This window comes from Bacillus sp. ChL18, assembly GCF_026241425.1.
Classification (GTDB): domain Bacteria; phylum Bacillota; class Bacilli; order Bacillales; family Bacillaceae; genus Bacillus; species Bacillus velezensis.
Window position 1 is genome coordinate 400214 of the sequence record NZ_JAPHWE010000001.1, and the last position, 57313, is coordinate 457526.

Annotated in this window: 62 protein-coding genes, 3 pseudogenes and 1 other annotated feature (2 of these 66 cut by a window edge); of the genes and pseudogenes, 56 read left to right on the top strand and 9 right to left on the bottom strand. The window is 46.1% G+C overall.

Translation table 11 applies throughout. The features are described from left to right. Nucleotides 1-112, bottom strand: the 5' end (the start) of a protein-coding gene (gene sigK, locus OQ477_RS02170) for an RNA polymerase sporulation sigma factor SigK (RefSeq protein WP_007408248.1). The gene continues 611 nt to the left of window position 1, outside the view; the window shows 112 of its 723 coding nt (coding positions 1-112); its start codon is at nucleotides 110-112; its stop codon lies beyond the left edge, outside the window. A 181-nt stretch (nucleotides 113-293) separates the two neighbouring features. Further along, nucleotides 294-524, top strand: a binding site (T-box leader). Nucleotides 525-570: 46 nt separating this feature from the next. On the opposite strand from sigK, the gene OQ477_RS02175 reads away from it, so the two are divergent. Further along, nucleotides 571-1827 carry an MFS transporter gene (locus OQ477_RS02175; protein WP_265971252.1) on the top strand — a complete coding sequence of 419 codons (1257 nt, stop codon included), beginning with the start codon at nucleotides 571-573 and terminating at the stop codon, nucleotides 1825-1827. After that, complete coding sequence (locus OQ477_RS02180) at nucleotides 1793-2170, top strand: GNAT family N-acetyltransferase (RefSeq protein WP_101669818.1); 378 nt, start codon at nucleotides 1793-1795, stop codon at nucleotides 2168-2170. Before OQ477_RS02175 ends, OQ477_RS02180 begins: the two co-directional genes overlap by 35 nt. A 38-nt stretch (nucleotides 2171-2208) precedes the next feature. On the opposite strand, the gene OQ477_RS02185 is transcribed toward OQ477_RS02180, so the two are convergent. Continuing rightward, entirely contained in the window at nucleotides 2209-2835 is a 627-nt protein-coding gene (locus OQ477_RS02185) for a TVP38/TMEM64 family protein (RefSeq protein ID WP_265971253.1), read from the bottom strand. 234 nt (nucleotides 2836-3069) lie between these two features. On the opposite strand from OQ477_RS02185, the gene OQ477_RS02190 reads away from it, so the two are divergent. The 3 genes from OQ477_RS02190 (at nucleotide 3070) to OQ477_RS02200 (ending at nucleotide 4815) form a co-directional block, all read left to right on the top strand. Further along, complete coding sequence (locus OQ477_RS02190; protein WP_007612700.1) at nucleotides 3070-3804, top strand: polysaccharide deacetylase family protein; 735 nt, start codon at nucleotides 3070-3072, stop codon at nucleotides 3802-3804. Between the two features lie 69 nt (nucleotides 3805-3873). Next, the gene (locus OQ477_RS02195; RefSeq protein WP_265971254.1) at nucleotides 3874-4605 is read left to right on the top strand and encodes an SGNH/GDSL hydrolase family protein; all 732 of its coding nucleotides are present in this window, start codon (nucleotides 3874-3876) and stop codon (nucleotides 4603-4605) included. 75 nt (nucleotides 4606-4680) lie between these two features. Continuing rightward, nucleotides 4681-4815, top strand: a complete 135-nt coding sequence (locus OQ477_RS02200) for a hypothetical protein (protein ID WP_254894354.1) — start codon at nucleotides 4681-4683, stop codon at nucleotides 4813-4815. A 132-nt stretch (nucleotides 4816-4947) separates the two neighbouring features. On the opposite strand, the gene OQ477_RS02205 is transcribed toward OQ477_RS02200, so the two are convergent. Next, nucleotides 4948-5088, bottom strand: coding sequence for a sporulation histidine kinase inhibitor Sda (locus OQ477_RS02205; protein ID WP_003152850.1), 141 nt, complete (start codon nucleotides 5086-5088; stop codon nucleotides 4948-4950). Between the two features lie 357 nt (nucleotides 5089-5445). Between OQ477_RS02205 and OQ477_RS02210 the strand changes: the two genes are divergently transcribed. From OQ477_RS02210 to OQ477_RS02245, 8 genes are read left to right on the top strand one after another with little or no spacing between them, the layout of a single operon-like run. Continuing rightward, the gene (locus OQ477_RS02210; protein WP_007408254.1) at nucleotides 5446-5964 is read left to right on the top strand and encodes a YqeG family HAD IIIA-type phosphatase; all 519 of its coding nucleotides are present in this window, start codon (nucleotides 5446-5448) and stop codon (nucleotides 5962-5964) included. Between the two features lie 2 nt (nucleotides 5965-5966). Next, a complete protein-coding gene (gene yqeH, locus OQ477_RS02215; RefSeq protein ID WP_033574151.1) occupies nucleotides 5967-7067 on the top strand; it encodes a ribosome biogenesis GTPase YqeH in 1101 nt (366 codons plus the stop codon). 19 nt (nucleotides 7068-7086) lie between these two features. Beyond that, nucleotides 7087-7929 (top strand): shikimate dehydrogenase, encoded by an 843-nt coding sequence (gene aroE, locus OQ477_RS02220; RefSeq protein ID WP_003152856.1) that lies wholly within the window; start codon nucleotides 7087-7089, stop codon nucleotides 7927-7929. Further along, complete coding sequence (yhbY, locus tag OQ477_RS02225; protein ID WP_003152858.1) at nucleotides 7923-8213, top strand: ribosome assembly RNA-binding protein YhbY; 291 nt, start codon at nucleotides 7923-7925, stop codon at nucleotides 8211-8213. Before aroE ends, yhbY begins: the two co-directional genes overlap by 7 nt. A 10-nt stretch (nucleotides 8214-8223) precedes the next feature. After that, entirely contained in the window at nucleotides 8224-8793 is a 570-nt protein-coding gene (locus OQ477_RS02230) for a nicotinate-nucleotide adenylyltransferase (RefSeq protein ID WP_007408258.1), read from the top strand. Continuing rightward, the gene (gene yqeK, locus OQ477_RS02235; RefSeq protein WP_265971255.1) at nucleotides 8783-9337 is read left to right on the top strand and encodes a bis(5'-nucleosyl)-tetraphosphatase (symmetrical) YqeK; all 555 of its coding nucleotides are present in this window, start codon (nucleotides 8783-8785) and stop codon (nucleotides 9335-9337) included. Before OQ477_RS02230 ends, yqeK begins: the two co-directional genes overlap by 11 nt. 23 nt (nucleotides 9338-9360) lie before the next feature. Beyond that, entirely contained in the window at nucleotides 9361-9717 is a 357-nt protein-coding gene (gene rsfS / locus OQ477_RS02240) for a ribosome silencing factor (protein WP_007408260.1), read from the top strand. Beyond that, a complete protein-coding gene (locus OQ477_RS02245; RefSeq protein WP_265971256.1) occupies nucleotides 9714-10451 on the top strand; it encodes a class I SAM-dependent DNA methyltransferase in 738 nt (245 codons plus the stop codon). Before rsfS ends, OQ477_RS02245 begins: the two co-directional genes overlap by 4 nt. 68 nt (nucleotides 10452-10519) lie before the next feature. Here the strand turns inward: OQ477_RS02245 and comER are convergent, their stop codons facing one another. Then, a complete protein-coding gene (gene comER / locus OQ477_RS02250) occupies nucleotides 10520-11341 on the bottom strand; it encodes a late competence protein ComER (RefSeq protein WP_265971257.1) in 822 nt (273 codons plus the stop codon). A gap of 58 nt (nucleotides 11342-11399) precedes the next feature. On the opposite strand from comER, the gene OQ477_RS02255 reads away from it, so the two are divergent. From OQ477_RS02255 to OQ477_RS02265, 3 genes are all read left to right on the top strand, one after another. Further along, nucleotides 11400-12014 carry a helix-hairpin-helix domain-containing protein gene (locus tag OQ477_RS02255; protein WP_020956097.1) on the top strand — a complete coding sequence of 205 codons (615 nt, stop codon included), beginning with the start codon at nucleotides 11400-11402 and terminating at the stop codon, nucleotides 12012-12014. Nucleotides 12015-12080: 66 nt separating this feature from the next. Continuing rightward, nucleotides 12081-12650: a ComE operon protein 2 gene (locus OQ477_RS02260; protein WP_003152868.1), complete on the top strand. Its 570-nt coding sequence runs from the start codon at nucleotides 12081-12083 to the stop codon at nucleotides 12648-12650. Then, a complete protein-coding gene (locus OQ477_RS02265; RefSeq protein WP_265971258.1) occupies nucleotides 12651-15002 on the top strand; it encodes a DNA internalization-related competence protein ComEC/Rec2 in 2352 nt (783 codons plus the stop codon). Between the two features lie 18 nt (nucleotides 15003-15020). Here OQ477_RS02265 and OQ477_RS02270 read toward each other — a convergent pair whose 3' ends face one another. Next, a complete protein-coding gene (locus OQ477_RS02270) occupies nucleotides 15021-15155 on the bottom strand; it encodes a YqzM family protein (RefSeq protein WP_003152870.1) in 135 nt (44 codons plus the stop codon). A 40-nt stretch (nucleotides 15156-15195) separates the two neighbouring features. Between OQ477_RS02270 and OQ477_RS02275 the strand changes: the two are divergent. Next, a pseudogene (locus tag OQ477_RS02275) lies at nucleotides 15196-15347 on the top strand (hypothetical protein). A 39-nt stretch (nucleotides 15348-15386) separates the two neighbouring features. Continuing rightward, nucleotides 15387-16428: pseudogene (gene holA, locus OQ477_RS02280) on the top strand (DNA polymerase III subunit delta). A 16-nt stretch (nucleotides 16429-16444) separates the two neighbouring features. Here holA and rpsT read toward each other — a convergent pair. Further along, nucleotides 16445-16711 (bottom strand): 30S ribosomal protein S20, encoded by a 267-nt coding sequence (gene rpsT / locus OQ477_RS02285; RefSeq protein ID WP_003152876.1) that lies wholly within the window; start codon nucleotides 16709-16711, stop codon nucleotides 16445-16447. 202 nt (nucleotides 16712-16913) lie between these two features. Between rpsT and gpr the strand changes: the two genes are divergently transcribed. From gpr to mtaB, 12 genes are all read left to right on the top strand, one after another. Beyond that, nucleotides 16914-18020, top strand: a complete 1107-nt coding sequence (gene gpr, locus OQ477_RS02290) for a GPR endopeptidase (RefSeq protein ID WP_007408268.1) — start codon at nucleotides 16914-16916, stop codon at nucleotides 18018-18020. A 67-nt stretch (nucleotides 18021-18087) separates the two neighbouring features. After that, a complete protein-coding gene (gene spoIIP / locus OQ477_RS02295; RefSeq protein ID WP_265971259.1) occupies nucleotides 18088-19281 on the top strand; it encodes a stage II sporulation protein P in 1194 nt (397 codons plus the stop codon). A gap of 16 nt (nucleotides 19282-19297) precedes the next feature. Next, entirely contained in the window at nucleotides 19298-19636 is a 339-nt protein-coding gene (locus OQ477_RS02300) for a YqxA family protein (protein ID WP_007408270.1), read from the top strand. Nucleotides 19637-19768: 132 nt separating this feature from the next. Continuing rightward, a complete protein-coding gene (gene lepA, locus OQ477_RS02305) occupies nucleotides 19769-21604 on the top strand; it encodes a translation elongation factor 4 (RefSeq protein WP_045208281.1) in 1836 nt (611 codons plus the stop codon). Between the two features lie 59 nt (nucleotides 21605-21663). Next, nucleotides 21664-22803 (top strand): radical SAM family heme chaperone HemW, encoded by a 1140-nt coding sequence (gene hemW, locus OQ477_RS02310; protein ID WP_265971260.1) that lies wholly within the window; start codon nucleotides 21664-21666, stop codon nucleotides 22801-22803. Between the two features lie 80 nt (nucleotides 22804-22883). Beyond that, nucleotides 22884-23915: a heat-inducible transcriptional repressor HrcA gene (gene hrcA / locus OQ477_RS02315; RefSeq protein ID WP_003152889.1), complete on the top strand. Its 1032-nt coding sequence runs from the start codon at nucleotides 22884-22886 to the stop codon at nucleotides 23913-23915. A gap of 59 nt (nucleotides 23916-23974) precedes the next feature. Next, the gene (gene grpE, locus OQ477_RS02320) at nucleotides 23975-24550 is read left to right on the top strand and encodes a nucleotide exchange factor GrpE (protein ID WP_003152892.1); all 576 of its coding nucleotides are present in this window, start codon (nucleotides 23975-23977) and stop codon (nucleotides 24548-24550) included. Nucleotides 24551-24574: 24 nt separating this feature from the next. After that, on the top strand, nucleotides 24575-26413 hold the full coding sequence (gene dnaK, locus OQ477_RS02325) for a molecular chaperone DnaK (RefSeq protein WP_007408273.1): 1839 nt from the start codon (nucleotides 24575-24577) through the stop codon (nucleotides 26411-26413). Nucleotides 26414-26598: 185 nt separating this feature from the next. Further along, a complete protein-coding gene (dnaJ, locus tag OQ477_RS02330) occupies nucleotides 26599-27726 on the top strand; it encodes a molecular chaperone DnaJ (RefSeq protein ID WP_003152895.1) in 1128 nt (375 codons plus the stop codon). Nucleotides 27727-27749: 23 nt separating this feature from the next. Further along, entirely contained in the window at nucleotides 27750-28685 is a 936-nt protein-coding gene (prmA, locus tag OQ477_RS02335; protein WP_014418413.1) for a 50S ribosomal protein L11 methyltransferase, read from the top strand. A 22-nt stretch (nucleotides 28686-28707) separates the two neighbouring features. Continuing rightward, a complete protein-coding gene (locus tag OQ477_RS02340; RefSeq protein ID WP_265971261.1) occupies nucleotides 28708-29478 on the top strand; it encodes a 16S rRNA (uracil(1498)-N(3))-methyltransferase in 771 nt (256 codons plus the stop codon). Next, entirely contained in the window at nucleotides 29478-30833 is a 1356-nt protein-coding gene (gene mtaB / locus OQ477_RS02345) for a tRNA (N(6)-L-threonylcarbamoyladenosine(37)-C(2))-methylthiotransferase MtaB (protein WP_265971262.1), read from the top strand. The genes OQ477_RS02340 and mtaB overlap by 1 nt, the downstream gene beginning before the upstream one ends. 39 nt (nucleotides 30834-30872) lie before the next feature. Here mtaB and OQ477_RS02350 read toward each other — a convergent pair whose 3' ends face one another. Next, nucleotides 30873-31799, bottom strand: a complete 927-nt coding sequence (locus OQ477_RS02350; protein ID WP_265971263.1) for a Na/Pi symporter — start codon at nucleotides 31797-31799, stop codon at nucleotides 30873-30875. A gap of 171 nt (nucleotides 31800-31970) precedes the next feature. Between OQ477_RS02350 and rpsU the strand changes: the two genes are divergently transcribed. The 25 genes and pseudogenes from rpsU (at nucleotide 31971) to OQ477_RS02475 (ending at nucleotide 54954) form a co-directional block, all read left to right on the top strand. After that, nucleotides 31971-32144, top strand: a complete 174-nt coding sequence (rpsU, locus tag OQ477_RS02355; RefSeq protein ID WP_003152957.1) for a 30S ribosomal protein S21 — start codon at nucleotides 31971-31973, stop codon at nucleotides 32142-32144. Nucleotides 32145-32158: 14 nt separating this feature from the next. Then, complete coding sequence (locus tag OQ477_RS02360; RefSeq protein ID WP_007408278.1) at nucleotides 32159-32605, top strand: GatB/YqeY domain-containing protein; 447 nt, start codon at nucleotides 32159-32161, stop codon at nucleotides 32603-32605. Nucleotides 32606-32727: 122 nt separating this feature from the next. Next, complete coding sequence (locus OQ477_RS02365) at nucleotides 32728-34044, top strand: NfeD family protein (RefSeq protein ID WP_265971264.1); 1317 nt, start codon at nucleotides 32728-32730, stop codon at nucleotides 34042-34044. 24 nt (nucleotides 34045-34068) lie between these two features. Then, nucleotides 34069-35061, top strand: coding sequence for a flotillin-like protein FloA (gene floA, locus OQ477_RS02370; protein WP_174738115.1), 993 nt, complete (start codon nucleotides 34069-34071; stop codon nucleotides 35059-35061). A gap of 27 nt (nucleotides 35062-35088) precedes the next feature. Beyond that, on the top strand, nucleotides 35089-35523 hold the full coding sequence (locus tag OQ477_RS02375; protein ID WP_265971265.1) for a hypothetical protein: 435 nt from the start codon (nucleotides 35089-35091) through the stop codon (nucleotides 35521-35523). Nucleotides 35524-35579: 56 nt separating this feature from the next. Beyond that, the gene (gene yqfC, locus OQ477_RS02380) at nucleotides 35580-35861 is read left to right on the top strand and encodes a sporulation protein YqfC (protein ID WP_003152966.1); all 282 of its coding nucleotides are present in this window, start codon (nucleotides 35580-35582) and stop codon (nucleotides 35859-35861) included. Nucleotides 35862-35878: 17 nt separating this feature from the next. Further along, nucleotides 35879-37103, top strand: a pseudogene (gene yqfD / locus OQ477_RS02385) (sporulation protein YqfD). Continuing rightward, nucleotides 37067-38026, top strand: a complete 960-nt coding sequence (locus tag OQ477_RS02390; RefSeq protein ID WP_007408283.1) for a PhoH family protein — start codon at nucleotides 37067-37069, stop codon at nucleotides 38024-38026. Before yqfD ends, OQ477_RS02390 begins: the two are co-directional and overlap by 37 nt. A gap of 80 nt (nucleotides 38027-38106) precedes the next feature. Further along, nucleotides 38107-40239, top strand: coding sequence for an HD family phosphohydrolase (locus OQ477_RS02395; protein ID WP_265971267.1), 2133 nt, complete (start codon nucleotides 38107-38109; stop codon nucleotides 40237-40239). After that, complete coding sequence (gene ybeY, locus OQ477_RS02400; RefSeq protein WP_003152973.1) at nucleotides 40240-40713, top strand: rRNA maturation RNase YbeY; 474 nt, start codon at nucleotides 40240-40242, stop codon at nucleotides 40711-40713. Continuing rightward, entirely contained in the window at nucleotides 40694-41068 is a 375-nt protein-coding gene (locus tag OQ477_RS02405; RefSeq protein WP_003152974.1) for a diacylglycerol kinase family protein, read from the top strand. Before ybeY ends, OQ477_RS02405 begins: the two co-directional genes overlap by 20 nt. A 123-nt stretch (nucleotides 41069-41191) precedes the next feature. Then, the gene (locus OQ477_RS02410) at nucleotides 41192-41602 is read left to right on the top strand and encodes a cytidine deaminase (protein ID WP_003152976.1); all 411 of its coding nucleotides are present in this window, start codon (nucleotides 41192-41194) and stop codon (nucleotides 41600-41602) included. Continuing rightward, nucleotides 41583-42488, top strand: a complete 906-nt coding sequence (gene era, locus OQ477_RS02415; RefSeq protein ID WP_007408285.1) for a GTPase Era — start codon at nucleotides 41583-41585, stop codon at nucleotides 42486-42488. The genes OQ477_RS02410 and era overlap by 20 nt, the downstream gene beginning before the upstream one ends. Nucleotides 42489-42643: 155 nt before the next feature. Further along, a complete protein-coding gene (locus OQ477_RS02420) occupies nucleotides 42644-42787 on the top strand; it encodes a YqzL family protein (RefSeq protein WP_007408286.1) in 144 nt (47 codons plus the stop codon). A 36-nt stretch (nucleotides 42788-42823) separates the two neighbouring features. Continuing rightward, nucleotides 42824-43591 carry a DNA repair protein RecO gene (gene recO, locus OQ477_RS02425; RefSeq protein ID WP_265971268.1) on the top strand — a complete coding sequence of 256 codons (768 nt, stop codon included), beginning with the start codon at nucleotides 42824-42826 and terminating at the stop codon, nucleotides 43589-43591. A 301-nt stretch (nucleotides 43592-43892) separates the two neighbouring features. Then, complete coding sequence (gene glyQ, locus OQ477_RS02430) at nucleotides 43893-44780, top strand: glycine--tRNA ligase subunit alpha (RefSeq protein ID WP_003152984.1); 888 nt, start codon at nucleotides 43893-43895, stop codon at nucleotides 44778-44780. After that, complete coding sequence (gene glyS / locus OQ477_RS02435; RefSeq protein ID WP_265971269.1) at nucleotides 44773-46812, top strand: glycine--tRNA ligase subunit beta; 2040 nt, start codon at nucleotides 44773-44775, stop codon at nucleotides 46810-46812. Before glyQ ends, glyS begins: the two co-directional genes overlap by 8 nt. Nucleotides 46813-46912: 100 nt before the next feature. Beyond that, on the top strand, nucleotides 46913-47551 hold the full coding sequence (ccpN, locus tag OQ477_RS02440; RefSeq protein WP_014470676.1) for a transcriptional regulator CcpN: 639 nt from the start codon (nucleotides 46913-46915) through the stop codon (nucleotides 47549-47551). Between the two features lie 25 nt (nucleotides 47552-47576). Then, the gene (locus OQ477_RS02445; RefSeq protein WP_003152991.1) at nucleotides 47577-48389 is read left to right on the top strand and encodes a pyruvate, water dikinase regulatory protein; all 813 of its coding nucleotides are present in this window, start codon (nucleotides 47577-47579) and stop codon (nucleotides 48387-48389) included. A 255-nt stretch (nucleotides 48390-48644) separates the two neighbouring features. Next, nucleotides 48645-49151 (top strand): YaiI/YqxD family protein, encoded by a 507-nt coding sequence (locus OQ477_RS02450; RefSeq protein ID WP_007612647.1) that lies wholly within the window; start codon nucleotides 48645-48647, stop codon nucleotides 49149-49151. A gap of 21 nt (nucleotides 49152-49172) precedes the next feature. Further along, nucleotides 49173-50984, top strand: a complete 1812-nt coding sequence (gene dnaG, locus OQ477_RS02455; RefSeq protein WP_007408290.1) for a DNA primase — start codon at nucleotides 49173-49175, stop codon at nucleotides 50982-50984. Nucleotides 50985-51176: 192 nt separating this feature from the next. Beyond that, nucleotides 51177-52298, top strand: coding sequence for an RNA polymerase sigma factor RpoD (gene rpoD / locus OQ477_RS02460; protein WP_003152998.1), 1122 nt, complete (start codon nucleotides 51177-51179; stop codon nucleotides 52296-52298). Between the two features lie 349 nt (nucleotides 52299-52647). Continuing rightward, nucleotides 52648-53010, top strand: coding sequence for a cytochrome c550 (cccA, locus tag OQ477_RS02465; RefSeq protein ID WP_003152999.1), 363 nt, complete (start codon nucleotides 52648-52650; stop codon nucleotides 53008-53010). A 125-nt stretch (nucleotides 53011-53135) separates the two neighbouring features. Further along, nucleotides 53136-53840: a tRNA (adenine(22)-N(1))-methyltransferase gene (locus tag OQ477_RS02470; RefSeq protein ID WP_265972408.1), complete on the top strand. Its 705-nt coding sequence runs from the start codon at nucleotides 53136-53138 to the stop codon at nucleotides 53838-53840. Continuing rightward, nucleotides 53833-54954: a Nif3-like dinuclear metal center hexameric protein gene (locus tag OQ477_RS02475; protein WP_015240228.1), complete on the top strand. Its 1122-nt coding sequence runs from the start codon at nucleotides 53833-53835 to the stop codon at nucleotides 54952-54954. Before OQ477_RS02470 ends, OQ477_RS02475 begins: the two co-directional genes overlap by 8 nt. A 20-nt stretch (nucleotides 54955-54974) precedes the next feature. Here OQ477_RS02475 and OQ477_RS02480 read toward each other — a convergent pair whose 3' ends face one another. Together OQ477_RS02480 and vrrA are read right to left on the bottom strand one after the other, a co-directional pair. Beyond that, nucleotides 54975-55919: a 4-hydroxy-3-methylbut-2-enyl diphosphate reductase gene (locus OQ477_RS02480; RefSeq protein ID WP_029326068.1), complete on the bottom strand. Its 945-nt coding sequence runs from the start codon at nucleotides 55917-55919 to the stop codon at nucleotides 54975-54977. A 122-nt stretch (nucleotides 55920-56041) separates the two neighbouring features. Continuing rightward, a complete protein-coding gene (gene vrrA, locus OQ477_RS02485) occupies nucleotides 56042-56737 on the bottom strand; it encodes a VrrA/YqfQ family protein (RefSeq protein WP_265971270.1) in 696 nt (231 codons plus the stop codon). A 165-nt stretch (nucleotides 56738-56902) separates the two neighbouring features. On the opposite strand from vrrA, the gene OQ477_RS02490 reads away from it, so the two are divergent. Beyond that, nucleotides 56903-57313 carry the start of a DEAD/DEAH box helicase gene (locus OQ477_RS02490; protein ID WP_015240227.1) on the top strand. It continues 906 nt past the right edge of the window, so only the first 411 of its 1317 coding nucleotides appear in the window; the start codon lies at nucleotides 56903-56905; the stop codon falls past the right edge of the window.

Here is a 57313-nt window from a genome sequence, read left to right on the forward strand (position 1 = left end):
TTTTCTCCTCATTATTTGAGAGCGGTTGTGGAAAGGCATTATTTTTCACGTATGATACTAAAAACACAAGTTCTTTCACAATAAACCCGAGCGCTGCAAAAACACCTGTCACCGTCCTCACCTCCACAAAGTTATGTAGGCAATCGCCTATATGTAACTGTATGTGTCGGTAGGGCTGTTTGTGTCTGTACAGGGAAATTAATCAAAATCGGGTTTTATTTCTTACAGCCTCTTGATTTTTGCTGATTGAGCCTGTATATTGTTAAAAAAAGTAAGGGCGAAAAGAACATAACTGAAAAGCGCTGAAGAGACGAGTAGACAGATATCATTCATGACAGAGAGCTCCGGGAGCTGTGAAGGAGTATGAATGGATGTGTTGAAACAAACCTCTTAGCTTCGCATCGGAATCATGAAAAACGAGGATGATGCGGCGGATACTCCTGTTACCGAGTAAGCTTTGTACCCGGCAAGGCCGGCACCAAACCGAATTGAGGTGGCATAGCGGGCTGTTTCCCGTCCTCAAGACTTTATTGTCTTGAGGGCGTTTTTTATTTCTAAGGGAGGGATAAGATGAAAAACCTGAAGTCTTGGCGGTACCCGATGCTTCTGTTAACCGGAATCGGGATAGCAAATATTGGTGAATGGATTTATTTTTTGTCTCTTAATCTTATTGTCTTAAAAGAAACGGAGTCTGCTTTTGCGGTTTCCATCCTTTATTTGATCAGGCCTGCGGCTGTTTTGATGACAAATGGGTGGGCTGGCAGCATCATCGACCGGTGTAACAAACGGAATATGATGATGTCGCTTGATTTCATCCGGGCTGCATTCATTGCCGTTCTGCCGCTGATGTTTACTGCACAGTCTTTATTTTCCGTTTATTGTATCGTATTTTTGATTCAAATGGCCAATGCGATGTTTCGTCCGTGTTCCATGGCGTATGTGACGATGCTTATCCCGGCTGAAAGGAGAAAACGATTCAATTCACTAAGGGCTTTGTCGGAATCAGGGGCTTTTCTCCTCGGGCCGGCTGCGGCCGGGCTGCTTTTTATCGTCGGCACGCCGATTTTTGCGATTTGGTTGAATGCGGCGGCTTTAGTGCTGTCCGGTTTCATCACGATGATGCTGCCGAACCTTGAAAATGGGCCTCACGTACATTCTCCCGCACAGAAGCTTTCTTTGGCAGTTTACAAACAAGATTGGAAGCTCGTCTATCGCTTCAGCCGAACAGCGCGAAACGTCATGATCATTTATTTTTTATTCAGTCTGGTTATGACCGTTATGCCATCAGCGCTTGATTCGCTTGAAGCCGCTTTTGCAAAAGAGGTTCTTCAGCTGACTGATGCCGATTACGGTTTTCTCGTCAGTGTCTCAGGGGCAGGCATTATTGCGGGGGCGCTTGTCAATGTGTTCTTTAATAAAAAAATACCGGCTTCTTTATTAATGGGAATGGGCTCTTTATTCACAGCGGCCGGATATATGATTTATGCGTTTTCTGACGTTTTTTGGACGGCTGCTTTCGGATTTTTCCTTCTCGCTTTTTTTCTGGCGTTTGCCAATACAGGCTTTCTGACGTTTTATCAAAAGAATGTTCCGGTGGACATCATGGGGAGAGTGGGGAGCTTTTATTCATTAGTCGAAGCTATCTTCATTATAGTGGTAACGGCGGTTTTCGGAGCGGCTTCTGTCAGTTCTTCCGTCCGCGGCATCGTCATCGCAGGCACTGCTGTTATGCTGGCGTTGGCAGCCGTTTTATGCTCGTTCTTATTTGCGGCCGCAAAAAGGAGGACTCCTGATGTATTTCAAGCGGATCAATTTAAACAAACATAAAGAGACGGCCGTTTCATTTCGTGAGGATTCGTTTTTCGTCAGCTTTGGCACGGCGGATCATTTTAATAAGGATGAATATCTCAGGTGGCTGTCATCCCAAATCAAATGCTTTCCCGACGGTTTTATGCTGCTTTTTCATAACGGGCAGCCGATCGGACAGCTTGAAGCTTCCATCAAATTTTACCGCAGCCAAAAAATCGGTTATGTGCACCTTTACTATATGACTGAGCAGCAGAGGGGAAGGGGTTGCGGAACGAAACTGCATCAATACGTGAGGCAGTTTTTCAGAGCGGCTTTGTCATTTTACAGAAAGAAAAATATGGTAGTGGTCGGTTCAGAATGAGAGGAGCCGTACCGCCGGAATAGGGGGCGGTACGCGCTTCATTTTTTCGTTGTTTTTAAAAGTCCGGGAAACTTCTTATAAATGACCGCCATTAAGACGAGCATATACATTCCGTAAATCCCGAAAGACAGCAGTTTGTTGCTTGTAAATGAAGCGCCTGCGACGGTCACGATCACAATGTTCGGAATTTTGCCGAGCACCGACGCAGAAAAAAAGATCGGCCATCGGATATTACTCAGCCCGCAGACGGTATTCATGGCAAGCGACGGTATAATCGGAATCAGCCGCCCGAAAAGCACCGCCGTAAACGCGTGCTGATGAAATGAATCTTCATATTGGGCTGCGGCCGGGTAAGCCATCAGCTTTTTTCTGGCCCAGTCTCTGAATCCGTAACGGACGAGAAAAAACAATGCCATTGTTCCGAGCATCGCGCCTGACAATGTAATCCACACCCCGTTTACAATCCCGAAAACCGCTCCGTTTAAGGCCGCGATAATGGCGAATGGAACGATCGGAAAAAATACGTCAGCTGCGACCAGAAGGATACTCATAAGCACGGCGCACATGCCGCCCGCGCGAATCATGCTGAGCCAGACGTCTTTTTGCATAAAGCCGATCATCACGACAGCAATGATGACGGCAAGACTGAATCCCTTTTTTATCATCTGCACGTTCACCTCTTTTCATTTAGTATACAGCACAAATCTATCTCCTTCTATTAAAATAAGCTGTCCGATAAGCGTATTTGTTTATCAGCATTTGCCGTTTGATGAGAAAAGGCTGCACCCGGATTTGGACAAAAACAAGCGGGAAGCGGGTGATGTGCATCATTTGATGCAGAGAATGATTTTTTATAAAAGGGGACACGTTAACAGTAGTGTTTACTGGAGGTGTAAACGTTGAGATGCTTTCATCTGATCATCATGATATGCGTCCTCACGAGTCTCACTGCCGTGTCCGCCGATGCGAAATCTTTAAAAAGAAGTGACATGGAGAAAACGGGAAACGTGTACTGGGATATAAGGTCTGAAAAAAAGAAACTATCTTTAACCTTCGATGACGGCCCCCATCCTGTCTATACGGAGGCTGTGTTAGACGTGCTGAAACAGCACAATGTTAAAGCAACCTTTTTTTGTGTCGGGAGCCGTATAGACAAATACCCCATAACGGCAAAACGCATCGTTGAAGAAGGGCATGAAATCGGCAACCATACGATGAACCATGTTTATTTTCACCGTCTGAAACGCAAAGACATTTTACAAGAGCTTCACAGCTCCGCGCATCATATCACATCGCTTCAGCCGGAAGGAGACAAGTTATTCCGCCCGCCGGGAGGGTCGCTGAATCATACGGCTTTCAAAAGCATCTTAAAAGAGGGCTATCATATCATCATGTGGTCATGGAACCAAGACCCGAGAGACTGGAAAAGGCCCGGGAAAGGAAAAATCGTCAGGCACGTTGTTTCACATGCCAGAGATGGAGATATCGTTCTTCTGCATGATGGCGGAGGAAACCGGCGCCAGACGGTTGAGGCTTTGAAAGAAATCATTCCCAAGCTGAAAAAGCAGGGCTACACGTTTGTTAAGGTTTCGGATTTGATCGGACAGGATTCCGGTCCTTTTCATATCCAGTAAAGAGAGCGCCGCGTTGAAAGCCGCCAAAGAGATGTGTACCATAGGAGGTAAGGTTTGGGGGGAGAGAAAATGAAGTTTGCTGTTCTTTTTATTACGATAATCTGTCTGTTATCAGGATGCGCCGCGGGCAAAGAAAAAAGTGTTGTCGCATTCGGCGACAGCAATACGCGCGGTTCCAACTGGGATTATCGTGATTATCCGAAGGCGCAGCAGTGGGTAAATATTTTAAAAACAGCGGAACGCGGCCGTCTTACGGTTATAAATGCGGGAATAGGCGGCCAGACGACTGAGGATGCGCGCCTGCGCTTTCAAAGCGATGTGCTGGAGCGTAAGCCCCGATATTTATTTATCATGTTCGGAACAAATGATGCGGGCATTTTGACGGGCGATCAGCCGCGGGTATCAAAGAAACGGTTTAAAGAAAACCTGACTTATTTCATAAACGAAAGCAGAAATCACGGCATAAAGCCGATTTTAATGACGTGCATCCCGGTTATAGAAGGAAACGGAACGCATCATCTCTATTACTATTCGAGATATAAAGCCTCAGCCTTTAAAGAAAAAGGCGGTGCGAGAAAATGGCATAATTCCTATAACAGCGTTACGAGGCAGGTTGCAGCTGAGTTGAAAGTGCCGCTGGTGGATAACTGGAAACACTTTATACGCGCGGACGGCGGCAAAGATACAGACCGGGCGCTGATCCAATCCGGACTGATAGATCCTTCCGGAAATCATATGACGCCAAAAGGCGCCAGAATCTTAATTGAAGGCATAAAAAATGGGCGGGTTTTGGAACGCTGACGCCGTCAGCTGCCTAAACCGTTTTGCTTCTGCTTCATAGGCTGTAGAAAAAACATCTTTTTGGAGGCGATTGCTATGAACCGCGGTTTCCCTCCGCAACATCCTGTATGCCCGCCTCCTCGGGTGAATGCGGGGTACTGGTACGCATTTTTTGTTGTGCTGCTCGTCGTCATTCTCGTCCTGGGCGGTCTGTATTGGTTCAATATATAGCAGCCGTCCTCTTAAACACCTCTATTTTAGGGGTGTTTTTTGTTGAAAGTGGTAGTAATGCGCATAACCGAAGTGATATAATATCAGTCATCTGAGTAAAAAAAGGAAATTCGCCCGGGAACTTTTTTCTTTTTAAGAAGAAACGGAAATAATGTGTCCGAGCGATCTTCTTTTGATTTCGTTTTCAATTAACTCGATAAATTCACGGCTCAAATTCATTTCATTTGCTTTGAAATAAGATTCTATTAGTAATTCATCAGAAAGCTTTCTCATGCCGGGGACCCAATTAATGGGAGTGGCACCTCCTTACAATTGTAATCAATCATCAGACGCAAGCATATGATGGAAGGTTGCGTTTCAATCATGGTGAGGTTATCTTTAATCTACCATGAAATACAAATAAGAACAATCGTTCTGTTATCCACACTCGTACGTGGATAACTTGTTAGTATCTTGTTTATAATCTGGATAAATCCGGATGTAATAAGAGTGGATAATGTGTGTAATTTTATCCACAACTGGTGAAGAAACCCAATTTTTGTCGAAATTTTTTTACTGTGTCCGACTTTGTTTTTAAATCTGACAGGTTTCGACATATAGATGATAGAAAGAAAAGGAAGGGTGCGGGTTTTGTTAAAAAAGTTTTTTTTACCTGACGAATTTGTGAAAAATATATTTCATATCACACCGGAAAAGCTCAAAGAACGCAATGTGAAAGGGATTATTACAGACCTTGACAACACGCTTGTGGAGTGGGACAGACCGAGTGCGACACCTCGATTAATCGAGTGGTTTGAAGAAATGAAGGAGCACGGCATTAAAGTCACGATCGTCTCCAATAATAATGAACGAAGAGTGAAATTATTCTCGGAGCCGCTTGGCATACCGTTTATTTATAAGGCAAGAAAACCGATGGGGCGCGCCTTTAAAAGAGCCGTCAGCAGCATGGATCTGAAAAAAGAAGACTGTGTGGTCATCGGCGATCAGCTGCTTACTGATGTTCTCGGCGGAAACAGAAACGGGTATCATACGATCCTCGTCGTGCCTGTCGCTTCCTCTGACGGAGTCATGACGCGCTTTAACCGCCGGATTGAACGGAGAATATTGAGTTCTTTGAAACGTAAAGGCCATATTCAGTGGGAGGATTAGAAATGGAAAAGGTTGTTTGCATCGGCTGCGGAGTAACGATCCAAACCGAGGATAAACAAGGTCTCGGATACGCGCCAAAGGCATCTCTCACAAAGGAGAATGTCATCTGCCAGCGCTGCTTCAGACTGAAAAATTACAATGAAATTCAAGATGTTTCATTAACGGATGATGACTTTTTAAATATCTTGCACACAATCGGCGATACTGACTCTCTAATTGTCAAAGTCGTTGATATTTTTGATTTTAACGGAAGCTGGATAAACGGGCTGAACCGCTTTGTCGGCGGTAATCCGATCATTCTTGTCGGTAATAAGGCCGATATCCTGCCGAAATCCGTAAAACGGGAACGGCTCGTTCAATGGATGAAACGCGAAGCGAAAGAATACGGCTTAAAACCCCTTGATGTCTTTTTAATCAGCGCTTCCCGCGGACAAGGGATGAAAGAAGTCATTGACGCCATTGAACATTACCGCGAAGGCCGCGATGTGTATGTGGTGGGCTGTACCAATGTCGGCAAATCCACATTTATCAACCGGATTATTAAAGAGGTCTCAGGGGAAGAGAATATTATTACCACCTCTCAATTTCCGGGCACGACGCTTGATGCGATTGAAATCCCGCTTGATGACGGATCTGCGCTTTATGATACGCCGGGAATCATTAACCATCACCAGATGGCGCATTACGTGGACAAGCGTGACTTAAAGGTGCTGACACCGAAAAAAGAACTGAAGCCGCGCACTTTTCAGCTGAATGAAAAACAAACGCTTTATTTCGGCGGGCTTGCCCGGTTTGACTATGTATCAGGCGATAAAACGGCGTTTGTCTGCTATATGCCGAATGAATTGATGATTCACAGAACAAAGCTTGAAAATGCTGATGCCTTATACGAAAAGCATGCGGGAGAACTGCTTACCCCGCCCGGAAAAGATCATTTGGATGAATTTCCGGAGCTTACACCCCATACGTTTTCGATTAAAGAAGGAAAGACGGATATCGTTTTTTCCGGTCTCGGCTGGGTCACGGTGCAGCAAGCAGATAAAAAAATAACGGCATACGCTCCGAAAGGCGTACACGTATTTGTCCGCCGTTCATTAATATAGAGAGAAGGGGAGAGGGAGCATGAAACAATTGTACGGAGTAATCGGAAATCCGATCGGGCATTCAATGTCACCCGATATTCATAACGCGGCTTTGCAAGATAAGAACATCAACGGGCAGTATTTTGCGTTTCAGGTGGAACCTCATCATCTCAAGGACGCCGTTAACGGAATCAAGGCGCTTGGCATCTGCGGAGTGAACGTCACAGTCCCGCATAAAGTCGCGATCATGGAGCATCTGGATGAAATACATGAAAGCGCGAAAGTACTCGGGGCCGTAAATACCGTCAAAAGAGAGGGAGACAGGCTCATCGGGTATAATACTGACGGAGATGGGTTTTATAAATCCTTAGTCAAAGTATTGGACAAACCGATATCAGAGCTCTCCATCCTTATGATTGGGGCGGGAGGAGCGGCAAGAGCGATTTTTACGACGATCGTCCGCAGAGAGCCGAAACAATTTGACGTTTGCAACCGCACGCCGGAAAAAGCAGAAAGTCTGATTGCGGCTGCTCCCTCTTTTCAGCAGAAACGCGCCCTTACTTTAAAAGAAGCTGAAAATCAGCTTGAACAATATGACGTCATTATTCATACAACATCTGTCGGCATGTATCCGAAAACGGATGCCGTGCCGCTCTCATTGGAACGGGCCAAAACGGGCGCCATCGTTTGTGATATCGTATACAACCCGATTCAAACGGCGTTCTTAAAAGAAGCTGAAAAAAGAGGTTTAACAACCCTTGACGGTGTCGGCATGTTTGTGGAACAGGCCGCACTGTCTTTCAAGCTGTGGACGGAACAGGAGCCTGACAGCGGCTTAATGAGAGCGATTGTTGAAGGAAAACTAGGAGGAACACAATGTTAACAGGAAAACAAAAACGGTTTTTGCGTTCAAAAGCGCATCACTTAACGCCTATTTTTCAAGTGGGAAAAGGCGGAGTCAACGAAAACATGGTGAAACAGATTGCCGAGGCTTTAGAAGCAAGAGAGCTGATTAAAGTCAGCGTGCTTCAAAACTGCGAAGACGATAAAAATGATGTCGCAGAAGCCCTTGTGAAAGGCAGCCGCTCACAATTGGTGCAGACGATCGGAAATACGATCGTATTGTATAAGGAATCAAAGGAAAATAAACAAATCGAGCTTCCGTAAGGTGGTTAACATGAAGAAAATCGGAATATTCGGGGGCACATTTGACCCTCCGCACAACGGACATCTTCTGATGGCTAATGAAGTCCTTCATCAGGCGGAGCTCGATGAGATTTGGTTTATGCCCAATAAAATCCCTCCGCATAAGCAGAATGAAGACTTTACAGACAGCCGGCACCGGGTGGAGATGCTGAAGCTTGCCATCAGCTCGAATTCCGGCTTTAAGCTTGAGCTTGCGGAAATGGACCGGAAAGGCCCTTCTTATACCTATGATACTGTCCGTTTACTGAAGGAGCGGCACCCGAACGACAAGCTTTTCTTTATTATCGGGGCGGATATGATTGAATATCTGCCGAAATGGTACAAACTGGACGAATTGCTCACGCTCATTCAATTTATCGGAGTGCGGCGTCCGGGGTATCATATTGAGACCCCGTACCCGCTGCTTTTTGCCGACGTTCCGGAATTTGACGTTTCGTCAACGATGCTGAGAGAACGTCTCAAAGCAAAAAAGCCGACGCAATACTTAATGCCGGATAAAGTGAGGCAGTATATAGAGGAGAATGATTTATATGAATCGTGAGGAAGCACTTGCCTGCGTCAAAGAACAGCTGACCGAGCATCGCTACATCCACACAATCGGCGTGACAGATACGGCGGTTATTCTCGCAGGCCGGTTCGGAGCAGACCCGAAAAAAGCGGAAATGGCTGCTGTTTTTCATGATTATGCGAAATTCCGGCCGAAAGAAGAAATGAAGCAGATCATCGTGCGGGAAAAAATGCCGGCTGAGCTCTTGGATTACAATGCCGAGCTGTGGCATGCCCCTGTGGGAGCGTATTTGGCTGAGAAAGAAGCGGGGATCACTGATCCTGAGATCTTGGATGCAATCCGCTATCACACGTCAGGGCGTCCCGGAATGACCCTTTTAGACAAAGTCATTTACGTTGCGGATTACATTGAACCCGGCCGCCATTTTCCCGGAGTGGAAGAGGTGCGCCGTCTGGCGGAAACAGATCTGAACGAAGCGCTCATACAAGCAATGAAAAATACAATGATATTTCTGATGAAAAAAAACCAGCCGGTCTTTCCGGAGACGTTTGCAACCTATAATTGGCTGGTGTCTTAAAATTGACAGGAGGAATTTGAAGAATGAATCAAGCTTCCGTATTAAAAATCGCGGCAAAAGCATGCGACGATAAACGTGCAGAAGATATTTTAGCGCTGGACATGGAAGGAATCTCACTTATAGCGGATTACTTTTTAATCTGCCACGGGAATTCTGATAAGCAGGTTCAGGCAATTGCGCGTGAAATTAAAGATCAGGCAGAAGAAAACGGCATTGATGTCAAAAAGATGGAAGGGTTTGATGAGGCCCGCTGGATTTTAGTTGATCTCGGCGATGTTATTGTCCACGTTTTCCATAAAGATGAAAGAAGCTACTACAATCTTGAAAAGCTATGGGGCGACGCGCCGCTCGCAGAGCTTGAGCTCGGCTTGAACTCATGATTTACCAAGGCTTCGCCGGCGTATATGACGAGTTAATGTCACATGCGCCGTATGATGAATGGGCGGGCTGGATCGAAGCGTCTCTTCCGGAAAAGGGAAGGGTGCTTGATCTTGCCTGCGGAACAGGAGAGATATCCATCAGGCTTGCTGAAAAAGGCTGCGAAGTCACGGGGATTGATTTGAGTGAAGATATGCTGAGCTGTGCCCAGCAGAAAAAAACGGGAAAGCCGATTCTTTTTCTCCAGCAGGATATGAGAGAGCTTTCCGGTTTTGAAGAACAGTTTGATGCTGTAGTCATCTGCTGTGATTCCCTAAATTACTTAAAAACGAAAAATGATGTCTTAAGCACCTTCAAAAGTGTTTTTCGAGTTTTGAAGGAGGACGGCCTGCTTCTGTTTGACGTCCATTCCCCATATAAAATGACGGAGCTTTTTCCGGACAGCACCCATGCGGATCAGGATGAGGAGATCAGCTATATCTGGCAAAGCTTTGCCGGCGATGAAGAGCTTTCTGTCATCCATGATATGTCCTTTTTCGTATGGAACGGACAATCTTATGACCGTTATGACGAGACGCATGAGCAAAAAACATTTTACATTGAAGAATATGAACAAATGCTTGCAGAGACCGGATTTGAACTGAAGAAGGTGACGGCTGATTTTACAGACCGGCCTCCTTCAACAGAGTCTGAACGTCTTTTCTTCACGGCAGGCAAACCAAAAACCATCGTTTAAACGGAACGATGGTTTTTAAAATGCGTTTTTTGCGATTGGCGAGATAAAGCACTTTATGGCATACTCAGTTACACGTGAAATTGCTTCTTCACTAACGATATATCTTCATCGTATTTGTCATGTGTACGCTGAAAGACACGGTTGAACATATCCTGAACACCGCTTTCGAGAGCCTTCAGTCCTTCCCCGGTGACGCCGCCTTTTACGCATACTTTTTCCTGCAAGGCGGGAAGCGTGTAATGCCCTGTTTCCAGAAGCTTTCCGAGACCGACAAGCATTTCCGTCGACATAATCACTGCTTCTTCTTTGGTGATGTCCGTTTCTTCCACTGCCGCGTCAATAAAGCGCTGAACGAGATAACTCATAAAAGCGGGCCCGCAGCTGACAATGTCTGACGCCGCTCTTGTAATGCCGCTGCTGATTTCTACAGGTTTTGAGATATGAGTGAACAGCGTTTGAATATCCGCTTTTGCAGACTCGCTGCAGCTTTTGCCGAACGTAACAAGCGAGACGCCGGCCAAGGCGCGGTTCGTAATGCTCGGAATGACGCGGGCCGTCTGACACGGAACCGTATGTTCAATCTGATCCGTCTGAACGGGACTGGTAATGGAGATTAAAATGTGATCTTTCCGTAAATGCGGTGTGAGTTTCTTCAGCAAAGGATATATATCCAGCGGTTTTACACAAATGAATATTATTTCATTTTCCTGTACGAGCTTTTCCTGATCCTCGGTGACATGGATGCCGCTGAAACGTTCTTTTAGTTTTAATGCTTTTTCGATTGTTCTGTTTGTGATGGTGATATATGAGGGATCGGCAGCGTTTGATTCGATAAACGATTCAATCAGGATCGTTCCCATGTTTCCGGTGCCGATAAAGCCTATTTTCAATGAATTCCCCTCCTTTTTCCCTTAATCCTCTAAACCTTATGCGGGGAGGCAATGCAATATGACGAAAGCGATGATGACGGAGCGGCTGCGGCGGAACCTGAAAATTCTGGGCGCTTGTCTTGTAGCAGGGGCGGTTTTTATCTGCATTTGGCTGTTTCGTTCTGAAAAGGAAGAGCCGGTCAAACAGCAGTCCGTGCTCGGCCAAACAGCCTCAGCATCCGTCGCGGACAAAAAAGACACCGCAGACGACAAGATTATGATTGATGTGAAAGGCGCGGTCCGAAATCCCGGCGTGTATGAAATGAAAGCGGGAGACAGAGTGACTCAAGCCATTGAAAAAGCCGGCGGCCTGAAGAAAAAGGCGGATGAATTGAATGTTAATTTAGCAGAGCAGCTGCAGGACGGGACGATTGTTTATATTCCGAGTGAAGGCGAAGAGGAGAATCGCCCGAAAACAGCAGCGGGTGAGAAGGAGAATGCAGCTGTCAATATCAATACGGCATCTCTGGACGAACTTCAGGCGATTTCCGGGGTGGGGCAGAAAAAAGCGGAAGCGATTATCGCCTACCGAGAAGAAAAAGGACGGTTTCAGACTGCTGAAGATTTGATGAATGTATCAGGCTTTGGAGAAAAGTCATTTGAGCGGATAAAAACTTCCATTACAGTAAAGTGAATTGACGGTTCTGCTTAAATCTATGTAAACTTAGAAAAGCAACAAGACTTTTTGGAGGGAACACTTGTGGAACGAATCTCATGGAATCAATATTTTATGGCGCAAAGCCATTTGCTGGCGCTGAGAAGCACATGCCCGAGACTGTCAGTCGGGGCAACCGTAGTCAGAGATAAGCGGATGATTGCCGGCGGATACAACGGCTCAATCGCCGGCGGCGTCCATTGCGCTGATGAAGGATGCCTTTTAATAGATAATCATTGCCAGCGGACCATACATGCAGAGATGAATGCGATTCTGCAATGTTCTAAGTTCGGTGTTCCGACGGAGGGCGCCGAAATTTATGTGACGCATTATCCTTGTATTCAATGCTGCAAATCAATTATCCAGGCAGGCATCAAAACGGTTTATTATGCCGAAGATTACAAAACACAGCCTTATGCAAAAGAGCTGTTCAGCCAAGCCGGAGTCAAGGTGGAGCAGGTCGAACTTGATGAAATGATCATCGATCTGAAAAACCGCGAAAAATTGTCTTTTGTAGCAGGTCTGATTCAGCAATTATCTGATGCGGGGGTTAAGGCAGATGAACTGAAAAAAATTCATGAACAGGCCAATGAGCTGTTTACCAGTTACGTATAAATGAAATATAAATACCTTCTTCTGCCTCTGGCGGCGGTTTCTGCAACTGCGGGAATTGCCGCCGCTCATGTCTTCTGGGTTCTGCTCCTTTTTCTTCTGTATCTTCTCTTTATTATTGTAAAAACAAAGCACCATGCTCCGGTTATCGTCTGCCTCGTTTCTTTTTGTGTTTATTTCTTTCTTTATACGGTTTGTGACGCTGCGAATGTAACGCGGTATCAGGCCGGCAGTTATACTGAACAGGCCGTCATCACTAATATTCCGAAGGTTGACGGAGCGAAAATGTCAGCCGTTATCCGTACACATGACAAGGAAAAATGGGCGGCTTCGTACAAAATCCGTTCTCTTGAGGAAAAGAGACTCATTGAACAGCTTGAACCGGGGATGCGCTGCACGTTTACAGGCTCTCTGGAACAGCCTGCACATGCGACGGTTCCCGGAGGTTTTGATTATAAGGAATATCTTCACTCTCAGCAGATTCACTGGTTATTTTCCGTGACTTCCATTCAGCAGTGTGAAAAATCCAAACAGCCGCTGTTTAAACTGCTGAACATCAGAAAAAATTTGATTTCGATCATTCGGAATCACGTGCCTGAATCTTCCGCCGGAATTGTTGAAGCGCTGACCTTAGGTGAAAAATTTTCTATAGAGGACGATATACTGAGTGCATATCAAAATTTGGGAGTCGTTCATTTAATGGCGATTTCCGGAATGCATGTCGGTCTTATTACGGCGGGATTATTTTATGCTCTGATCAGAATCGGGCTGACAAGAGAAAAAGCGGGAATTTTGCTGCTGTTGTTTTTGCCGGTGTATACGCTGCTGAGCGGTGCCGCCCCATCCGTATTGCGCGCATCCCTCATGCTGGAATTTTATATCGCCGGAACTCTTGTTAAACGCGGCATTCATTCCTCTGCTGCATTGTCCCTGTCTTATATGCTGCTCCTGCTGTTTAATCCTTACTTCCTTTGGCAGGCGGGCTTCCAGCTTTCCTTTGCGGTAAGCGCCTCTTTAATTCTGTCATCCTCCATTTTAAAGAAAGCAGGGAAAAGCAGACTTGCCGGGCTTGCGATGGCTTCATTCATTGCGGAGCTCAGCTCACTTCCGTTTCTTCTCTATCATTTTCAGCAGATTTCACTTGTCAGTTTTCCGATGAATATGGTGATGGTGCCATTTTATACGTTATTTGTCATTCCGGTTTCTGTCATCGGTTTCCTTCTTCTTTTACTTTCAAGGAAGATGGGAGAATGTTTTTTTGATATGTTCGACCTTGTGATGAGCCCTGTGCATGATTTCATTACATATGCGGCATCCGTTGATTTATTTACTATGATTGTGTCAAAGCCTGACTTTGTTTCCCTTCTTCTGCTTGCGGTTTCCGTTTTTACGCTTTTTGCGGCTTTGGAAAAGGGAGGTTTTTTAAAACTCAGGAAATCGGCTTTTTTTTTCTGCGCGGTTTTGGCTTATTTAATATGCCGTCCGTATTTCAGTCCATGGGGAGAAGCGGATATGCTTGATATCGGGCAGGGAGACTCACTGTTTATAAGCGCGCCGCACCGCAAAGGGACCGTAATGGTTGATACAGGGGGAGTGATTTCTTATCCCGGAGAATCATGGAAAGAAAAACGCCACCCGTATTCTATCGGCGAGAAGGTTTTGATTCCGTTTTTAAACGGAAAAGGGGTGAAAAAGCTGGATGCGCTGATTTTAACCCATGCGGATCAAGATCACATCGGAGAAGCCGGAGTGTTAATCAAAAATCATAGAGTCAAACGGTTAATTGTCCCCGTGGGATTCGTAAAAGAACCGAAAGATCAGAACATATTAAATATGGCGAAAGAAAACAACATTCCCGTTGCCGAAGCAAAGCGGGGCGACACCATTACAGCCGGTGATCTTCAGTTTCAGGTGCTGTCTCCGGAGTCGTCTGACGGAAGGAGTAAAAATGATTCGTCACTGGTGCTTTGGACGGTTTTAGGCGGAGTGAGCTGGCTTTTGACGGGAGATTTAGAATCGGACGGCGAAACGGAAGTGCTGAAAACGTATCCGAAACTGAAGGCTGATATCTTGAAGGCGGGTCATCACGGCAGCAAAAGCTCTACGAGTGAAGCCTTTTTGAAACAGCTTCAGCCGGAAGCAGCGCTGATTTCAGCAGGAAAAGAGAATCGATACCATCATCCGCATGAAGAAGTGCTGGATCGTTTGAAGGCGTACTCTGTCAATGTGCTTCGCACCGATGTCAGCGGAACGATTCAATACAGATTTAAAAAAGGCGCCGGAACGTTTTCCGTCTTCCCTCCATATGATATAGAAGAAACCAGGGCGCAAGAAGTAAAAAAGACTGCCGATTGACAGCAGCCCGGAATGCGGCTAAGAGCCGATAAGATGGATGGCTGTTGCCATCACGAACAAAAAGGCGAAAAATCCGAAGGACACGACAAAACCGACAGCTGAGTCAACAGCATCATTTCGTTTGCTTTGAACGTTTTTTTCAAAATCATTCAATTTCATCCCTCCTGACTTCCCTAAGTATACTGGAATTGTTTTGAAAAATCTAGAAGTGATGGTAACGTTTTCTGTTCTTGTGATTATCGCCTTTTTACAAGCAGACCCGGGAGCTTGTGAATCAGGCGTTTATTATAAATGAGGAAGCTGTCCTTAAAGCTTCCTCTTTACTATTTGCCGAACTCAATTTAGGATAGAAGGGGATCAAGAAAGAGAGGAAGTCATACGATCATGGTATTTGATGTTTGGAAAGCCCTGAAAAAAGGGGATGTCCGCTCCGTTTATTGTTTATACGGAAAAGAAACGTATCTGCTCCAAGAAACTGTCAGCCGGATCAGACAAGCTGTCGTTGATGAGGAGACAAAAGATTTTAACCTGTCTGTTTTTGATCTTGAAGAAGATCCGCTTGACCAGGCCGTAACCGATGCGGAAACGTTTCCGTTTATGGGAGAGAAGCGGCTGGTCATCGTAAAAAATCCGTCTTTTTTAACAGGGGAAAAAAAGAAAGAAAAAATAGAGCATAATACAGCCGCTCTGGAGACTTATCTGAAGGAGCCTGCACCTTACACGGTCTTTGTGATTGTGGCTCCGTATGAGAAGCTGGACGAACGGAAAAAGCTGACGAAAGCGCTGAAGCAAAAAGCCCTTATGATTGAAGCTAAGGAGCTGAATGCAAAGGAGACGACTGATTTTACGATTAATCTGGCGAAATCCGAAAATAAAATGATCGATACAGAAGCTGCCGAGCATTTGGTTCTGCTTGCAAACGGCCATCTGTCTTCCATATATCAGGAAATACAAAAACTCTCCGCCTACACCGGTGACAGACATGAGATCACACTTGAAGATGTCCGGGAGCTCGTCGCAAGAAGTTTGGAGCAGAATATTTTTGAGCTGATCAACAAAATCGTGAACCGAAAACGGACGGAAAGTCTTCAAATATTTTATGATCTTTTAAAACAAAACGAAGAACCGATCAAAATTATGGCGCTGATCGCCAACCAATTCCGTCTGATTATGCAGACGAAGTATTTTGCAGGACAAGGATACGGCCAAAAGCAAATCGCTTCCAACTTAAAGGTGCACCCCTTCCGGGTAAAGCTGGCGATGGATCAGGCGAGGCTTTTTTCTGAAGAAGAGCTGCGGCGTATTATAGAAAGACTCGCAGTGATGGATTATGAAATGAAAACGGGGAAAAAGGACAAGCAGCTCTTGCTGGAGCTCTTTCTCCTTGAGCTTCTCCGGACCGAATGAAAAAAACGATCCCCGTTAAAGGGATCGTTTTTGTATTATGCAGAAAGTCCGTTCACTTGTTTCGCAAGTCTAGATTTGTATCGAGCTGCGGCATTTTTGTGTACAAGACCTGTTTTCACTGCTTTATCAATGCGTTTCGCTGCTTCAGAAAGAGCAGTTTTCGCTTTATCCGCTTCGTTGTTAGCAACAGAAGCTTCAACTTGTTTGATTGCAGTACGCATAGCAGATTTGATTGTCGCGTTATGAGCGCGGCGTTCGTTGTTTGTTTTTGTACGTTTAATCGCTGATTTAATGTTTGGCATGTGTTTCACCTCCTAAGATACAACCTGTAGCACAGTGTCTTAAGGTTAAATCTTCTTCACAATAGAACAAATTGTATTCTATCAAACAGAACTTTAGATTGCAATATAAATGTAAAGTATTTTTCGTTGATGGGTAAATTCGCATGATTCGTTTTGTAAATGGCCACACTATGTACCACGATGATTGAAGGAGGTCTTCCCTGTGAAAAACAACGAACTGGATGTCAATCAATTTCTGATACGGACGGATTTAGCGGTAGAAACGAAACAGGCAGTAAAAGACGGACAAGCCGGTCAGAAAAAAGAAATAAACGGGTTTATTGAAAAAGAACGCGACAAGGGCGGCATTAAAGTCAGAACCGTCGATATTACCAAAGAAGGCGCCGAGCTATCGGGGAAAAAGCAGGGACGCTATGTCACGATCGAGGCTCAAGGGGTTCGGGAACACGACTCTGACATGCAGGAAAAAGTAACGGAAGTGTTTGCCGAGGAATTTTCCGCCTATCTATCGGCATTAAAGATTCCAAAGGATGCAAGCTGTTTGATCGTCGGTCTCGGCAACTGGAATGTGACGCCGGATGCGCTCGGCCCTCTCGTGACCGAAAACCTTCTTGTGACAAGGCATCTGTTCAGGCTTCAGCCTGAAAATGTGCAGGAAGGGTACAGGCCGGTCAGCGCGCTTGCTCCCGGTGTGATGGGATTAACGGGAATTGAAACGAGCGATATTATTCAAGGTGTCATCAAAGAATCAAAGCCGGATTTTGTGATCGCGGTAGACGCTCTTGCGGCAAGAGCCGTTGAAAGGGTGAACACGACCATCCAATTTTCTGATACGGGCATTCACCCGGGATCAGGCGTCGGCAATAAGAGAAAAGAATTAAGCAAGGAAACGCTCGGCATTCCCGTCATCGCAATCGGGGTACCGACTGTTGTTGATGCGGTTACGATCGCAAGCGATACGGTGGATTATATATTAAAACATTTCGGCAGAGAGATGAAAGATGACAGCCCGTCAAGATCTCTGGTGCCCGCCGGAATGAACTTCGGCAAAAAGAAGGTGCTGACAGACGAAGACCTTCCCGGAGAAAAAGAACGCCAATCCTTTCTCGGTATTGTCGGCACGCTGGACGAAAACGAAAAACGCCAGCTGATTCACGAAGTGCTTTCTCCGCTCGGCCATAATCTGATGGTCACGCCGAAGGAGATTGACACCTTTATTGATGATATGGCGAACGTGCTTGCAAACGGGTTAAACACCGCCCTTCATGAAAAAGTGTCACAAGATAACAAAGGTTCTTATAATCATTAAAATGGTTCTACCTCCTCTAGCTTGTTCATAGAGTAATTACTAGACAAGCGCTGGAGGGATTCAAATCATGAGAAAAAAACGCAGAAACCGTCAAATTGTCGTTGCAGTAAACGGTGGAAATGCGCTCAAGGGCATGTTTTTGTTTATGACAAGCCTTATCGTTATTTTCGTATTATCGGGTGTGCTCACATCGCTTCGCCCTGAACTGAGGCTTTCTTCGGATTCTCTTCACGGAATTGCCGGAGAACTTCCGGGTGACGCGTTTGCACACCTCCTCGGCATGGAAAATCATTATTTCGCCTCAGAGCTTCCTGAAAAAGACTCTTTTCAGCTGTCCCGGCTTTCCTTAAAACTGGCGACAAGCATTAATATGGAAGACCCGCGGAGTTTCTTGGGACGTGAGCTGCCGGGATTTGCCCAATATGATACGGAGATCCTTCTGGCGGGGCAGGGGACGGATTATACGAATATGCCGGCTGAATCTCCGCCGCCGTCAAAGGTGATGGAAAAAGAAAAAGAAGTGAACCTGGCAGAAATCGAAAACAAAACGAAAAAAGAAGAAACGGCGCCGCCGAAACATTCAACAGGCAGCAAAAAAGTCGTTTTTATTTACCACACTCATAATACCGAATCCTATCTTCCTCTGTTAAAGGGGGAAACAAATCCGGATAACGCCCGCCATTCGAAGGCCAATGTCACGCTTGTCGGAGATATGTTCGGAAAAGCGCTTGAAGCGCAAGGTGTAGGAGCGACCGTAGATAAAACCGACATTCAGGCCCGCCTGAACAAAGACGGCTTAAATTATGCGCGAAGCTACGACGAATCAAGGCCGGTCGTAAAAAGCGCGCTCACCAAAAATAAAAACCTGCAATATACCATAGACATTCACCGGGATTCCCGCCGCAAGAAAAATACGACAGCCGACATCAAAGGAAAAAGCTATGCCAGAGTCGCCATCGTCGTCGGCAAAAAAAGCGCTAATTTTGAAGAAAACTATAAACTCGCAAGTGAACTTCATAAGCTGATGGAGAAAAAATACCCCGGCTTAAGCGTCGGTGTTTTATCAAAAGGCTCTCCGGGAGATAATGGAGTGTACAACCAGGATTTAAACGACCGGTCGCTTCTGCTGGAATTCGGGGGCGTGGATAACAATCTTGAAGAACTGAGGCGCGCATCAGATGCCGCGGCCGATGTGTTCAGCGAACTGTACTGGGATGCAGAAAAGGTCAGCTCGCAATCAGGAGAGAAGAAAAAACAATAGAAATCAGGTGATTCGAATGATCCGTTTTACCGGCAAATGCCTGCTGATCGCCATTGTCATGTTTTTCGGCGTATTGTTCGGCATGCAGCAGGCAAACAGCGGAATGCTTGATATGAAAGGATACAAAGATCCCTCCTTAAAAGGAGCATTCACGCTCGGCGGCGGAGAAGGACAGGAAAAAGAAGCTTCCATTTTGGGGCAAACCGTTACTGCGAAAGATCTGGAAGAAAAACAAAAACAGCTGGAACAGGCGGAAACCTTCAACTTGTTTTCAAAAGCCGGGGAAACCCTTTCAAATACCGTGACGGACTCGGCGCAGGCGATGTATGAGTGGGTTTCGAAACTGAACCGTTAGCACTGATGAAGAGAAAAGCGGATGATTCCTTAAAGGAAGCTTTTCTCTTTCTTGTTTTAATTGAATGTTTACAATCCTATTGATATAATCTAAGCTAGTGTATTTTGCGTTTAATAGTAGGAGTGATAGATTGTGACAGATAAAGAAAAGCGTTTAGAGAGGCAGTCAAGAATCCGGAATTTCTCCATCATCGCCCACATAGACCACGGCAAATCGACCTTGGCGGATCGGATTTTAGAAAAAACATCGGCGATCACCCAGCGGGAAATGAAAGAACAATTGCTTGATTCAATGGACCTTGAACGCGAACGGGGAATTACCATCAAATTAAATTCCGTTCAGCTGAAATACAAAGCAAAAGACGGAGAAGAATATATATTCCATCTCATCGACACGCCCGGACACGTCGACTTTACATATGAAGTATCGCGAAGCCTGGCTGCCTGTGAAGGCGCGATTCTCGTTGTTGATGCGGCTCAGGGAATAGAAGCGCAGACATTGGCGAACGTCTATCTGGCGCTTGATAATGATCTTGAGATTCTTCCTGTCATTAATAAAATCGATCTTCCGAGCGCAGAGCCAGAACGTGTGCGTCAAGAGGTTGAGGACGTTATCGGCCTTGACGCTTCAGACGCCGTCCTCGCTTCAGCGAAAGCGGGCATCGGCATCGAAGACATTTTAGAACAGATCGTAGAAAAAGTGCCGGCTCCCGCGGGAGACCCGGAAGCTCCGCTGAAAGCGCTCATCTTTGACTCGCTTTATGACGCGTACCGCGGAGTCGTCGCGTATATCAGAGTCGTAGAAGGAACGGTCAAACCGGGCCAGAAAATTAAAATGATGGCAACCGGAAAAGAGTTTGAAGTCATCGAAGTCGGCGTCTTCACGCCGAAAGCGCAGCCGGCTGACGAATTGACAGTCGGTGACGTAGGCTATTTGACAGCCGCAATCAAAAACGTCGGCGACACCCGTGTCGGTGATACGATCACGAGCGCGGTTAAGCCTGCGGCAGAAGCGCTTCCGGGCTACCGCAAACTCAATCCGATGGTATACTGCGGACTTTATCCGATTGACACAGCCAAATATAATGATTTGCGCGAGGCTCTGGAAAAACTTGAATTGAACGATTCATCTCTTCAATACGAGGCGGAGACGTCACAAGCCCTCGGCTTCGGTTTCCGCTGCGGCTTTTTAGGAATGCTTCACATGGAGATCATTCAAGAGCGGATTGAACGGGAATTTAAAATTGATCTTATTACGACCGCGCCGAGCGTTATTTATGACGTATATATGACGGACGGCGAAAAGGTCATCGTGGATAACCCGTCAAACATGCCTGATCCCCAAAAAATAGAGCGGGTGGAAGAACCTTATGTAAAAGCGACAATGATGGTGCCGAACGATTATGTCGGTGCGGTGATGGAGCTTTGCCAAGGAAAACGCGGCAATTTTATCGACATGCAATATTTAGACGCAAATCGTGTCAGCATTGTCTATGACATGCCATTAGCGGAAATCGTATATGAATTTTTTGATCAGCTGAAATCAAGCACAAAAGGCTACGCGTCCTTTGATTACGAACTGATCGGCTACAAACCGTCTAAACTTGTCAAGATGGACATTATGCTGAACGGAGAAAAAATCGACGCCCTTTCATTTATCGTGCATCGCGATTACGCGTACGAACGCGGAAAAGTAATTGTAGAAAAACTGAAAGAGCTCATTCCGCGCCAGCACTTTGAAGTACCGATTCAAGCAGCGATCGGACAGAAAATCGTGGCCCGCTCAACCATTAAGGCCATGCGGAAAAACGTCCTTGCAAAATGTTACGGAGGAGACATCTCGCGGAAACGGAAGCTTCTTGAAAAACAAAAAGAAGGAAAACGCCGGATGAAGCAGGTCGGCTCAGTAGAAGTGCCGCAGGAAGCGTTTATGGCCGTTCTTAAAATGGATGACAGCCCGAAAAAATAACGGAAGCCGCCGCAGTCCCGCGCTGCGGCTTCTTTCTGTAAAGAAGAAGGTGTTTCAAAATGAAATCAGCTTATATTCATATTCCGTTTTGTGAGCATATCTGCCACTATTGCGATTTCAATAAATATTTTATTCAGAGCCAGCCTGTCGATGAGTACTTAAACTCACTCGAAAAGGAAATGATAAATACAATAGAACGGACGGGACGCCCTGATCTCCGTACGATCTTTATCGGGGGAGGCACGCCGACATCGCTCTCACCTGTCCAGCTGGAAAAATTGATGGATTCCATTCACCGCGTGCTGAAGCCTTCTGACGGACTCATAGAATTTGCCGCGGAAGCGAATCCGGATGATTTGTCCCCGGAAAAATTAAAAATCATGAAAAATGCCGGTGTCAACCGGCTGAGCTTCGGTGTTCAAACCTTTGAAGATGAGCTTTTACAAAAAATCGGCAGAGTGCATAAACAAAAGGACGTATTCACTTCCTTTGAACGTGCGAGGGCTCTCGGCTTCGGCAACATCAGTCTTGATTTGATGTTCGGCCTGCCGGGGCAGACGCTGGCCGATCTTGACAATTCCGTCAAAACGGCTTTGTCTCTTGATGCGGAGCACTATTCCGTTTACTCGCTGATCGTAGAGCCGAAAACGGTGTTTTATAATTTAATGCAAAAAGGCCGCCTGCATCTCCCGGCGCAAGAACAAGAGGCCGAGATGTATGAAACGGTCATGAGGCAGATGAGTGAAGCGGGCATCCGTCAATACGAGATCAGTAACTTTGCAAAGCCCGGATACGAGTCGCAGCATAATCTGACGTATTGGAGCAATGAAGAGTATTTCGGTTTTGGCGCAGGCGCTCACGGATATATCAGCGGCACGCGCACCGTCAACGCCGGGCCTGTGAAACATTACATGCAGCTCATTGAAGAAAAGGGGCTGCCTTACCGTGACACACACAAGGTGACACGTGAGGAGCAGATTGAAGAAGAAATGTTCCTCGGTCTCAGAAAAATGTCCGGCGTACAAAAGCAAGCTTTTCTCGATAAATTCGGACGCTCGGTCGACGAACTGTTTCCCGATGTTCTCAAAGATTTAACCGAAAAAGGCCTGATCTGTGACACGGAAGAATCGGTTGCATTAACGCATGAGGGCAAATTATTAGGAAATGAGGTTTTTGGCGCTTTTTTGGGTGAGTTATAATTGACATTTTTCTTTTGGTTTGTTACTTTTGATATAGAATTAGCACTCGCTGACCTTGAGTGCTAACAGGGGTGATGATGATGTTAACAAATCGTCAGCTGTTGATCCTGCAAGTGATTATTAATGATTTTATACAATCAGCGCAGCCTGTGGGATCAAGAACTCTTTCAAAAAAAGACGAGATTACATTCAGCTCTGCAACGATCAGAAACGAGATGGCTGACTTGGAGGAATTGGGCTTTATTGAAAAAACCCATTCATCCTCAGGACGGATTCCGTCGGAAAAAGGGTACAGGTATTATGTCGATCATTTGCTGTCACCCGTCAAGCTGACAAAAACCGATCTGGATTTAATTCACTCGATATTTAAAGAAAAAATCTTCGAGCTGGAAAAAACAGTCCAAAAATCAGCGCAAATCCTGTCCGATCTGACAAACTACACATCGATTGTCCTCGGGCCGACGCTGAGCGAGAACTATCTTAAACAGATTCAAATCGTTCCGATCCAGCCGGATAAGGCGGTCGCCATCCTCGTCACGAACACGGGGCATGTCGAAAACCGCACCATCAATTTCCCGGCTAAAGTGGATTTGGCCGATATTGAAAAACTGGTCAATATACTAAACGATCGATTAGCGGGCGTGCCGATGGACGAACTGAATGAGCGCATTTTCAAAGAGGTTGTCACCTATTTAAGGCAGCATATCGCCAACTATGACAGCATACTTGAATCGCTCCGCTCCACATTCCATCCGGCGGCCCACGTTGAGAAATTGTTTTTCGGCGGAAAGATCAACATGCTGAATCAGCCGGAATTCCATGATATTGAAAGGGTCCGCTCGCTCTTATCTTTAATTGAAAAAGAGCAGGATGTTCTGAAGTTGTTTCAGTCATCAAAAGCCGGGATTTCAATCAAAATCGGGAAAGAAAACGACTACGAAGAAATGGAAAACTGCAGCTTAATCACGGCCACCTATACAGTTGATACGAAACAGATCGGTTCAATCGCGATTATCGGGCCGACGCGCATGAATTATTCAAGAGTCGTCAGCCTGCTGCAGCACGTGACTTCGGACTTGTCAAAAGCATTCACAAGTTTGTATGATGAATAAGGGAATTTTGGCAATCATTTTCAGTCATCTTTTTACAGCATTTGAGGGAGGTGAACACAATGTCAGAAGAAAAACAAACCGCAGAACAGGTTGAAGCAGCAGAACAAGAAGAAGTGACAGAACAGGCAGAACAAGCCGCTTCACAAGAGCAGCATGAAGAAACGGCAGGTCAGGAAGAAGCCCTTCAGCACCAAATTGATGAATTGCAGGGTTTGCTTGATGAAAAAGAAAACAAGCTTTTGCGTGTTCAAGCAGACTTTGAAAACTATAAACGACGCAGCCGCCTTGAAATGGAAGCTGCTCAGAAATACCGTTCTCAAAACGTCGTAACGGAAATCCTTCCGGCTCTCGACAACTTTGAACGGGCGTTACAGGTAGAAGCTGAAAGCGAGCAGACAAAAAGCTTGCTGCAAGGTATGGAAATGGTCCGCCGCCAGCTGATGGACGCACTTGAAAAAGAAGGCGTAGAAGCCATCGAAGCTGTCGGTCAGGAATTTGATCCGAACCTTCACCAAGCCGTCATGCAGGTGGAAGATGAAAACTTCGGCAGCAATATTGTTATCGAAGAACTGCAAAAAGGCTACAAACTGAAGGATCGCGTCATCCGTCCTTCAATGGTAAAAGTGAATCAATAACTACATAGCAGGAGGTAATTCAAAGTGAGTAAAGTAATCGGAATTGACTTGGGTACGACAAACTCATGTGTGGCAGTGCTTGAAGGCGGAGAGCCTACAGTCATCGCCAACGCTGAAGGAAACCGTACGACTCCGTCAGTCGTTGCATTTAAAAACGGCGAGCGCCAAGTAGGGGAAGTGGCGAAACGCCAATCAATCACAAATCCTAACACAATCATGTCTGTTAAACGCCATATGGGTACTGACTATAAAGTGGAAATCGAAGGAAAAGACTACACGCCTCAAGAAGTGTCAGCTATTATCCTTCAGCATCTGAAAGCATATGCTGAAAGCTACCTCGGCGAAACAGTTTCAAAAGCCGTTATCACGGTTCCTGCATACTTCAACGATGCTGAGCGCCAAGCGACAAAAGATGCCGGTAAAATCGCCGGCCTTGAAGTAGAGCGTATTATCAACGAGCCGACTGCAGCAGCGCTTGCATACGGACTTGATAAAACGGATGAAGACCAAACAATTCTTGTTTACGACCTTGGCGGCGGTACGTTTGACGTATCTGTTCTTGAACTTGGCGACGGCGTGTTTGAAGTCCGTTCAACTGCCGGTGACAACCGTCTTGGCGGGGACGACTTTGACCAAGTCATCATCGATCATCTCGTAGCAGAATTCAAAAAAGAAAACGGCATTGATCTTTCAAAAGACAAAATGGCGCTTCAGCGTTTGAAAGATGCGGCTGAGAAAGCGAAAAAAGATCTTTCCGGCGTATCATCCACACAAATTTCTTTACCGTTTATCACGGCGGGAGAAGCAGGTCCTCTTCACCTTGAGCTGACACTGACCCGCGCTAAATTCGAAGAGCTTTCCGCTCACCTTGTTGAGCGCACAATGGCTCCTGTCCGTCAGGCTCTTCAAGATGCGGATCTTTCTGCGAGCGAAATCGACAAAGTTATCCTTGTCGGCGGATCTACACGTATTCCTGCCGTACAGGAAGCAATCAAAAAAGAAACGGGTAAAGAAGCGCATAAAGGCGTAAACCCTGATGAAGTTGTAGCGCTTGGTGCTGCAATTCAAGGCGGCGTCATCACGGGAGACGTAAAAGACGTTGTTCTTCTTGACGTTACACCGCTTTCTCTCGGTATTGAAACAATGGGCGGCGTGTTCACAAAACTGATCGACCGCAACACGACAATTCCGACGAGCAAGTCTCAAGTATTCTCAACTGCAGCTGATAACCAAACTGCTGTTGATATCCATGTTCTTCAAGGTGAGCGCCCGATGTCTGCCGACAACAAAACGCTCGGCCGCTTCCAGCTTACTGATATCCCGCCTGCACCGCGCGGCGTACCGCAAATCGAAGTTTCTTTCGATATTGACAAAAACGGTATCGTAAACGTAAGAGCGAAAGACTTAGGCACAGGAAAAGAACAAAATATTACAATCAAATCTTCTTCAGGTCTTTCTGATGATGAGATCGAACGCATGGTAAAAGAAGCGGAAGAAAACGCTGACGCTGATGCGAAGAGAAAAGAAGAAATCGAAGTCCGCAACGAAGCTGACCAGCTTGTGTTCCAAACGGAAAAAACATTAAAAGATCTGGAAGGCAAAGTGGACGAAGAGCAAGTGAAAAAAGCAAACGACGCGAAAGACGCGCTGAAAGCCGCTATCGAGAAAAACGAAATTGAAGACATCAAAGCGAAAAAAGATGAACTTCAAACAATCGTTCAAGAGCTTTCTATGAAGCTTTACGAAGAAGCGGCGAAAGCGCAGCAGGCTGAAGGCGGAGCAAACGCTGAAGGCAAAAAAGCGGATGACAACGTTGTCGATGCGGAGTACGAAGAAGTAAAAGACGACGAAACGAAAAAATAAGTTCTGTCCCGCATGGCTATAGGCGGAAGAACACACAGCATATTCTGATTCAACAGACAGAAAGTCAAAGTCAGGCATCTCTTGGCTTTGACTTTTTTTCTTGCCCGGGATAAAAGGAATTGAAAAAACATAATTCAAAATGATACAATCTAATTTATGTGAGAAATTCGGGAGAGTGAAGCGAGATGAGTAAGCGTGATTACTATGAAGTGCTTGGGGTAAGTAAGAGCGCTTCAAAGGATGAAATCAAAAAAGCCTATCGGAAGCTTTCAAAAAAATATCATCCTGATATCAATAAAGAATCCGGAGCAGATGAAAAATTCAAAGAGGTAAAAGAAGCGTACGAAGCGCTCTCAGACGACCAAAAACGCGCTCAATATGACCAATTCGGCCATACAGACCCTAACCAGGGATTCGGCGGCGGTTTCGGAGGCGGCGGAGACTTCGGCGGCTTCGGTTTCGATGACATTTTCTCAAGCATCTTCGGAGGCGGCACGAGACGCCGTGACCCGAATGCGCCGCGGCAAGGCGCGGATCTGCAGTATACAATGACCCTGTCATTTGAAGACGCGGCTTTCGGAAAAGAAACGATCATTGAAATTCCGCGCGAAGAGAATTGCGAAACATGTAAAGGGTCTGGCGCGAAGCCGGGAACAAAGCCGGATACGTGCTCGCACTGCGGAGGTTCAGGCCAGCTGAACGTCGAACAGAACACGCCGTTTGGCAAAGTGGTTAACCGAAGAGTCTGCCACCACTGTGAAGGAACAGGAAAAATCATCAAAAACAAGTGTTCTGACTGCGGCGGCACGGGCAAAGTGAAAAAACGGAAAAAAATCAATGTCACGATTCCTGCCGGTGTGGATGACGGACAGCAGCTGCGCGTACCGGGCCAAGGTGAACCGGGCGTAAACGGAGGGCCTGCGGGAGATCTGTTTGTCGTATTCCATGTGCGCGCCCACGAGTTCTTTGAGCGCGACGGAGACGATATTTATTGCGAAATGCCGTTAACGTTTGCCCAAGCGGCACTCGGAGACGAAGTGGAAGTGCCGACGCTTCACGGAAAAGTGAAATTGAAAATACCTGCCGGCACACAAACCGGCACGAAATTCAGATTAAGAGGCAAAGGCGTTCAGAACGTCCGGGGCTACGGACAAGGCGACCAGCACATTGTCGTCCGCGTCGTCACACCGACGAATCTGACAGACAAACAAAAAGACATCATCCGCGAGTTCGCTGAAGTCAGCGGAAACCTGCCGGATGAACAAGAAATGAGTTTCTTTGACAAAGTAAAACGAGCATTTAAAGGCGAGTAATGATTGGATAGGAGTTGGTAGTTTTGAAATGGTCCGAAATCAGCATTCACACAACACATGAAGCGGTCGAACCCATCTCAAATATTTTGCATGAAGCTGGTGCGAGCGGGGTTGTCATCGAAGATCCGCTTGATTTAATGAAAGAGCGTGAGAATGTTTACGGGGAAATCTACCAGCTCGACCCCAATGATTACCCCGATGAGGGTGTCATTGTCAAAGCGTATCTGCCGATCAACAGTTTCCTCGGCGAAACGGTGGACGGCATTAAAGAGACGATTAATAATCTGCTTTTGTACGATATTGATTTGGGCAGAAACAAAATCACCATTTCTGAAGTCAATGAAGAAGAATGGGCGACAGCTTGGAAAAAGTATTATCATCCTGTGAAAATTTCTGAAAAGTTCACGATCGTTCCCACATGGGAAACGTACACACCTGTTCATACAGATGAACTGATTATCGAAATGGACCCGGGTATGGCATTCGGTACGGGAACGCATCCGACAACGGTTCTGTGCATTCAGGCGCTTGAGCGTATCGTTCAAAAAGGCGACCGTATCATTGATGTCGGCACCGGTTCAGGAATTTTAAGCATCGCGGCCGCCATGCTTGAGGCCGAATCGGTTCATGCGTATGACCTTGATCCGGTCGCTGTTGAAAGCGCGCGTCTGAATGTGAAATTGAACAAAGTGAGTGATACGGCCGAAGTGAAGCAGAACAATTTGTTAGACGGCATCACGGGCGAACATGATGTCATTGTCGCAAATATTTTGGCAGAAGTGATTCTCCGCTTTACATCACAGGCGTACGACCTGCTCAAAGACGGAGGCCATTTTATTACTTCAGGCATTATCGGCCAGAAAAAACAGGAAGTAAAAGAAGCGTTGGAAAAAGCCGGCTTTACTATCATAGAAATTCTGTCTATGGAAGATTGGGTCAGCATCATCGCGAAAAAATAACAGTTAGTAGGTGTCACAGCGTATGCAACGATATTTTATCGAGCTCACGAAGCAGGAGATGGACGAAACTCCTGATTTTCAAATCACGGGGGAAGACGTCCACCATATAGCGAACGTCATGAGAATGAGTGCGGGAGACCGGATTATCTGCTGTTCGAAAGACGGCCATGAAGCGTTATGCCTGCTTAAAGAGGTTTCTAAAGATCATATATCATGCAGCATTGCTGAGTGGACGGGTGAAAACCGTGAACTGCCTTTGAAGATCAGGATCGCAAGCGGCCTTCCGAAAGGTGATAAGCTTGAATGGATTATCCAAAAAGGGACCGAGCTGGGGGCAAGTATGTTCATCCCTTTTCAAGGCGCCAGATCCGTTGTTAAGTTAGACGACAAAAAGGCAAAGAAAAAACGGGAGAGATGGGCGAAAATCGCGAAGGAAGCGGCGGAGCAATCGTACCGCAATGAAATTCCCGAAGTGAAAACCGTTCATACGTTCCGGCAGCTGCTTGAAATGACGGAGAATGTCGATAAATGTGTCGTTGCATACGAGGAGTCATCAAAGCAGGGAGAAACGGGCGCTTTCGCCGCGGAGCTCAAAAGCCTTCCGCAAGGTTCGTCTCTTTTAATCGTATTCGGCCCTGAAGGCGGTCTGACCGAGTCTGAAGTTCATCAGCTTTCAGAAAAAGGCGCCGTCTTATGCGGCCTCGGACCGAGAATTTTACGGACTGAAACTGCGCCTCTTTACGCGTTAAGCGCAGTTTCCTATCATACAGAGTTATTAAGAGGTGATCAGTAATGGCAACTGTTGCTTTTCATACCCTTGGCTGCAAGGTCAACCATTATGAAACAGAAGCAATCTGGCAGCTGTTTAAAGATGCGGGTTATGAACGAAAAGAATTCGAACAGACAGCAGATGTATATGTCATTAATACATGTACGGTAACAAACACGGGAGATAAAAAAAGCCGTCAAGTCATCAGACGGGCGATCCGCCAAAATCCTGACGGCGTCATCTGCGTAACAGGGTGCTATGCGCAAACCTCTCCGGCAGAAATTATGGCCATCCCGGGTGTTGACATCGTCGTCGGCACGCAGGATCGTGAAAAAATGCTTGGTTACATTGAGCAGTACAGGGAAGAGCGCCAGCCGATCAACGGCGTCGGCAATATTATGAAAGCACGCGTGTTTGAAGAGCTGGATGTTCCCGCTTTTACTGACCGCACAAGAGCGTCGTTAAAAATCCAAGAGGGCTGCAACAACTTCTGTACGTTCTGCATTATCCCTTGGGCGCGCGGCCTGCTTCGTTCCCGCGATCCGGAAGAAGTCATTAAACAGGCGCAGCAGCTGGTGGATGCCGGCTATAAAGAAATCGTCCTGACGGGGATTCATACGGGCGGCTACGGCGAAGATATGAAAGATTATAATTTCGCCAAGCTTCTCCGCGAGCTTGATACACGTGTAGAAGGACTGAAGCGGATCAGAATTTCATCTATTGAAGCAAGCCAAATCACTGATGAAGTAATTGAAGTGCTGGATGCGTCTGATAAAATCGTCCGCCACCTTCATATCCCGATTCAGTCAGGATCAAACACCGTTCTGAAACGGATGAGACGCAAATATACGATGGAATTTTTCGCGGACCGTTTAAATAAGCTGAAAGAAGCGCTGCCGGGTCTGGCCGTCACATCTGATGTCATCGTCGGTTTCCCGGGTGAAACGGAAGAAGAATTTGTGGAAACATACCGGTTCATTAAAGAACATAAGTTTTCAGAGCTTCACGTATTCCCTTACAGCAAACGCACCGGAACACCTGCGGCCAGAATGGAAGACCAGGTTGACGAGAACGTGAAAAACGAACGGGTGCATAAGCTGATCGCGCTGTCTGACCAGCTTGCCAAAGAATACGCCTCCGATTATGAAGGAGAGGTTCTGGAAATCATTCCGGAAGAGGCGTTTAAAGAGTCTGATGAAGACGGCATGTTCGTCGGCTATACGGACAATTACATGAAAGTCGTCTTCAAAGGCACGGAAGATCTAATCGGCAAACTTGTCAAAGTCAAAATTCAAAAAGCGGGTTATCCGTATAACGAAGGACAATTCGTCCGCGTCGTTGAGGATGAAATGACCCGAAACATGCGCATGTCTTCATAACATATTTAAAAAAACCGGTGCCTTCCCGCATCGGTTTTTTTAAGGTTTCGGAGGAATCAGCCTGTCAATCAGCCGGTAAAACAAATGTGTGAACGGCAGAAACAATAGGGCGGTGACTACGTTAAATAACAGGCTGAAATGCGCAATCATCTGCGCGGGATCATCAGACAGGCGCTCCGTAAAACCTGCTGATGCGGACAGGAAGGGAAATACGAGCAGCACGCCGAGAATATTAAACACAACGTGAGCACCGGCGGTCTGTCTGGCGGCATAACCGCCTGAAACAGCAGCCATGACGGCCGTGACGCATGTCCCGATATTAGATCCCAGAACGACGCTGACCGCTTGTTCAATGCCGATCACCCCTTCGTTCATAAAACTCATCAAAATGCCGATGCAGACGGAGCTTGAATGAATGATTGCGGTCAATATCATACCGATAAAAAGAGCGGACCAGCTCGAATCATTCACATGTCGCAAAACCTCCGCCCCCGCCTTCATTTCTGTCAGCGGAACGGCGAGCCGGCTGAAGCATGTGATGCAAAAAAAGATGATGCCGAGACCGAGGAAGCTTATGCCGATCTGCCTGAACGGATATTTACGGAGGAGGATAAACACAAGGCCTCCGATAAAAAGCACCCAAATGAGCACATCCATCTTGATGGCTAAAAACTCCGTCGTAAACGTTGAGCCGACATTCGTGCCGAGAATCATCGGAATGGTCCGTTTAAAAGATAAAGCGCCCGCACTGACAAAGCCGATGACAATGACCATGAAGGCTGAGCTGCTCTGAAGAAAACCAGTGAACACGATGCTTATGAGAAAAGCTTTCAAAGGGTGGTCGGTAAATAAGAGCAGGCTTTTCTCAATTTTTGAATACGTTAATGCGATCAGCCCCTGCCTGAGCAGGCTCATTCCGAGTAAAAAAACCAGGATAAGTGCGGTAAAGAGAATCAGTATAATCAAACGAAACACCCCTTTCCATCATTATATAGACAAGCAGCCTTATTCATGACGGAAAAGTGAGCTCGCTTAGTTGACCTGACTGATGGCTTATATTATAATGTCAAAGTACATGTTTATATATGTATCTTTTTAAAGGTAGTCGATTGGTGTATTCGGAGGGAGGGAAAGAGAATGTCAAAAACGGTCGTTAGAAAAAACGAATCGCTTGAAGATGCTCTTCGTCGCTTCAAACGCAGTGTATCAAAGACAGGTACTTTGCAAGAAGCAAGAAAGCGCGAATTTTATGAAAAACCTAGCGTAAAGCGCAAGAAAAAGTCAGAAGCTGCTAGAAAACGCAAATTCTAAAAGAGGGTGGATTTATGAGTCTTCTTGAGCGACTTAACCAAGATATGAAGCTGTATATGAAAAGCCGTGAGAAAGACAAACTGACTGTCGTTCGAATGGTGAAAGCTTCACTTCAAAACGAAGCAATTAAGCTTAAGAAAGACAGTTTGACCGAGGATGAGGAACTTACTGTCCTATCTCGTGAACTTAAGCAACGTAAAGACTCCCTCCATGAATTTTCAAACGCTAATCGTTTAGATTTAGTAGATAAAGTTCAAAAAGAGCTGGACATTTTAGAAGTTTATTTACCGAAGCAGCTCTCTGAAGAAGAGCTGCAGACAATCGTAAATGAAACCATCGCTGAAGTCGGTGCGAGCTCCAAAGCGGACATGGGCAAAGTGATGAGTGCTATTATGCCTAAAGTAAAAGGTAAAGCTGACGGAAGCGTAATTAACAGACTTGTCAGCAGTCAATTATCTTAATTGACAAGAAAAAAGACATCTTTCCTTGAGAGATGTCTTTTTTTATACATAAAAAAATGAAACTAAAGTACATTTGTTACGTATATAAAGAAGAACGAAACGGGAAGGAGGGTATATTTGCCTTGTTCCGAAAAAAAACCGGAATTGCTGTTGCTCTATTGGGCTTATTTGTATTATCTTTATTAGGGGTTCAATTGAACGCGAAAGCTGATCACCCATCGGTTTATGTCATCCCGGTTGAGAAAAATGTCGAACAGAGGCTCGCCTCGTTTTTATCGCGTTCTTTCAAAGAAGCGAAGGAGTCCGGCGCATCACACATTATTCTTGACATCAATACACCGGGAGGCGCCGTTCAATCAGCCTTGGATATTGCGGATATCATCGGCCGCGCGGATGTGCCTGTTACCGCTTACGTTAATAAACGGGCGCTTTCTGCGGGAGCGTATATAGCGCTTCAGGCAGATGAAATCTATATGGCGCCGGGCGGAAAAATGGGTGCCGCAGCCATCATCGACGGAAAAGGAAACGCGGCGGACAAAAAGGCCCAATCACTGTGGCATGCAGAAATGGAGGACGCAGCGGTTAAAAACAACCGAAATCCGAAATACGCCCTGGCCATGGCAGATCCCACCATTAATGCAAAGGAAGCGGGCGCCCCAAAGGGAAAACTGCTGACACTGACAGCTGAAAAAGCTAAGGAAGTCGGATATTCGGAGGGCACGGTTTCAGACCTTGATGCTTTATATACAAAGCTCGGTTTTGACAAAGCGGATGTTCACCATGCAGAAGAAGGTTTCGTCGGCAAACTGGGCCGATGGCTGACAAATCCGTTTGTTGTCCCCGTCTTATTAACGCTTGCTTTGCTTGGTTTGACCATTGAATTGTTCTCGCCGGGCCTCGGGATACCGGGTGCCGTCGGACTGACGGCCATGCTGCTGTTTTTCACCGGGCATATCGCTGCCGGATTCGCCGGCTATGACAGCGTATTCTTATTTTGCGCGGGCTTCGTTTTTATCCTTTTAGAGATATTCCTGCCCGGAGGCATAATCGGTCTTATCGGTATTGCAGGCGTTATCGCGAGCCTCTTTCTCGCTGCGGGCAGCTTTACCGTAATGGCGGTTTCTCTCTTGATCGCCATTGCTGTGTCTATTACAGCCTTTATCATATTAACAAGGGTGTTGGGGAAACGAATGAAATTCTTTAAAAAATTAATATTAACTGATTCAACAAGCACGGAGAGCGGTTATGTTTCAAATCAGAACCGGACGGAACTGTTGGGAAAAGTCGGCATTACCGCTACAGCCCTCAGACCGTCAGGCACCGTCATTATTGATGATGAACGTCTGGATGTCGTCTCGGAAGGATCATTCACTGAAAAAGACAGACAGGTGAAAGTAGTGAAAGCGGAAGGCTCACGCATTGTCGTGAGAGAAATATAGATGATAACCTTGAGGAGGAATTAGATGGAACTGTCAAGTTTGGCGATTTTAGCATTAGTTGCTGCTGCCATTATTGTGTTAGCCATATTCTTCACCTTTGTACCGGTGATGCTATGGATTTCGGCGCTTGCGGCAGGAGTCAGAATCAGCATTTTCACTTTGGTCGGGATGAGGCTGCGGCGCGTCATACCAAGCCGCGTTGTCAATCCGTTAATTAAAGCGCACAAAGCCGGCCTTGCCGCAACAACAAATCAGCTCGAAAGCCATTATCTGGCCGGAGGTAATGTCGACAGGGTGGTCAATGCCCTGATTGCGGCACAGCGCGCCAATATTGAGCTGACATTTGAACGCTGCGCAGCCATTGACCTGGCCGGGCGTGACGTATTGGAAGCCGTACAGATGAGCGTCAACCCGAAGGTCATTGAAACACCGTTTATCGCGGGTGTCGCCATGGACGGAATTGAAGTAAAAGCAAAAGCCAGAATCACGGTAAGGGCCAATATCGAGCGCCTTGTCGGAGGAGCGGGAGAAGAGACGATTGTCGCCCGTGTCGGAGAAGGGATTGTCTCGACAATCGGTTCATCACAGAATCATAAAAAAGTGCTTGAAAACCCTGATATGATATCGCAGACCGTACTTGGCAAAGGGCTGGATTCAGGCACCGCATTTGAAATTCTTTCGATTGACATCGCCGACGTTGATATCGGCAAAAACATCGGAGCGATTCTTCAGACGGATCAGGCAGAAGCAGACAAAAACATCGCGCAGGCCAAAGCCGAAGAGCGCCGCGCCATGGCGGTCGCCCAAGAGCAGGAAATGCGCGCTCGCGTAGAAGAAATGCGTGCGAAAGTCGTGGAAGCAGAAGCCGAAGTGCCGCTTGCTATGGCAGAAGCGTTGCGTGAAGGAAACATCGGCGTCATGGACTATATGAACATAAAAAATATCGACGCGGATACGGACATGAGGGATTCTATCGGCAAGCTGACGAATGACCAGCAAGATGAAGACCAACAATAACCTCTCTATTAAGGAGGGAGCCGCTATATGCACGAGATTCTGACAAATCCGCTCGTCATTGCCGCCGTCATCGGCATTATATCGGCAATATTCGGCAAGAAAAACAAAGATGAAAAACGGCCGCCGGGTACACGTCCCGGAAATCAGGCAAAAAAGCAGGATCAAAAACAGCCGCAGAAAGAGCATAAGCCGGAAGCGGAAGAATTGCCTGCCGTTTCAGAAGAGAACCCTTTTGAGCAAAAAAGAAGGGAAGCTGAACAGCGCCTAGCGGAGACGGAGCAGATGTTTAACGGGCTTGAACATAAGCTGGCATCCCCACGCGCACGAAACGCGTCTCTGAAGAAATCAGCCCTCAAAATAAATAAAGAAACTGCGGTCCAAGGCATTATATTCAGTGAGGTTTTGGGTCCGCCCCGTGCAAAAAAACCGCACCGGACCATGCGGAACATCGGTAAAAAATAAAGTGTTAGAACCCCTTTTCAAATCATACATATGAGATGAAAGGGGGTTCTTTTTTTATGGGGCAAAGAAAGAATCGTGTAAAGGCATGGCTGACAAGAGCATTGGAAATTCCCCCGGACGTTATGATGGATCTGCCTCGTATTACGATGGTCGGCAGACTTCATATCTACATAGAGAATCACAGAGGCCTCCTGCTGTTCAGCGAAGAAGAAGTCAGGCTGATGCTCAAGCAGGGGCAGTGTATCATATCAGGAAAAAACTTGGTCATTAAGGCAATCCTTCCTGAGGAAATCCTTTTGGAAGGCACGATAGATCACGTACGATATGTCGATTCATAAAGCCGGGGGGAAATAATGTGAAAAACAAATGGCTGTCATTTTTTTCGGGTAAAGTCCAAATGGAAGTCAAAGGAAAAGGGATTGAACGGCTGCTGAATGAATGCACGAGAAACGGAATCGCCATCTTTGCGGCGAAAAAAAAGCAAGACTGTGTTCTGCTGATGATTCAGCTTCAAGATGTACATGCTTTCAGAAGAGTCATCAGAAAACATGAATGCAAAGCAAGCTTTACAAAAAGAAAGGGTCTTCCCTTTCTGCTTCTCAAATCAAAATTAAACCTGGGCTTCACTGCGGGGTTTGTGATATTTTTTGTTATATTGTTTCTTTTGTCCAACATGATTTGGGAAATTGATATTAAAGGGGCCAAGCCAGAGACCGAGCATCAGATGGTAAAGCACCTTGAAGAAATCGGTGTGAAAAAAGGCCGTTTGCAATTTTTAATGATGACGCCGGAGAAAATTCAAAAGTCATTAACAAACGGTGTCGATAATATTACGTGGGTCGGTGTGGAATTGAACGGGACAGCCCTTCATATGAAAGTGGTCGAAAAAAACGAACCGACAAAAGAAAAGTACGTGAGCCCCCGCCATATCGTTGCCAAAAAGAAGGCGGTCATCAAAAGGATGTTCGTGCAAAAGGGGCAGCCGATGGCTTTTGTGAACGATCATGTTGACAAAGGACAGCTCCTCGTCTCAGGACTGATCGGAAATGAAGACCGGAAAGTCGCCTCAAAAGCGGAAATTTACGGAGAAACATGGTACAAGTCAGAAGTAACCGTGCCTCTTGAAACATCATTTACGCTATATACGGGTAAAGTAAGGACGAAGCACAAGCTGTCTTTCGGATCATGGGGCGTGCCTTTTTGGGGCTTTGAATTTAATGAGAAGCCGCTGAAACATCCGAAAACAGAGGAACAAAAGCATCCGTTTCAATTTCTGGGGATGAAGCTTCCGGTTTCTTACGTTCAAGAACAGACAAGAGAAAGTGAAACATCCGTGCGGACTTATACGAAAGGCGAAGCGGTTCAGGCCGGTATCAAAATGGGAAGACAAGATGTAGAAAAGCGATTAAACGGCAGCGGAGAGGTGGAAAGTGAAAAAGTTTTGCACCAATCCGTTGAGAATGGTAAAGTAAAGTTGATTATTCTCTACCAAGTTATAGAAGATATCGTTCAAACCACACCTATTGTTCAGGGAGACTAAAGAATGGCAGAACATTTACTTGCGATTAATCACAAACTGAAAAGCCCGGACGAAGCACTTTCTTTGTTCGGCAGCCAAGATGCCTTTTTACATTTAATGGAGAAGGATCTGGGCATTAGCCTCATCACACGCGGTGAAACCATTTACGTTTCCGGTAATGATGAAACATTTGAGATCGCTGACAGATTATTGGGCTCGCTCCTTACTTTAATTCGCAAGGGGATCGAGATTTCGGAACGTGATGTGCTGTATGCCGTGAAAATGGCAAAAAAAGATGAACTGGACTATTTTGAAAGCATGTATGAAGAGGAAATAACGAAAACGGCAAAAGGCAAACCGATCCGTGTCAAAACCATCGGCCAAAGAGAATATGTGGCGGCGATGAAGAAAAACGACATGGTGTTCGGCATCGGGCCGGCGGGAACCGGCAAAACTTATTTGGCGGTCGTAAAAGCGGTGCACGCTTTAAAAAACGGCCACATTAAAAAAATCATTTTAACAAGACCCGCTGTGGAAGCCGGCGAGAGCCTCGGTTTTCTGCCCGGAGATTTAAAGGAAAAAGTAGATCCTTATCTGCGCCCGCTGTATGACGCGCTCCATGATGTGCTCGGAAGCGACCATACGGAGCGTCTTATGGAAAGAGGGGTTATCGAAATCGCCCCGCTTGCCTATATGAGAGGGCGGACGCTTGACGACGCGTATGTGATTCTTGATGAAGCCCAGAATACCACTCCCGCTCAAATGAAAATGTTTTTGACGAGATTGGGTTTTGGCTCTAAAATGATCATTACGGGCGACGTAAGCCAAATTGACCTGCCGAAAGGCGTCACATCGGGACTTGCAGTGGCGAAGGATATGCTGAAGGACGTAAACGGCATCTCCGTGATTGAACTTGACCAGACAGATGTGGTCAGGCATCCGCTTGTTGCAAAAATTATTGAAGCTTATGATAAGCAAAAGTAATGCAAAAATGACCCGATCTCCCGTTATCGGGTCATTTTTATATGATGTGTTCCTGATGTTTCAGGGAGGAGGTTCTTGTTTTGAAAAAGAAGGGAAAGGGCAAAAGCGCCCGGGAACGGTTCCGCAGTTTCAGACATGCCCGCTCAGCCCATGTGCTGCTGTACCTGCTGCTTTCAGCGATCATGTTTGGTTTGCTCTTTATTCATGTAAAACCTGAATCACTTAATTTGGATTTGTTTGCAGTCAGTGATAAGACGATTTACGCGCCCGCCACAGTGGAAGATCAGCAGGCGACGGAATCGAAAAAGCAGGCGGCCGAAGATGCGGTGGAAGATCAATACACTCTGAAAAAAGGCTATACCGACAACCGGCTTGACCTGATCACTTCCATTTTTGACAGCATCGGCGAAGTGAAAAAAGATGCGGAAAAAGACAAAAAGTCACCTTCGGAAAAATCACTGGTAAAATCGGTGAAAAACAAGCTGACACAGGATGTCAATGAATCCGTCTCGGAAGATGCCATTAAATCGCTTCTCCATGCAAACAATGAAGATTTCTCATTTGTGAGGGATTCCGTTATTACCGCGGTGAATACGGTGATGAGCAGTGAAATTCCTTCTGAAAAGCTTGCTGAAGCGAAGGATAAGGTCGCAAAAGAGCTGAAAAGCGCTTCTGTGCCGTCAAAATATTTAGCGGCTGCGACTGAAATCGGAAAATACGCGGTCATCCCGAATTACGTATTTGATCCGAAAGCGACCGATGAAAAACGCCAGGAAGCGTCAGACAGCGTCCAGCCGGTACAGATCAAACAGGGACAGATTCTCGTGGAAGAGAATGACCTGATCGACCGGGAAGTATACAGGAAGCTTGAACTGACGGGTCTTTTGAATAATTCCAACCTGTTAAAACCGATCAGCGGTCTGCTTCTGATGATCGGGCTGTTTATCGCCACGCTTGTCTACTATTTTGAGAAACAGCAGCAGGAGCTTAAGCTGAAAAATAAATCTCTTTTGTTGTTTTCTATCATTACAACGCTTATTCTCGTCATTATGGAAGTCGTCAGTCTCTTTCAGAAGATTGAATACACCAATATCGGCTATCTTGTGCCGATCGCCGCCGGCGCGATTTTAATCAGGCTGCTGCTCAATGAAAGGCTCGCCATTTTAGGAAGCATCATTCTGGCGATCTGCGGCAGTATGATGTTTAATCAGGGTGTGACGGGAACATTTAATTACGTCATCGGCATTTACTATTTAATCAGCAGCATTTCAGGCATTCTGTTTTTGGGAAAACATAATGCGAGATCAAAAATATTGCAGACGGGACTGTTCGTCTCATTCATTAATATGATTATCGTGCTGTCGCTTTTATTAATACAAAATACGGCGCTGTCACCGGTTGAAATCGGAACGCTGATGCTGATGGGGGTCGTCTCGGGACTTGCTTCATCCGTTTTGATTATCGGTCTGATGCCGTTTTTTGAGACGGGATTCGGCATTCTCTCAACAATGAGGCTGATTGAACTGTCTAATCCGAATCATCCCCTGCTTCGAAAGATTTTAACGGAAACACCCGGTACATATCATCACAGCGTCATGGTGGCAAATCTGTCGGAAGCGGCTTGTGAAGCCGTAGGGGCAAACGGTCTTTTAGCACGGGTCGGAGCGTATTATCACGATCTCGGCAAAACGAAACGTCCGCAATATTTTATTGAAAATCAGATGAATATGGATAATCCGCATGACAAGCTGTCTCCGCAGCTCAGCAAAAATATCATTATCGCACATACGACAGACGGTGCGAATATGCTCAGAAGCTATAAGTTTCCGAAAGAGCTTGTGGATATCGCGGAGCAGCATCACGGAACGTCCCTTTTAAAATTCTTTTATTATAAAGCGAAAGAAAAGGGCGACCAGATTACAGAGAAAGAGTTCCGCTACCCGGGGCCGAAGCCGCAATCGAAAGAAGCGGCTATTATTTCAGTGGCCGACAGCGTTGAAGCCGCCGTCCGTTCCATGCATAATCCCAATCCCGAGCGGATCGAAAAACTGGTGCGGGGAATTATATCCGATAAGCTTCAGGACGGACAATTCTCAGAATGTGATCTCACGTTCCGAGAACTGGATACGATCGCAAAAACACTATGTGCGACTTTAAAAGGAATTTTCCACTCCCGGATTGAATATCCGGAGGCTACGAAGAAGGTGAAATAAATGGGTTTACTCATAGATATTGTTGATGAAACGAACAGCGTCTCAGCTGATGCGCTCCAAGAAGTGGAGAAGCTGCTCCAATTCGCGGCGGAAAAAGAAGGCGTTCAGGACCAGGCTGAAGTATCGGTCACGATTGTGACAAATGAGGAAATCAGAGAAATCAACAGAGACTACCGGGGAAAAGACACTCCGACTGACGTCATTTCGTTTGCGCTTGAAGAAGAAGGCGAAGATGAGGTTGAAATCGTAGGCGCCGACATGCCGCCTGTTTTAGGAGATATTATCATCAGCGCAGACAGAACGAAAGAGCAGGCGGAAGAGTACGGCCATTCATTTATGAGAGAGCTCGGTTTTCTGGCCGTGCACGGCTTTTTGCATTTGCTTGGCTATGATCACATGACAAAAGAAGAAGAGGAAGAAATGTTTTCAAAGCAAAAGGATTTGCTGGATGAGTATGGACTCACGAGATCATAAAAACGAGTGGAGCAGGTTCCTGAAGAGCTTTGTCCATGCATGGAGGGGAATCTGGAAAACGGCGCGGTCAGAGCGGAATTTTCAATTTCATATTACCGCGGCCTGCGCCGTTATCGTTTGCGGTTTTCTCACCGGGCTGAGCACAGCCGAATGGGCCGTTGTTTTGGTGCTGATCGGAGGGATGCTTGCTTTGGAGCTTTTAAATACGGCAATAGAGCATGTTGTGGATTTAGTTACCGATCAGTATCACCCGCTCGCAAAAGCGGCAAAGGACGCGGCCGCCGGAGCCGTTTGCGTCTTTGCCGTGATATCGTGTATCATTGGTTTACTCATCTTCTTGCCGAAGATATGTTAGCAGAAGATTCTTACAATTATTTTACATTGCCAAAAATGGGCGTGAAAAACCAATCATAATTATGTAAAATAAAAGTGACAGCGGTATCATACAGGATAAAGGTAAGAGAGGAATTAAGTACACATGAACAGACAAGAATTGATTGCAGAAGCATTAAAAGCGCGGGACACAGCGTATGTGCCGTATTCAAATTTCAGAGTGGGAGCCGCTCTTCTTACCAAAGACGGAAAAGTGTACAGAGGCTGCAACATTGAAAATGCGGCATACAGCATGTGCAACTGTGCTGAACGCACGGCGATATTCAAAGCTGTTTCCGAGGGGGATACGGAATTTGCGATGCTCGCCGTGGCTGCGGATACTCCGGGACCGGTTTCGCCGTGCGGAGCCTGCAGGCAAGTAATTTCCGAGCTGTGCTCAAAGGATATGCTTGTTATTCTGACCAACTTACAAGGACAAATAAAAGAAATGACTGCGGAAGAATTATTGCCGGGCGCATTTTCATCGGAGGATTTACATGACGAACGAAAGCTTTAAATCAGGATTTGTATCTATCATCGGAAGACCGAACGTAGGAAAGTCTACCTTTTTAAACAGGGTCATCGGTCAAAAGATCGCCATCATGAGCGACAAACCCCAGACGACAAGAAATAAAGTCCAAGGGGTGCTGACAACCGGCACGTCGCAGACCATTTTTATTGATACACCGGGCATTCACAAACCAAAGCACAAGCTTGGCGACTTTATGATGAAAGTGGCGCAGAATACGCTGAAAGAAGTTGACTTGGTGTTATTTATGATTAACGCCGAAGAAGGGTACGGAAAAGGCGACGAGTTTATCATTGAAAAGCTCGGACAGACGTCCACGCCGGTCTTTCTGATCGTAAACAAAATTGATAAGATCCACCCTGACCAGCTGCTTCTTTTAATTGATGAGTACCGTACGCGCTATCCGTTTAAGGAAATCGTGCCGATCTCAGCTTTGGAAGGGAACAACGTCGAAACCCTTCTCGCGCAGATTGAAGCGTATTTACCGGAAGGGCCTCAGTTCTATCCGAGCGATCAGGTGACTGACCATCCCGAGCGGTTCATTATTTCTGAACTGATCAGGGAAAAGGTGCTCCATCTGACAAGGGAAGAAGTGCCGCACAGCATCGCTGTCGCCATCGAGTCCATTAAAGGGCAGGAAAACGGCTCCGTCCATGTCGCCGCCACCATTGTGGTCGAGCGGGATTCTCAAAAAGGCATCGTCATCGGCAAAAAAGGAGCGCTTCTGAAAGAAGTCGGCAAAAGAGCGCGGGCTGATATCGAAGCTCTTTTGGGCTCACGCGTTTACCTGGAATTATGGGTGAAGGTGCAGAAGGACTGGCGGAATAAAATGTCTCAGCTGCGTGATTTCGGCTTTAAAGAGGATGAATATTAATTCATCTAAGGCGCATGCCTGAGGTGTGAGATTACCTCACAGAAGCAGGGATTCGTTAGCAAAATTTGTTTAACATGAAAAGGAGGACATCAGGTCAAGATAAGGGTAAGAATTTGGATTGCAAAGCTAGTTTAATGATGAAAGGTGGGTTTTTTGTGTTGAATTTTACCTGGAACGTATTTTCTCAAACAGGAAGTGTTGATACGTACCTTCTTTTTAAAGAACTGGAAAAAGAGAACCTGGAAAGACCCGAAGAACCGGAAGATGAGCTAGCCCGAATTGATTTTCCAATTTTGTAAACCTCTTGGCCCCTCCCGTTGTTGGAAGGTGCGGAAATGCTGACTAAATGTGAAGGAATCGTGCTCCGTACGAATGACTACGGGGAGACGAATAAAATCGTGACATTGCTGACGAGGGAACACGGCAAAATCGGCGTCATGGCAAGGGGCGCCAGGAAGTCAGCCAGCCGGCTGTCAGCAGTCAGCCAGCCGTTTTTGTACGGGTCATTTTTAATGCAAAGAACATCCGGACTCGGCACGCTCCAGCAGGGTGAAATGATTCTCAGCATGAGAACGATCAGAGAAGATTTATTTTTGACGGCGTATGCCGCTTTTATCGCTGAACTCACTGACAAAGGAACGGAAGAGAAGAAACCGAACCCCTATTTATTCGAATTGATTCTCGAATCCTTTAAGAGGCTGAATGACGGGACTGACCCGGACGTGATCACCTCCATCGTGCAGATGAAAATGCTCGGCGTCATGGGGCTGTATCCGGAGCTGAATCATTGTGTCCACTGCAAAAGCGGGGAAGGGACGTTTCATTTTTCGATAAGAGATAACGGGTTTATCTGCCACCGTTGCTTTGAAAAGGATCCGTACAGAGTTCCGATGTCGCCGCAAACGGCAAGGCTGCTAAGGCTTTTTTATTACTTTGATATCGGAAGGCTCGGCAGCGTCTCGTTAAAACAGGAAACCAAAAACGAAATTAAACGGGTCATTGATCTGTATTACGAGGAATATTCAGGACTTTATTTAAAGTCAAAACGGTTTTTAGATCAGATGGAAAGCATGAAGAACCTTTTGGATGAAAACAAAAGTTGACATTCTGCCCATCTTTTTATATGATCATTTATTATAAAATATGTTGCAGTGACAGAAAGAAGTACTTGCGTCCAACTCATACAAGCGACCTTAGGGCAGTGTAAGCTAAGGATGAGCGCGCAACGAAAGGCATTCTCGAGCAACCCTTTAAAAAGAGGCTGAGTGATTCACATCCTCAGCAACTAGGGTGGAACCGCGGGAGAACTCTCGTCCCTATGTTTGCGGCCGGCAAGCATAGAGACGGGAGTTTTTTGGTTGCCGCCGCACTTGTAAAAGAATGGAGAAAGTGGAGGTGCTTGAAATGAACATTCAAGATATGATTTTAACCTTGCAGAAGCACTGGTCGAATGAAGGCTGTGTGCTCATGCAGTCGTATGATGTGGAGAAAGGCGCAGGCACAATGAGCCCGTATACATTTTTACGAAGCATCGGGCCGGAACCGTGGAGAGTGGCTTACGTTGAGCCGTCCAGACGGCCTGCTGACGGACGGTACGGTGAAAACCCGAACAGGCTCTATCAGCATCACCAATTCCAAGTCATTATCAAGCCGTCGCCTGATAACATTCAAGAGCTTTACCTTGATTCATTGCGTGCGCTTGGCATTGACCCGCTTGAACATGATATCCGTTTCGTAGAAGACAACTGGGAAAACCCGTCTTTAGGCTGTGCAGGTCTCGGCTGGGAAGTATGGCTTGACGGGATGGAAATTACTCAGTTTACATACTTCCAGCAGGTGGGCGGAATTGAATGTAAACCGGTATCCGTTGAGATCACATATGGTATTGAACGTCTCGCGTCATATATTCAGGATAAAGAAAACGTCTTTGATCTTGAATGGACGTCAGGATTTACTGTGAAAGATTTATTTATGATGGCTGAATATGAGCATTCCGTTTATACTTTTGAAACATCTGACGTGGATATGCTTTTCCATTTGTTCAGCACCTATGAAAAAGAAGCGATCAGACAAATGGATAACGGGCTCGTGCATCCGGCCTATGATTATGTGCTGAAATGCTCTCACACATTTAATCTGCTCGATGCAAAAGGCGCGATCTCGGTGACGGAGCGGACGGGTTATATCGGCCGTGTCCGCAACTTAGCGAGAAAAGTGGCAAAAACGTATTATGAAGAAAGGGAAAAATTAGGGTTCCCAATGCTTAAAGAGGAGGGCTCTTCCCATGAGTAAACAAGACTTGCTTTTAGAGATCGGACTCGAGGAAATGCCGGCGCGGTTTTTACATGACAGCATGGTGCAACTCGGTGAAAAGCTGACCGAGTGGCTGGCTGAAAAAAATATCGCCCACGGCGAAGTGAAACTTTTTAATACGCCGAGACGTCTGGCAGTATATATAAAAGACGTAGCAGAAAAACAGGCTGATATTCAGGAAGAAGCAAAAGGCCCGGCGAAAAAAATCGCTCAGGATGCTGACGGAAACTGGACAAAAGCCGCTATCGGATTTTCAAAAGGCCAAGGCGCCGGAGTGGATGACCTGTATATAAAAGATGTAAACGGCACGGAATATGTCTTCGTTCAAAAATTCCAGGCGGGACAAGAGACGAAAACACTTTTACCGCAGCTGGAAAATTTGATTGCCGGAATGCATTTTCCGAAAAACATGCGCTGGGGCACGCAGGATCTGCGCTATATCCGTCCGATCAAATGGATTGCCGCTCTCTTTGGAAAAGATGTCATTCCGTTTGAAATCACAAATGTAGAGACGGGCCGGCGAACACAGGGACACCGCTTTCTCGGCCAAGAAGTATCCGTTGATGCACCGGCATCATACGAAAAGCTGCTGAAAGAACAAAGCGTCATTGCTGACCCGAAAGAACGCAAACAAATGATCCAAAGCCAGCTGGACGCGCTTGCGGCCGAGAAGAAATGGAATATTCCGATCGATGAGGATCTGCTGAACGAAGTCAACCATCTGGTGGAATACCCGACAGCGCTTTACGGATCTTTTGAATCCGAATTTCTTTCTATCCCTGAAGAAGTGCTTGTAACCACAATGAAAGAGCATCAGCGCTACTTTCCGGTAAAAGATGAAAACGGGAATCTGCTGCCTCATTTTATTACGGTAAGAAACGGGAACAGCCATGCAATTGAAAATGTTGCCCGCGGAAACGAGAAAGTGCTGAGAGCAAGGCTTTCAGATGCTGCGTTCTTCTACAAAGAAGACCAAAAGCTGAACATTGATGAAAACGTGAAAAAACTTGAAAATATCGTTTTCCATGAAGAGCTCGGCTCCCTTGGAGATAAAGTAAGAAGAGTGGCCGCCATTGCGGGCAAACTTGCTGTCCGTCTGAAAGCGGATGAACAGTCGCAAAAACTTGTGAAGCGCGCCGCAGAGATTTCTAAATTTGACCTGGTTACACATATGATCTATGAGTTCCCAGAGCTTCAAGGCGTGATGGGAGAAAAATATGCGCGCATGCTCGGTGAAGATGATGCCGTCGCTGCCGCTGTCAATGAGCATTATATGCCGAGAGCGGCCGGGGGAGAAGTGCCTTCAACCTTTACCGGCGCGGTTGTGGCGTTAGCTGATAAACTGGACACGATTGCTTCCTTCTTCAGCATTGACGTGATTCCGACAGGTTCTCAGGACCCGTACGGATTGCGCCGTCAGGCAAGCGGCATCGTTTCCATTCTGATCGACCGCAACTGGGGCATTTCGTTTAAAGAGCTGCTGTCATTGACAGAAACGGAAAAAGAAAATGAGCTCCTCGATTTCTTTACACAGCGTCTGAAATACGTCTTAAACGCTGAAGACATCCGTCATGACGTTATTGAAGCCGTTCTGGACAGCACAGAGCTTGAGCCGTATGCAGCCGTTCATAAGGCAAGAGTGCTTGAGAAGCACCTCGGCGCACCCGGCTTTAAAGAAACGGCTGAATCACTCGGCCGGGTCATCTCCATCAGCAAAAAAGGCGAGAGCCGCGATATCAAGCCGGATCTGTTTGAAAATGAACAGGAGAAAAAGCTGTTTGACGCTTATCAAAAAACAAAAGACAGTGTCGCGGAAAGCTTTGCCTCCAAAAACTATGAACAGGCGCTTGCTGTGCTCAGCGGATTAAAGGAGCCGATCGAAGACTACTTTAATCACACGATGGTAAATGCGGACGATGAAACATTAAAAACCAACCGTTTAGCGCAAATGACCGCTCTTGCAGATGTGATCAAGTCTTTTGCTAATATGAATCATCTTATTGTAAAATAAAGAAAAAGACGGTTGCTGTGTGATCGGCAATCGTCTTTTCCCCTTTTACATAAACATCACAGAATGAAAACATAGATAAAGAAACCCTTCCATAAAGGTGGTGAGTACGATCGAATTAAATAAACGGCAAGAACAAATTTTACAGATTGTAAAGGAAAACGGCCCGATTACCGGAGAGCATATCGCAGAACAGCTCAATTTAACGAGGGCCACGCTGCGGCCGGACTTGGCCATACTCACCATGTCAGGCTTCTTAGAGGCCCGTCCGCGGGTCGGTTATTTTTATACGGGGAAAACGGGAAATCAGCTCCTTGCGGATAAACTGAAAAAGCTGCAAGTGAAAGATTTTCAATCGATCCCTGTTGTCATCAATGAGAATGTCTCGGTATACGATGCCATCTGCACCATGTTTTTAGAAGATGTCGGCACGTTATTTGTCGTAGATCGTGATGCTGTCTTAGTCGGTGTGCTGTCACGCAAAGATTTGCTGCGGGCGAGCATCGGCCAGCAGGAACTTGCCTCAATACCGGTTCATATTATCATGACAAGAATGCCGAATATCGCCGTCTGCCGGCGTGACGATTATGTGATGGACATCGCCAAGTTTTTAATTGAAAAACAGATCGATGCCCTGCCCGTTATTAAAGATACGGATAAAGGCTTTGAGGTCATCGGCCGGTTTACCAAAACGAACATGACTAAGATACTTGTCAGTTTATCAGAAAATGAAATCATATAAGCTTGAAAACTAACGGGGGGATAACATGGACAATCGCATCATTTATGTAGTATCAGACTCAGTCGGAGAAACCGCCGAACTCGTTGTAAAAGCCTCGCTCAGCCAGTTTAACGGCTCAGCCGATGATACGCATATCAGAAGAATACCTTATGTGGAAGATATCGGCACCATTAATGAAGTCGTGTCTCTCGCCAAAGCGGACGGCGGCATTATTTGTTTTACGCTCGTTGTTCCTGAAATGCGCAAATACCTGGTTGAACAAGCGGAAAAAGCGAATGTGCTGTATTACGATATTATCGGTCCGCTCATCGATAAAATGGAATCGGCTTACGGTCTGACCGCCAAATATGAACCGGGCCGCGTCCGCCAGCTTGATGAAGATTATTTCAAAAAGGTCGAGGCGATCGAGTTTGCCGTCAAATATGACGATGGCAGGGATCCAAGAGGCATTTTAAAAGCCGATATCATCCTGCTCGGAGTATCCAGAACGTCTAAAACCCCATTATCACAATATCTTGCCCATAAGCGTCTGAAAGTGGCCAATGTGCCGATCGTTCCTGAGGTCGATCCGCCGGAAGAACTGTTCAGCGTTGATCCGAAAAAATGCATCGGCTTAAAAATCAGCCCTGATAAACTGAACCATATACGAAAAGAACGGTTAAAATCTCTCGGCTTAAATGACAAAGCCATTTACGCCAATATCAACAGAATTAAAGAAGAGCTGGAGTATTTTGAGAAAATCGTGGACCGGATCGGCTGCCAAGTCGTTGACGTTTCGAATAAAGCGGTCGAGGAAACAGCGAACATCATTCATCATCTCAAAACAAAGGGCCGATAACTCAGGACGCTTTATCCTGGGTTTTTGGGTATGCAAATAGGGAATAAACAAAAAGGATGGCATCTTCGCGAAGTTTGTATTATAATAAAAAATTGTGATAAAATGTTTATTTTTAGGTTTAAGCTTCGTGTGATACGAATAAACTATTATGGGTAAGATGTCAAGAATAACTCCCGGAAATTTTTCGACAAAGCTCAAAATAGATCCGCAGTCATGGAGCATATGCGATTTCGCTTGTTTTTATGCAGGAGATTGATGGAGGGATGGAGAATTAGTCTTCTAAATGAAAAAGAAAAGACGATTTTTGTCGATGCAGACGCATGCCCCGTAAAAGAGGAAATAATGCTCATTGCATCGCAATACAGCGTTCGGGTTATTTTCGTCGCATCATTTGAACACTACCAGCTTTCCAGAAGCAAAGACGAGAACTGGGTATACGTTGATCCTCATAAAGAAGCGGCAGATTTATATATCGCAAACCATGTGAGATCGGGAGACGTCGTAGTCACGCAGGATATCGGTTTAGCCTCTCTTTTGCTGAACAGAAATATTGCCGTCTTATCGGAAAGGGGCCGTTCTTATACTGAAGACACGATTGACTTCGCTCTGATGAGCCGTCATATGTCAGGCAAAATGAGAAGAAGCGGCATTCATTCCAAAGGACCTAAAAAATTAAATAAAGAAGATCGGAATCGATTTGTTACCCTGCTTAAAAAAATCCTGTCGAATGATGAAGGGATTTCAAATCAAAGCATCGAATAATGTACGACGGAGTGTTATAAGATGGGAAACCGCATACCAGATGAAGTAGTTAATCAGGTGCAGCAGTCAGCAGACATTGTTGAAGTCATAGGTGATTATGTCCAATTGAAAAAGCAAGGCCGCAACTACTTTGGGCTCTGTCCGTTTCACGGAGAAAACACGCCCTCGTTTTCCGTCTCCAGCGATAAGCAGATCTTTCATTGCTTCGGATGCGGTGCGGGCGGGAACGTTTTCTCTTTCTTACGGCAGATGGAAGGCTATTCATTTACGGAAGCTGTTTCTCACCTTGCGGATAAATATCAGATTGATTTCCCTGATGATATAACGATTCACTCTGCATCCAGGCCTGAATCTTCCGGAGAGCAGAAGATGGCGGAAGCCCACGAGCTTCTGAAGAAATTTTACCATCATTTGCTAATAAATACAAAGGAAGGCCAGGAAGCGTTAGATTACCTTTTATCAAGGGGTTTTACGAAAGAGCTCATAGATGAGTTTGAAATCGGCTACGCGCTGGATTCCTGGGATTTCATGACGAAATTCTTGAAAAAGCGCGGTTTTGAGGAAGAACTGATGGAAAAAGCGGGTCTGCTGATCAGAAGGGAAGACGGCAGCGGGTATTTTGACCGTTTCAGAAACAGAATTATGTTTCCCATTCATGATCACCACGGAGCCGTGGCGGCTTTTTCAGGAAGGGCGCTCGGAAGCCAGCAGCCGAAATATATGAACAGCCCGGAAACGCCGCTGTTTCATAAATCTAAGCTGCTGTATAACTTTCATAAGGCACGCCTGCCGATCAGGAAAGAGGAGAGAGCCGTTCTGTTTGAAGGCTTCGCTGACGTCATATCCGCCGTCAGCTCAGGCGTAAAAGAAAGTATCGCCACAATGGGAACGTCGCTCACCGAAGAGCATGTGAAAATCCTCAGGAGAAATGTTCAGGAGGTCATTCTCTGCTACGATTCGGATAAAGCCGGGTACGAAGCTACGCTGAAAGCGGCCGGCCTGCTCCAGAAAGCCGATTGTAAGGTAAGAGTAAGCATGCTGCCTGACGGGCTTGATCCTGATGATTATATCAGAACCCGGGGCGGAGAAAAATTCCGGACCGATATCATTGATGCAAGCGTTACGGTCATGGCTTTTAAAATGCAGTATTTCCGCAAAGGGAAAAACTTATCTGACGAAGGAGACCGGCTCGCTTACATGAAAGAAGTGCTGAAAGAAATCAGCGCTCTTTCCGGGTCGCTTGAGCAGGAAATGTATGTGAAGCAGCTCGCCTCGGAATTTTCTCTTTCGGTAGAGTCTTTGACGGAACAGCTTTCCATCTACGCCAGACAAAACGCCCCCGGCGACAAAAACGCCGAACCGCAGACAAGACGGGCCCGGGTGACGACAAAAGCGAAACGGCGCCGTCTCCGTCCCGCCTATGAGAACGCGGAAAGACTTCTGCTCGCTCATATGCTGAGAGACCGAAACGTCATAAAGAAAGTGATTGAGCGTGTCGGCTTTGAATTTAACATTGACGGACATCGTGCGCTGGCAGCATACCTGTACGCTGTATATGAAGAGGGCGCTGACATGACGCCGCAGCATCTTATGGCGAGAATGCAGGATGAGGAAATCAGCCAGCTGCTTTCAGATATAGGGATGCTCCAAGTAAACGAGGAGCTCTCAGAGGCCGAGTTATCCGATTACGTAAAAAAAGTGTTGGATCACCGAAAATGGTCAATGATAAAGGAAAAAGAAGCAGAAAGAGCGGATGCGGAGAGGCAGAAAGACTTCGTGAAAGCTGCGTCTCTGGCTCAAGAAATTGTTGCATTGAACCGATCATTAAAGTAACACCACAAAGAGGCTTGCGTTCTGATTGGCAATGATTCCTTGCGGAGGAGCAAATAGATCGCTTAACCTCATCATGAATTGTCATTTATTATCCGCAGCCCTGCATGCTGAAAAAGAGAGAAGGCTTCCGGGTCGGATAAGAAACATACCGCTTTTAGAATTCGTTGCAAGCTTTGGAAGGAGGGATCCATAATGGCTGATAAACAAACCCACGAAACAGAAACAGAACTTACATTAGACCAGGTAAAAGAGCAGCTTACTGAAACTGGAAAAAAACGTGGCGTTTTAACATATGAAGAAATTGCTGAACGCATGTCCAGCTTTGAAATTGAATCAGACCAAATGGATGAGTATTATGAATTTTTAGGAGAACAAGGTGTTGAATTAATTAGTGAAAATGAAGAAACGGAAGATCCTAATATTCAACAGCTTGCCAAAGCCGAAGAAGAATTTGACCTTAATGACCTCAGCGTACCGCCTGGCGTAAAGATCAATGATCCAGTCCGCATGTACCTTAAGGAAATCGGACGGGTAAATCTTCTTTCTGCTAAAGAAGAAATCACCTACGCTCAAAAAATTGAAGAGGGTGACGAGGAATCTAAACGCAGACTGGCTGAAGCAAACCTTCGTTTAGTTGTCAGCATTGCTAAACGGTATGTCGGCCGCGGCATGCTTTTCTTAGACTTGATCCAAGAAGGAAACATGGGTCTCATGAAAGCAGTCGAGAAGTTTGACTACCGTAAAGGATATAAATTCAGTACGTATGCGACTTGGTGGATCAGACAGGCGATTACACGCGCCATCGCTGACCAGGCGAGAACAATCCGTATCCCGGTTCACATGGTGGAAACCATCAACAAATTAATCCGGGTGCAGCGTCAGCTTCTTCAGGATCTTGGCAGAGAGCCGACACCGGAAGAGATTGCTGAAGACATGGATCTTACACCTGAAAAAGTCCGTGAAATATTAAAAATTGCTCAAGAGCCTGTTTCTTTAGAAACGCCGATCGGTGAAGAAGACGACTCACATCTCGGTGACTTCATCGAAGACCAGGAAGCGACATCTCCGTCGGATCATGCGGCATATGAGCTTTTAAAAGAACAGCTGGAAGATGTGCTGGATACGTTGACAGATCGTGAAGAAAACGTGCTGCGTCTCCGTTTCGGTCTGGATGACGGACGCACAAGAACTTTGGAAGAAGTCGGCAAAGTGTTTGGAGTAACGAGAGAGCGTATTCGCCAAATTGAAGCAAAAGCGCTTCGCAAATTGAGACATCCGAGCAGAAGCAAACGTCTGAAGGATTTTCTCGAATAGAATGGAACGGGTCTTTTTGATCCGTTCTTTTTTATGTATAAGATATATGGATAATATACCTTTATTTTACTGGATAAGCATATGTTTTGCAAATGAGTTCGGAAAAAATGCGGCATGTCCTGAAAGGGGGAAAATGAGATAAGTTTATTTATATTCTTTATTGTAAGCGTATACAATTCATTATACAATAGAATAAAGATAATTTTGTGATAAACAAGACAGTTATTTTTCTTTTTGTATAAATTGTGAAATCACTGAAATTGCTGAGCAAGACCATTTACTTTTTGTAAAAATAAGTTAGAATTAGAAGTGTTTACATAGGGGGAGAATGAAAAAGGGGGATGGAGATATGAAGTGGAATCCGCTGATTCCTTTTTTGCTCATTGCAGTGCTGGGAATAGGGCTGACTTTCTTTTTAGCTGTAAAAGGCAATGGAGATGCGCATCAGATCGCAAGCGGCGGTGAAAGCAAAAATGCCGAGAAGGAAACTGCAAACGCATCACCTGAAGAGATTTATAAAGCGAACTGCATCACATGTCACGGGGAAAACTATGAAGGTGTGTCAGGGCCGAACTTAAAAGGCGTCGGCAAAAGAAAAGATGTCGCTGAGATTAAAACAAAAATTGAAAAAGGCGGCAACGGGATGCCCGCGGGCCTTGTGCCGGCCGAAAAGCTGGATGACATGGCAAAATGGGTTTCTGACATTAAATAAAGCTTTACCGGTCCCTATATAAAAGACATATGAAAAACTCTATCCGCCGCTTGGATTCCGGGCGGTTTTTTTATATGATAGTAAAGGAAAAAGAACCTGAGAAAAGTTGTGATATTGTGAATGAAATGAAGTTATCTAAAAGATTGCAGTCTGTGGCGGAATATATCCCTCCGGGTGCCCTGGTTGCTGATATCGGATCGGACCACGCGTATCTTCCTTGCTATGCCGTTTTGAATCATTTGGCAAGCCGGGCAATCGCCGGTGAAATTACAGACGGACCGTTTCTATCCGCCAAACAGCAGGTGGAAAAACTGGACTTAAGCACTCTTATCTCCGTAAGGAAAGGTGACGGGCTGAGCGTCCTTGAAAAAGGAGAAGCCGGCGCCATTACAATCGCTGGCATGGGCGGAGCGCTGATCGCTCATATTTTGGAGTCCGGAAAAACGAAATTGACGGGGCGTGAACGGCTGATTCTGCAGCCGAATATTCATGCCGTTCATATAAGAGAGTGGCTGTATCAGGAAGGCTATGAACTGATTGATGAAGTGATTCTCGAAGAAGACGGAAAGTGTTATGAAATCCTCGTTGCGGAAACTGGCGACCGTGATGCGCCGTATCGGGACGTGCCGATGGCTGCCGGAATGCTTGCGGGTCCGTTTTTATTAAAAGAGAGGAATGAAGTGTTTCTTCGGAAATGGAGCCAGGAACTTAAGCATACTGAACAAATTTATGAACAGATCAGCCGCAGCGCAAAGCATGAAAATTATGAAAAATTAGCTGAATTGAAAGAGCGGATTTCTCTGCTGAAGGAGGTAATCGGACATGCCTAAACATGTGAACGGACAGGAAATCATCCAGCTGTTTGAACAATTTTCACCGAAGGCTTTTGCGGTGGAAGGAGATAAAATCGGTCTGCAGATCGGTACATTGAATAAGCCGGTGAAAAATGTCATGGTGACATTGGATGTTCTGGAACAAACGGTAGATGAAGCCATTGAGAAAAAAGTTGACTTAATTATCGCCCACCATCCGCCGATTTTTCGGCCGCTTAAACAGATCACCACTGATCAGCCTGGCGGAAGACTGATTGAGAAATGTATAAAGCATGATATTGCCGTATATGCGGCTCATACGAATCTTGATGTAGCGGACGGCGGTGTGAACGATCTGCTTGCCGAAGCTCTCGGCCTGACAGACACAGAGGTGCTCGTCCCGACATATTCGGACCCGCTGAAAAAGCTTGCCGTATATGTTCCGAAAGACTATGAAGAAGCTGTAAGAACTGCACTTGGCAACGCCGGAGCGGGACATATCGGCAATTACAGCCATTGCGCGTTCTCCTCTGAGGGAATCGGCAGCTTTAAGCCGCTGGACGGGGCAGAACCGTTTATCGGACAGACGGGAGAACTGGAGCTCGTCCATGAAGTGAGACTTGAGACCGTTTTTCCGGCAAGTATGGAGAAAACCGTCGTAAAAGCGCTGAAAAAAAGCCATCCGTATGAAGAGGTGGCATATGATATTTATCCGGTGGAGCAGTCTCCGCTTGAAAAAGGGCTCGGCCGCATCGGAAAACTTCAGCAAGATATGACGCTTGAAGAGTTTGCGCTGTTTGTGAAAGAAAAGTTTGACGTTAACGGAGTCCGGATGGTCGGAGAGCGAAACAGCAAGGTGAAAAAAGTCGCGGTTCTTGGCGGTGACGGAAATAAATATATTTATCAGGCAAAGCGGAAGGGTGCAGATGTTTACGTGACGGGCGATCTTTATTTCCATGTAGCGCATGATGCGATGATGATGGGATTAAACGTCGTGGACCCGGGGCATTATGCTGAAAAGATCATGAGAAAAGGCACGGCTGAGAAGCTTACGGCAATGGCCGGAGAGAAAAACTATGATGTGCGCATTTTCGCTTCCGAAACAGATACAAACCCATTTACCTTCTTATAAAAAAACTGAGGCCTCGGGCCTCAGTTTTTTATTTTTACTTTCGGAAGGATTTTTTTAAGCGGCACACTGTGTTCAAGCTGCCATGTCGATTCATCGTTGTGGTCAAACTGCTCTAAAAAGCGGATGACTTCCTTTGTAATCGGTGTCGGTGTTGATGCGCCTGCGGTAACGGCGACGGTATTGACGTCTTTCAGCCATTCGAGCTTCAGTTCACTGATGTCTCCGATTCGGTAGGCTTTTGTTCCGGCGATTTCTTCTGACACTTGCGCCAGTCTGTTGGAGTTATTGCTTTTCGGATCACCGACAACAATGGTTAAGTCCGCTTTTTTTGCCTGCTCTGATACAGCTTCTTGACGAACCTGTGTGGCCAGGCAGATTTCCTGATGGTATTGCACGTACGGGTACTTTTCTTTGACTGATTCCATAATATCGTGGACGTCCCACTGGGACATTGTCGTTTGGTTTGTAACGATTAATTTCTCAGCCTGAATATCGAGATTTCTCACGTCTTCCTCTGTTTCAACAAGATGAACGATTTCAGGAGCGACGCCGACGGCTCCTTCAGGCTCGGGGTGGCCTTTTTTACCGATGTATATGACGTGATAGCCTTCAGCTTTTACTTTTCGGATTAAGTCATGTGTTTTCGTGACGTCCGGGCATGTGGCGTCAATCGTAACAAGCCCTTTTTCCTCAGCGGCTTTTCTTACTTCCGGAGATACCCCGTGAGCCGTGAAAATAACGGTTCCTTTTTCCACCTGCTTTAAAATCTCCAGACGGTTTGTGCCGTCAAGCGTGTAAATGCCGTCTTCCTCAAACGCATCTGTGACATGCTTATTATGAACAATCATTCCCAGTATATATATAGGTCTTGGCAGTGTTTTATCGAGTGACGCGTTTTTGGCTATGACCATGGCATCAACAACGCCGTAACAGTAGCCGCGCGGCGATATTTTGATAACGTCCAATGTAGATGTCCTCCTATCAAAAGTGAGTGTAGAGGCAATATAAAAAGCCGTAGTTAAACGGCTCAAATCTTGCATTCTTCTGATCTCATTATAGCTAATCTTTCGTGAGATATCAAAGAATGTTAAATATATAATTTCGGCTTTGATCTGCCCGATGTTCTTTTTGGACGCGGCTGTTCCGCTGAGTCTGCCTGTGCGGCGTCTTTTTCTTTTGAAGCGGATGCTTTTTCGGACGTCTTCTTTGATGTTTTGGATGAGGCGTCTGATTTGGTTTCATCTTCTGTTTCAGCTGTTTTTTCAGCTTCATCCTTTTTGTCCGGTTCGTCTGTTTCTTTCGTCTCGTCAGATTCATTCTCGTCATCACTGCTGCTTAATTGGCTGTAAAGCTTCATCATGGCGGGCAGACTCCGTACTAAAGGACCGTACTGCTGGATCATCGGCGTAACCTGCTGCGCCACGCCGAGCACCTTCTGAACGTTGCCGAGCATGCTCGACAGGGATGCCGGACTTGCCAGGTTCTGTATTCCCTGCAGTCCTGCACCTGCTCCTCCGCTGGCCGCCGCCGGTGCCGACGCGGCAGCGCTTCCTCCTCCTGAACCGGGTAAAAAACGGGAAAGCATCCCTTTTAAGCCCCCTCCGCCGCCCGTGCCTGCGTTTCTCAGGCCCGCTCCGGCAATCTGCTGCTGAGGGAAAAGCTGCCGTCCCTGCTGCATCAGCTGCCGGCCCGGCAATGACGGTCTTCCTCCCATCATCATGCGCGGATTCATAAACGGCCGTCCCTGCTGCGCCATATTTCTCATCGGCTGCTGTGGAAACATACTTGTACCTCCTTTCTGTCTCTCTGCTATTACAATATGCATCGGAGGGGGCATTTGCTTTTCTGTCTCGAAAACAGGATTCCCCCAAGACATGGTGTTTTTAAGTAAAATCGGTTATAATGTGATGATGGACACAGAATGTGCCGCTTTAAGGAGCTGGGAAAAATGAAAGAAACTAAATTTGATGGATACAACTTAAAACCGTTTATTATAGATGCAGTTCACCGCCTTGGTTTTTATGAACCGACAGATATTCAAAAGCGTCTGATACCTGCCGTACTGAAAAACGAAAGCGTGATCGGGCAGTCACAGACGGGAACGGGGAAAACCCACGCCTATTTATTGCCTATTCTGAATCGGATTGATCCGGGTTCTGATACGGTACAGGCTGTTATCACGGCGCCGACGAGAGAGCTTGCCAATCAGATTCATCAGGAAGCGCTCAAGATCACACAGGGTGCGGAAGATGAGCCGATCCGGACAAAATGCTTCATCGGCGGGACGGACAAGCAAAAATCAATTGATAAGCTGAAAACACAGCCTCATCTCGTCGTCGGAACGCCGGGCCGGATCGCG

Excerpts from the sequence above, each read along its gene's own strand:
- glyS (WP_265971269.1), top strand. The coding sequence starts at position 44,773 with ATGAGTAAACAAGACTTGCTTTTAGAGATCGGACTCGAGGAAATGCCG.
- dnaG (WP_007408290.1), top strand. The coding sequence starts at position 49,173 with ATGGGAAACCGCATACCAGATGAAGTAGTTAATCAGGTGCAGCAGTCA.
- vrrA (WP_265971270.1), bottom strand. The coding sequence starts at position 56,737 with ATGTTTCCACAGCAGCCGATGAGAAATATGGCGCAGCAGGGACGGCCG.
- OQ477_RS02265 (WP_265971258.1), top strand. The coding sequence starts at position 12,651 with ATGAAATATAAATACCTTCTTCTGCCTCTGGCGGCGGTTTCTGCAACT.
- era (WP_007408285.1), top strand. The coding sequence starts at position 41,583 with ATGACGAACGAAAGCTTTAAATCAGGATTTGTATCTATCATCGGAAGA.
- dnaJ (WP_003152895.1), top strand. The coding sequence starts at position 26,599 with ATGAGTAAGCGTGATTACTATGAAGTGCTTGGGGTAAGTAAGAGCGCT.
- aroE (WP_003152856.1), top strand. The coding sequence starts at position 7,087 with ATGAAACAATTGTACGGAGTAATCGGAAATCCGATCGGGCATTCAATG.
- OQ477_RS02300 (WP_007408270.1), top strand. The coding sequence starts at position 19,298 with ATGATCCGTTTTACCGGCAAATGCCTGCTGATCGCCATTGTCATGTTT.
- cccA (WP_003152999.1), top strand. The coding sequence starts at position 52,648 with ATGAAGTGGAATCCGCTGATTCCTTTTTTGCTCATTGCAGTGCTGGGA.
- OQ477_RS02450 (WP_007612647.1), top strand. The coding sequence starts at position 48,645 with ATGGAGGGATGGAGAATTAGTCTTCTAAATGAAAAAGAAAAGACGATT.
- yqfC (WP_003152966.1), top strand. The coding sequence starts at position 35,580 with ATGGGGCAAAGAAAGAATCGTGTAAAGGCATGGCTGACAAGAGCATTG.
- OQ477_RS02180 (WP_101669818.1), top strand. The coding sequence starts at position 1,793 with ATGTATTTCAAGCGGATCAATTTAAACAAACATAAAGAGACGGCCGTT.
- OQ477_RS02230 (WP_007408258.1), top strand. The coding sequence starts at position 8,224 with ATGAAGAAAATCGGAATATTCGGGGGCACATTTGACCCTCCGCACAAC.
- glyQ (WP_003152984.1), top strand. The coding sequence starts at position 43,893 with ATGAACATTCAAGATATGATTTTAACCTTGCAGAAGCACTGGTCGAAT.
- OQ477_RS02245 (WP_265971256.1), top strand. The coding sequence starts at position 9,714 with ATGATTTACCAAGGCTTCGCCGGCGTATATGACGAGTTAATGTCACAT.
- OQ477_RS02200 (WP_254894354.1), top strand. The coding sequence starts at position 4,681 with ATGAACCGCGGTTTCCCTCCGCAACATCCTGTATGCCCGCCTCCTCGG.
- OQ477_RS02175 (WP_265971252.1), top strand. The coding sequence starts at position 571 with ATGAAAAACCTGAAGTCTTGGCGGTACCCGATGCTTCTGTTAACCGGA.
- OQ477_RS02390 (WP_007408283.1), top strand. The coding sequence starts at position 37,067 with ATGGCAGAACATTTACTTGCGATTAATCACAAACTGAAAAGCCCGGAC.
- hemW (WP_265971260.1), top strand. The coding sequence starts at position 21,664 with ATGAAATCAGCTTATATTCATATTCCGTTTTGTGAGCATATCTGCCAC.
- OQ477_RS02475 (WP_015240228.1), top strand. The coding sequence starts at position 53,833 with ATGCCTAAACATGTGAACGGACAGGAAATCATCCAGCTGTTTGAACAA.
- ybeY (WP_003152973.1), top strand. The coding sequence starts at position 40,240 with ATGGGTTTACTCATAGATATTGTTGATGAAACGAACAGCGTCTCAGCT.
- yqeK (WP_265971255.1), top strand. The coding sequence starts at position 8,783 with ATGAATCGTGAGGAAGCACTTGCCTGCGTCAAAGAACAGCTGACCGAG.
- recO (WP_265971268.1), top strand. The coding sequence starts at position 42,824 with ATGCTGACTAAATGTGAAGGAATCGTGCTCCGTACGAATGACTACGGG.
- hrcA (WP_003152889.1), top strand. The coding sequence starts at position 22,884 with ATGTTAACAAATCGTCAGCTGTTGATCCTGCAAGTGATTATTAATGAT.
- rpsT (WP_003152876.1), bottom strand. The coding sequence starts at position 16,711 with ATGCCAAACATTAAATCAGCGATTAAACGTACAAAAACAAACAACGAA.
- spoIIP (WP_265971259.1), top strand. The coding sequence starts at position 18,088 with ATGAGAAAAAAACGCAGAAACCGTCAAATTGTCGTTGCAGTAAACGGT.
- OQ477_RS02405 (WP_003152974.1), top strand. The coding sequence starts at position 40,694 with ATGGACTCACGAGATCATAAAAACGAGTGGAGCAGGTTCCTGAAGAGC.
- OQ477_RS02340 (WP_265971261.1), top strand. The coding sequence starts at position 28,708 with ATGCAACGATATTTTATCGAGCTCACGAAGCAGGAGATGGACGAAACT.
- OQ477_RS02375 (WP_265971265.1), top strand. The coding sequence starts at position 35,089 with ATGCACGAGATTCTGACAAATCCGCTCGTCATTGCCGCCGTCATCGGC.
- OQ477_RS02195 (WP_265971254.1), top strand. The coding sequence starts at position 3,874 with ATGAAGTTTGCTGTTCTTTTTATTACGATAATCTGTCTGTTATCAGGA.
- OQ477_RS02470 (WP_265972408.1), top strand. The coding sequence starts at position 53,136 with ATGAAGTTATCTAAAAGATTGCAGTCTGTGGCGGAATATATCCCTCCG.
- OQ477_RS02445 (WP_003152991.1), top strand. The coding sequence starts at position 47,577 with ATGGACAATCGCATCATTTATGTAGTATCAGACTCAGTCGGAGAAACC.
- OQ477_RS02185 (WP_265971253.1), bottom strand. The coding sequence starts at position 2,835 with ATGATAAAAAAGGGATTCAGTCTTGCCGTCATCATTGCTGTCGTGATG.
- OQ477_RS02410 (WP_003152976.1), top strand. The coding sequence starts at position 41,192 with ATGAACAGACAAGAATTGATTGCAGAAGCATTAAAAGCGCGGGACACA.
- floA (WP_174738115.1), top strand. The coding sequence starts at position 34,069 with ATGGAACTGTCAAGTTTGGCGATTTTAGCATTAGTTGCTGCTGCCATT.
- yqeH (WP_033574151.1), top strand. The coding sequence starts at position 5,967 with ATGGAAAAGGTTGTTTGCATCGGCTGCGGAGTAACGATCCAAACCGAG.
- rpoD (WP_003152998.1), top strand. The coding sequence starts at position 51,177 with ATGGCTGATAAACAAACCCACGAAACAGAAACAGAACTTACATTAGAC.
- mtaB (WP_265971262.1), top strand. The coding sequence starts at position 29,478 with ATGGCAACTGTTGCTTTTCATACCCTTGGCTGCAAGGTCAACCATTAT.
- OQ477_RS02360 (WP_007408278.1), top strand. The coding sequence starts at position 32,159 with ATGAGTCTTCTTGAGCGACTTAACCAAGATATGAAGCTGTATATGAAA.
- grpE (WP_003152892.1), top strand. The coding sequence starts at position 23,975 with ATGTCAGAAGAAAAACAAACCGCAGAACAGGTTGAAGCAGCAGAACAA.
- rsfS (WP_007408260.1), top strand. The coding sequence starts at position 9,361 with ATGAATCAAGCTTCCGTATTAAAAATCGCGGCAAAAGCATGCGACGAT.
- OQ477_RS02205 (WP_003152850.1), bottom strand. The coding sequence starts at position 5,088 with ATGAGAAAGCTTTCTGATGAATTACTAATAGAATCTTATTTCAAAGCA.
- yhbY (WP_003152858.1), top strand. The coding sequence starts at position 7,923 with ATGTTAACAGGAAAACAAAAACGGTTTTTGCGTTCAAAAGCGCATCAC.
- OQ477_RS02255 (WP_020956097.1), top strand. The coding sequence starts at position 11,400 with ATGACGAAAGCGATGATGACGGAGCGGCTGCGGCGGAACCTGAAAATT.
- rpsU (WP_003152957.1), top strand. The coding sequence starts at position 31,971 with ATGTCAAAAACGGTCGTTAGAAAAAACGAATCGCTTGAAGATGCTCTT.